The organism is Kitasatospora sp. NPDC002227 (genome assembly GCF_040296285.1).
Lineage (GTDB): Bacteria > Actinomycetota > Actinomycetes > Streptomycetales > Streptomycetaceae > Kitasatospora.
In genome coordinates this window covers 1-56324 of sequence record NZ_JBEOWY010000057.1, presented here as the reverse complement: position 1 = coordinate 56324, position 56324 = coordinate 1, and the positions used below count along the sequence as shown (strand labels likewise).

Here is a 56324-nt window from a genome sequence, read left to right as displayed (position 1 = left end):
CTGCTCCAGCCGGAGCGGATCGGGGTCGTGCTCTCGGAGGAGTTCCAGCTCCACCCCGAGCAGTCCACCGACGCGATCGTGATCCACCACCCCGAAGCCAAGTACTTCAACGCTCGTTGACGCTGCCTCAGATTGCAGGAACAGGAGGATAGTTGTGTCAACAGATACCAAGTGCCTTCGTGGGCTGATGAAATCGAGCGAGCCGACGTTCTCGTTCGAATTCTTCCCCCCGAAAACCCCCGCCGGGGAGCAATCCCTCTGGCAGACCATTCGGCGGGTCGAAGCGGTCGCCCCCGCCTTTGTCTCGGTGACCTATGGCGCCGGTGGTTCCTCGCGGGAACGGACGATCGAGACGGTCGACCGGATCGTCCACGAGACCACCCTGCGACCGGTCGCGCACCTGACCGCCGTCGGCCACTCCGTGGCGGAACTGCGCGCCTTCATCCGTCAGTTGGCGGACTCCGGGATCAAGGACGTGCTGGCTCTGCGCGGCGACCCTCCGGGCGATCCGCAGGGGCCGTGGGAGCGGCACCCGGAAGGGTTCGAGCACGCCGCCGATCTGGTCCGCCTGGTCAAGGAGTGCGGGGACTTCACGGTCGGGGTCGCGGCCTTCCCCGAGCGGCACCCCCGGTCGGTGGACTGGGAGGCCGACGTCCGGCACTTCGTGGCCAAGTGCCGGGCCGGCGCGGACTACGCCATCACCCAGATGTTCTTCCGCGCCGAGGACTACCTGCGGCTGCGGGACAGGGTGGCGGCGGACGGCTGTGACACCCCGATCATCCCGGAGATCATGCCCGCCACCAGTGCCTCCCAGATCGCCCGCTTCGCCGCCCTGAGCAACGCCACCCTGCCGGACGGGCTCCGCGCGCAGCTGGAGGCCGCCGCGGGCGATCCGGCGCTCGGCCACCGGATCGGCGTCGAGCACGCCACCGCCCTCGCCGCCGACCTGCTCTCCGAGGGCGCCCCAGGCCTGCACTTCATCACTCTGAACAAGTCCCCGGCCGCGCTGGAGATCTACCGCGAGCTGGGCCTGCCGCGCGCTGCCCACCTCGCCTTGAGCGAGCAGTCCGCGCTCAGCACCGCAGCCTGAACCTTCTCTTCCGACACAGGAGTTACGTTGACCACCGCTGCTGACTACAAGGTCGCCGACATCTCCCTCGCCGCCTTCGGCCGCAAGGAGATCGAGCTGGCCGAGCACGAGATGCCCGGCTTGATGGCGATCCGCAAGGAGTACGCCGCCGCCCAGCCGCTGGCCGGCGCCCGGATCGTCGGCTCGCTGCACATGACCATCCAGACCGCCGTGCTGATCGAGACCCTGGTCGCCCTGGGCGCCGAGGTCCGCTGGGTCTCCTGCAACATCTTCTCCACCCAGGACCACGCGGCCGCCGCCATCGCCGCCGCCGGCATCCCCGTCTTCGCCTGGAAGGGCGAGACGCTCGAGGAGTACTGGTGGTGCACCGAGCAGGCCTTCACCTGGCCGGACGGTGAGGCGCCGAACATGATCCTGGACGACGGCGGCGACGCCACCCTGCTCGTCCACAAGGGCCTGGAGTACCAGAAGGCCGGCTCCGTGCCGGACCCGTCGACGGCCGACAACGAGGAGCTGGCCATCGTGCTCAAGCTCCTCGGGAGCAGCACGATCGACTGGGTGAAGGTCGCCGGGGAGATCAAGGGTGTGACGGAGGAGACCACCACGGGTGTCCACCGTCTGTACGAGATGCACCGTGACGGCAAGCTGCTGTTCCCGGCGATCAACGTCAACGACGCGGTGACCAAGTCGAAGTTCGACAACAAGTACGGCTGCCGCCACTCGCTGATCGACGGCATCAACCGTGGCACGGACGTGCTGATCGGTGGCAAGGTCGCCGTCGTGTTCGGTTACGGCGACGTGGGCAAGGGCTGTGCGGAGTCGCTGCGCGGCCAGGGTGCCCGCGTGATCGTGACCGAGATCGACCCGATCTGCGCGCTGCAGGCGGCGATGGACGGCTACCAGGTGACCACCCTGGACGAGGTCGTCTCGATCGCGGACATCTTCATCACCACGACGGGCAACAAGGACATCATCCTTGCCTCGGACATGGAGAAGATGAAGCACCAGGCGATCGTCGGCAACATCGGCCACTTCGACAACGAGATCGACATCGCGGGCCTGTCGAAGCTGCCGGGCATCGTGAAGACCGAGATCAAGCCGCAGGTCCACGAGTGGCGGTTCCCGCCGAAGGCGGGAGATGGGCAGAGCGCGGACGGCCACACCATCATCATGCTGTCCGAGGGCCGTCTGCTGAACCTGGGCAACGCGACCGGCCACCCGTCGTTCGTGATGTCCAACTCCTTCGCGAACCAGACGATCGCGCAGATCGAGCTGTTCACGAAGACCTCGCAGTACCCGGTCGGCGTGTACGTGCTGCCCAAGCACCTGGACGAGAAGGTCGCCCGTCTGCACCTGGACGCGCTGGGCGTGAAGCTCACCGTCCTGTCGCAGGAGCAGGCCGACTACATCGGTGTCCCGGTCGAGGGCCCGTACAAGCCCGAGCAGTACCGCTACTGACTCAGCGTCAGACTGGACAGGAGGCCACTGGTGGTGATCACCGACGACGTCGCGGTCCGCGACCCGCAGCTGCCGGCGAGGCTGCTGCTCACCGAGCGAGCCGAGCTGCTGCCGCTGCTGCGGCGCACGCCCGAGGAGTACTTCGACCGGCCGACGGCCTGCCCCGAGTGGACGGTGCGGCAGATGCTCGCGCACTGCTCCGCGGCGCTGGTGCGGATCGTGGAGGGGAGGCTGCCCGGCTTCACGCCCGAGAACAACGCGTGCGACGTGCTGGAGCGGGTGAACTGGCCGCTCTCCCGGGTGCTGGACGAACTGGACGAGGCGATGGTCACCGCCGGGCCGGCGATCGCCGAGGCGGACGGGCAGTGGGACGTGATCGCCCTCGGGGAGTGGGTGCACGCGGGTGACGTCCGCGACGCCTTCGGTGCCCCCGGGGCCTACGAAGGGGCAGGGTTGGAGGACGCACTGGCCCTGCTCCGCACGGCGAGCCGAATCCGCCTCACGCCCCGGGTGCACGCCAGTACCCGGCTCGGCGAGATGACCTTCGGCAATCTGGAGGACGGGCGCGATCCCGCCGAACTCATCACCGACCCGGGTACGTTGATCCGGCTCTACGCCGGCCGGCGGCCCGACCCGGACCGCTACCGGCTGATCGGAGCGGATCCGGCGGAGTTGGTGATCTACCGCTAGTACGCGGTGGTTCGAGGGCGGTCCCGGCTCAGGCCAGGGCCGCCCTCGGGCATGTGCGGACGTGCCCGGTCAGCGGACGGCGAGCGCCTCCCACCAGGCGGTGCCGGGGGCCGGGACGAGCGCGGTGATCTCCCGGGCCTCGGCGGGGGAGAGGCGGTCGGCCAGGCGCTGCTCCAGGTGGTCCAGGGCCGGGCACTGCCGGTGCCAGCGGACCAGCGCGGCGTCCTGCACGAGCAGGGCCGCGACCTCGGCGCAGTGCAGCGCGGGCTCGAGGGTGGCGGCCGTGTGCAGGTGGCGCAGCGCGGTGTCCAGGACGGCGGCGTGGTGCTCGCTCGGGTGGATGCCGCCGATGGTGGCGAGCCCGAGCTGGTAGTGCGCCCGCGCGTCCCGTGGATGGGCGGCCAGGTGTTGTTGCAGAGCGGTGGTGTCCCAGGTGGTGTCCAGCGACATGCGTCCCCCCGACGTGTGTGGCCGCCCAGGCCCTCTTGACGGACGGCGGCCACAGCCATTAAGTCCCTGCCGCTCGCGAGGGGCAAGGCGCGCGCGGGGGGCGCGTGGGGTCAGGGTAGGGACACCGGGGGGATCCGGTGCGGCCCCTCGGGTGGCGGGGCCGGGGAGTGGGGTGGCCGGAACCGGACAGTCCGGGACGGAGCCGGTGCGGTCAGACCCGGACCACCTGGAAGGCCTCGGCGAGGCGGCCGGCCGGGAGGCCGCCGTCGAGGGCGTGCTCGCTCTGCCAGTCGCGCAACAGGGCCTCCAGGTCGTCGAGATGGGCGGTCTGGGAGGTGTGCACGCTGAGCGCGGCGAGCTTGCGGGGGAACTGCTCGGTGACGTCCACCCAGTGGTTGGGGGTGGGGCCGGTCATCAGCCAGAGCTCGGGCACCTCCCAGATGTCCAGCTTCTCCTCGCGCAGCAGGGCGGGGTGGGCGAAGGGGTTGCGCGCGTCGGGGTAGACGGCGCGCAGCGCGGCCTCGCCGGCGGCCCGGTGGTCGGGGTGCAGGTCGGGCATCCGGCCCCAGTTGATCTCGGGGCTGGGCATGACGACGATCTGCGGCCTGGTCTGCCGGATCACCCGGGCCAGATCGCGGCGCAGGTCCATGCAGGGTTCGAGGCGGCCGTCGGGGTAGGAGAGGAACCTGACATCGTCCACCCCGCACATCTTCGCGGCCATCCGCTGCTCGGCCCGGCGCAGCGGCGAGATGGTCTGCCGGGGGAGAGCCTTGTCGAAGCCTCCGTTGTCGCCGTCGGTGAGCACGCAGTAGACCACCTCGGTGCCCTGGTCGGTCCACTGCATCACCGCCCCGGCGGCGCAGAACTCCACGTCGTCGGGGTGGGCCGTCACCACGAGCACCCGCTCGGGGTGCGCGGTGACGGCCGGGCCCGGTGCGTGCGGCAGGGGAGCGGGCGTCATGGGGGTGTCCTCTCGAGGCGGTCCGGCACAGCCCGGCCCGGCATCACGCGGGCGCGGGGACGGTCACAACCGGTGACGAAGGCGGGGTGGGCCGCTCGGCGTTCCCCCGCCAACTCCTGGACCGGCAAAATACCATGGCGGTAAAGTAATTTGGTCGAACCAAAACTCGCCGATCGGTCCGGAGCTGCTCCGTGATCAGCCCGCCGAGCGGTGGCGTCCTCACGCCACGGCGCCTACGCGCCGGTCGCCGGAGGTCCGCCGGCCCCTCCCGGCTGGCAGCATGGTCACCGAGATCAGGCCGTAACGGACGGAGCAGTCGATGAGATCCGAGCACCCGCCCGTCCGGGCCGCCCAGTCCGGCCGCTCGGCCCGGCCTCTCGAATGGCCCCGGACTTCGTCACCTTCGGTAGCCACGAGAAGGAGGTCCCACCCGTGACCGCCACCGCATGGATCACCGCCACCCCGCCCACCCCCAACGGAGAGCTCCACGTCGGCCACCTGGCCGGCCCCTATGTGGCCGCCGACGTGCTGCGCCGCTTCCTGCGTGCCGACGGCGAGCCGTGCAGGCTCACCAGCGGGCTCGACGACCACGACAGCGTGGTGGAGCTGTGCGCCCTCACCCAGGGCCGCAAGACGGAGGAGGTGGCCGACGGCTACGGCGAGGCCATCACCGTGGACTGGCGCCGGGCCGGGGTCGAGTTCGACCAGATCACCCACCCGCGCGCCGAGCCGGGCCACCTGGCGGCGGTGCGCGGGCTCTTCCAGGAGCTGCACGCCGAGGGCGTGATCGTGCCCCGCAGCCGCCTGCTGCCGTTCTGCGCCCCCTGCGACCGGCCGCTGCACGGCGCGTACGTCGGCGGCGGCTGCCCCTCCTGCGGCGCGCCCGCCCAGGGCAACCTGTGCCGCTCCTGCGCCCGCCCCAACGACTGCGGCGACCTGCTCGACCCGCACTGCGTGCTCTGCGGCACCCCGGCCGGGCTGCGCCAGGTGCGGCGGCTGTACCTGCCGCTGGAGCACTTCCGCCGCGAGCTGACGGAGTACTGGGCGGGCCTCGAACTGCCGCCCCGGCTCGCGGTGCTGTGCGACCGGCTGCTGCAGGACGGCCTGCCCGAGGTCGCCGTCAGCCACCCCGGCGACTGGGGTGTGGAGGTGCCGGTGGCGGGCTTCACCGAGCAGCGGATCGACCCCCGGTTCGAGCTGGCCGCCGGGCGCCTGCGCCAGCAGGAGGGCCGGGACGGCGGCCCGGTGGAGTTCTTCGGCTTCGACCGCGCCTACGTGCACCTGGCGCTCGTCCCGGCCGTGCTGAGCGCCCGCGGCGCGGCGCTGCCCAGCGCCTTCCAGGTCAACGAGCACTACCGGCTGGACGGCCGGCGCTTCTCCACCGGAGCCCGGCACGCCGTCTGGGCGCTGGACGCGCTCACCGAGGCGGGCTCGGACACACTGCGCCGCCACGTGCTCAGCGAGCGTCCCGAGGGCCGCCCGGCCGACTTCGACCCGGCCGCCCTGGACGCCACCCGCGAGCACCTGCAGGGCAGTTGGAACAGCTGGCTGGCCACCCTCTTCACCGCCCTGCGCGAGGACTGCGACGGCCTGCGGCCCGAGCAGGAGCCCGGCGGCGCCGGCTGGGCCCAGCTGCGCGAGCGCCTCGAGCGGACGGCGGGCGACCTGCGCTGCGCGTACGGGCCGCTCGGCTTCTCGCCCCGGCGGGTGGTCGCACTCCTTGACGAAGTCGTCCGCCTGGCCGAGGACTTCCACGCCGTGAACGCCCACGAGCGGGACCGGCCGAGCGGGGCCGAGCGCTACCGGGCCTCGCTGAGCGCCGAGTTGGCCATCGCCGCCGCCCTGGCCGCCTGGGCCTGGCCGGTGATGCCCGAGGGCGCCGAGCGCCTGGCCTGCGCCCTCGGCCTGCCGGCCGGCGGCCCGGTGACCGCCGCCGCGCTCACCCCGCCCGCACCGGGCACCCGGCCGGCCCCGCCGAGCGGGCCGGTCTTCGGGTACTGAGTCGTCCGTCCGTCGAACCACGGGCCGCTCTGCCCCGCACCATCCATCTCCGCCCTGACGAGCACGAGGAGCGTGTCCGGAGTGAGGAACTTGGCTGTCCAACCGTCGTCCGTGTCGACCCTGCCCGGTGCCGCCCGGCCCTCCCTCGGGCGGGGCGGCATCCGGGTCCGCCGGGTGGCCATGCTGAGTGTGCACACCTCGCCGCTGCACCAGCCGGGCACCGGCGACGCGGGCGGCATGAACGTCTACATCCTCGAGCTGGCCCGCCGGCTGGCCTGTCTGGGAACCGAGGTGGACGTGTTCACCCGGCGGACCTCGATGGAGCTGCCCGCTGTGGTGGAGGCCGCCCCCGGAGTCCGGGTGCGGCACGTCCCGGCGGGCCCGCCGGGCCCGGTGCCCAAGGAGCGGCTGCCCAGGCTGCTGCCGGCCTTCGCCGAGGAGGTGGTGCGCACGGCCCGCGAACTGGGCGTGCGCTACGACGTGGTGCACTCGCACTACTGGCTCTCCGGCCAGGCCGGGCGCGAGATCGCCGCCCGCTGGGACGTGCCGCTGGTGCACACCATGCATACCATGGCGAAGGTCAAGAACGCCGCGCTGGCCGCCGGGGACACCCCCGAGCCGCTGGTGCGGGTGCTCGGCGAGATGGGCCTGGCCGACACCGCGGACCGGCTGATCGCCAACACCGCCGCCGAGCAGGCCGAGCTGGTCGGCCACTACGACGCGCCGCCGGAGCGCACCGCCGTGGTGCACCCCGGCGTCTGCCTGGACAACTTCCGCCCGCTGGACGGCCGGGGCGCCGCCCGGCGGCGGCTGGGGCTGCCCGCCGACGCCCTGGTGGTGCTCTTCGCCGGGCGGATCCAGCCGCTCAAGGCTCCCGACGTGCTGCTGCATGCGGTGGCCGAACTGCTGCGCCTGCGGCCCGCGTTGCGCGGCCGGCTGCTCGTCCCGGTGATCGGCGGCCTGAGCGGCGCCGGCGCGGGCTACCCCGAGCAGTGCCGTCGGCTCGCCGAGGAGCTGGGCGTGGCCGACTCCGTCAGCTTCCGCCCGCCGGTGCGCCAGGCCGACCTCGCCCACTGGTACCGGGCGGCGGACGTGCTGACCGTGCCCTCGCACAGCGAGTCCTTCGGGCTGGTCGCCCTGGAGGCCCAGGCCTGCGGAACTCCCGTGCTGGCGGCGGCCGTCGGCGGCCTGCCGGTGGCGGTACGGGACGGGGTGACGGGGCTGCTGGTGGAGGGCCACGACCCGGTGGCGTACGCCCGGGCGCTCTGCCGTTTCGCGGACGACCCGGCCTGGGCGGCGACGCTCGGCGCGGCGGCCGTCCGGCACGCGGAGGGCTTCGGGTGGGAGGCGTGCGCACGGGCGACCGAGCGGGTCTACGCCGAGACGCGGACGGCCCGTTGGGCCTCGCGGCACCTGGTGGGGGCGGTCGCCTCCTGAGCACACTGAGCACACTGAGCACACGGGCCGGTCGAGGGCGGGGCAGGGGCGACGGCACGCCCCTGCCCCGTCTTGGCGTGCGGCCCTCCTGGAGGTGACGGGTGCGCGCCGGATCAGGTTAGCACCAGATTTGATCCGCCAAAATCTATGGGACGCTCAGGAGTATTCGCCCAGGTCGCGAACGGGACTGTGTCACCTCGTGTTTCGGTGGCACGTCCGCGCCATGGCCGGGGCGCGACGCCCGGAGCACTGGAGGTCACGGTCACGGCGGGGAAGGATCGGAGCATCGCCCGGAGCCGACGGCACGGCCGGGCGAGACACCCCACACCCCGCATTCCTGGAGGAAGAGCATGTCCAGCGACATCCTGTGGCCGCCGCCCGCCCCGCCGGTGCCGTCCAAGGGCTGACCAGCCCCGTACCGCACCAAGGAAGGAAGAGCGTGACCACTGTCGTCGAACCCGCCGCCCCTCAGCTCGGCTGCGCGCTGCCGCCGCTGCACATCCTCGCCTTCGACCCGCGGGACCTCCCGCCCGGCCGCCGCCCCGGCGTCCCGGCGGCCGATCTCGCCGAGTACCACGCCCAGTTGGCCGTCCTGCGGCGGGCTGCCGCCGAGGGCGACACCGCACAGTTCGCCGCGACGGCGACGGCGGCGGCCATGCTGCAGACCCGGACCCGGCCCCGGCCCGTCGTGCAGCGGCTGGCCCAGCGGCTCCTGCTCTGGGGCGCGATCGGGATCCAGGCGGAGCAGGACTCCTCCCTGCTCGGCCTCCTCTACGACCCGCAGGCCCCGGACCTCGAGGACCGGGTCATCCGCAGCCGCAACGGCCTGGCGCGGCTCGGCATCCGCCGCACCTGGCGGATAGACGCAGGCTGAACTCCGCTTCGTAGGGGCGCGGTCCCCCGCGCCCCTACGGCTGCTGCCGGCAGTCCGGGCACACACCGTGGAAGACCAGCTCCGCCTCCGCCATCCGCCAGCCGCGCAGGCCCTTGCGGGGGGCCGGCGGCACCTCGGCGGACACATTGGCCACGCGGCCGCAGCCGCTGCACAGGGCGTGCTGGTGCGCCTCCCCGGCCAGCTCGAACACGGCCGGGCGGCCCGGGCGTTCGAACTTGCGGACCAGGCCGGTCTCCATGAAATGGCGGAGCATCTCGTAGACCGCCTGGCTGGTCAGCGTGCCGAGGCGGGCCCGGGCCAGGTCGGTGATCGACTCCACGTCGAGGTGCTCGCCGGAGGCGAGCAGCTGGAGCACCTCGAGCCGGGGCCCGGTGACCCGCAGCCCCACGTCCCGGAGCCGCTGGACGACCGCGTCCCGCTCCGTGGCCACACTCCCGCGCTCCATCAACCCGTGCTCCAGCGATACGGCCAAACCTTTGGTGCCATCGTAGCTGGCGCGGGCCCCGCGGCGAGCGCCGTCAGTCCAGCCAGCCGAGCTTGGCCGCCCGCACCCCGGCCTCGAAGCGGCTCGTGGTGCCGAGCTCCTGCATCACCTCGGCCAGCACCCGGCTCAGGGTGCGCAGCGAGATGCCGAGCGAGCGGGCGATCCGCTCGTCCTTCATGCCAGCCCCGAGCATCCGGATCGCCGCGTGCTGCTGCTCGGTCAGGCGGTGGCCGCCCCGGCGCTGCTCCTCGCTGCGGCCGAAGACGGCGGAGGTGTGCCAGCAGTACTCGTACAGGGCGAGGTAGGAGCGGACCAGCGCCGGGCCGCGGGCCAGCAGGGCGCCGGTCTGCAGGCGCTCGGGGTCGATCGGCAGCAGGGCGAAGCGGCGGTCGCTGAGGATCATGTTGAGCGGCACCACGGGGGAGAGGCGGACCTCCACCCCGAGCTCGGTCTGCTGGGCGAAGAAGTCGGCCAGCGCCGGCACGGTGGCGAACCGCTGCTGGTAGATGGCGCGCACATGGGCGCCGGAGGCGATCAGACGGCGGTCCCGCTCCAGGGCCTCGTGCAGGAACTCGCCGGTCGGCAGGGCGCCGGGGTGCATCGAGGCGATCTCGTGCTTGGCGGTGTCGGAGAGGTCCTCCAGCGCCTGGGAGATCCGCCGGGGGCTGGTCAGCAGCTCGACCTCGATCTCGGCGCTGTGCGCGCCGCCGCCGCGCATGTAGCGCCCGGCGAGGTCCTCGATGGCGCTGTAGCGCTCCTCGGCCCGCTGCTGACGGGCCCGCATGTCCTGCTGCTCGTAGGCGAGCATCCGCAGCAGGGCGATCTCCGGGTCCACCACGGCGATGGTGGTCGGTTCGTCGTCGGGGCCGGGCTCGGCGATCAGGCCGAGCTGCAGCAGTTCGACCCAGCAGCTCTGCGCGTCCTGGTCGGTCATCCCCAGCTCGGCGGTCAACTCGCCGAAGTTGCAAGCCCCCCGGGTGCGCAGCTCCTGGTACAGCTCCAGCGCCTGCTCCGACGTGCTGCCGTTCGAGTTGCCGTTGGTCGGCCTTGACACCCCGAACACCGTCCCCCATGCATTGCCTACGTACTTCCCGTACGGACCCTTTCACATCCGGCCGGGCGCCCCGGCGGCAATGCGGAAGATGTGAGCTGGATCACGCGGGCGTACGAAGGATCACCGTCGGTGGCAGAGCAGGAAGACGCTCTCGGTGCGGGAGTCCAGCGGGTGGCTGTCGCGCAGGGTGATCCGCAGGCCGGCCGCCCGCAGTTCGGCGGCCAGCCGCTCGGGGTCGACCAGCCATTTGCGGGTGGCGTGGACGCGCCGCAGGCCGTCCCGGGCGCGGGTGTAGTAGACGATCTCCTCGCGGGCGGCGGTGGTGTCGAAGCTCTGGCGGGCCGTCACCATGTCGTCCGCCGCGCCGTAGCGGGGCACCCGGAAGACCCAGTTGCGCACCGGGTCGGCGGCCAGGCCGGCCGGGCGGTGCACGGTGTAGTCGAGGGCCAGCGCGCCGTGGGGGGTGAGGTGGCCGGTGATCTCGGCCAGCAGGGCGGGGCGGGCGGCGGGGTCGACGGCCGAGATCATCGCCCCGGCCAGCATCGCGAAGCCGTAGCTGCGCCGCAGTCGCAGGTCGGCCAGTTCGGCCCGGGTGGCGGTCACCGCCTGCTGCGCCGTCGGCCCGCTGCGCAGGGCCCAGGCGCGCAGGCGGCCCAGACAGGACTCGTCCCGGTCCACCGCCTCGACCTGGAAGCCGTGGTGGGCGAAGGGCACCGCCAGGCGCCCGGCACCGCAGCCGAGGTCGAGCACCGGGCCGCCGGTGGCGCGGGCGGCCCGCAGGTAGCCGAGGATGTCGGCGCTGTGCGGGTTGAGCAGGTGGTCCTGGAGCCAGTCCGTCCCGGCCGTGGCGGGGGCCACGGACTCGAGCCCGGGCAGCCAGTCCGGCTCCCGCCAGGCGAGGGCGGGGGCGGGCGCGGCCACCGGGTGTCCGGTGCCGGGTCGTCGGCGAGGTTCGGTCGGGGCGGTCAGGGTGGCCCCGGACAGGCTGATCGCGGCCATGGCTCCTCCAGGTGTTCGCGGAACTCCTGGAATCCAACTCTCCGCCGCCCGAGCAGGGCCAGCCGCAGCCGGGGCGGCCACCTGCGATGGCGTGGGGACGCCACCTGACACAGTAGTGTTCCCGCTGGTCGGAGGCGGTCCGAGGGCCGCCGGGGAAGGGCCCGGGCGGTGGCACCTCGTCAGGTCCGGCCGACTGTGTCAGGTCGATGTCAGGTCCGCGACCCGGCGGTGTCCCGGACCGTGCGGTGCAGCCGGAGCAGGCCCGGGCCGTCCTCCTCCTCGGCCGCCGGGGCGGCCGCCTGCTCGGGGGCGAATCCGTGGCTGACGAAGAAGGGGTACATCGGGTCGTTCTCGCCGTAGACGGCGACCCACTGCTGCTCGGCGCCGCGCTCGAGCTGCTGGCGGGTGACGGCGCGCATCAGTGCACCGCCGACATCCAGATGGCCGTGCTTCCCACTGGTGCACAAGGTATAGACCTCGCCGGATCCGACGGTGGTGATACCGCCCGCACCCGCGCCCGCGAGTTCCCCGTCGGCCCGGGCGATTACCCAGCCCAGCCAGCCGTCGCCGGCACCCGTGGCGCCAATCTCGGCGGAAATGCGCTCGACGGTGCAGTAACGGGCGATCAGCCGCTCCGTCCGGTAACCGCCGAGGAACTCGGCGTAGTTCTCCCGCCAGGCCCGTGCGAGGAGCATGGAGATCTCTGCTGCCTCGGCCGCTACGGCGGGCCGCAGTTCCAGCACGTCGTCCATCACACTTCCCTTTGCTTTCGACACCTGGGCGCTGCGGATCGCTTGGAGGGGCGCCGGGCCGTCGGGAGTCAGTAAAGCGAGTATATTCACCGGGATCAAGATCTATGTGAGAACCGCGATATTTCGAAACCGACTGTTGCCAGTGGCATCGGGGTGCCGGGAGGAAATGTCCGGTACCGTGTTTCCCTGTGTTGCGCGGTGTTACCGCTCTGCGAATTTACTAAGGAATATGGTAGACGGCCGAATACGCCGAAGGCCGGACCAAGTGGTCCGGCCTCGGGTGGTGCGGCGGGGTTCAGGCGGTGCGCTCCCGGTTGTCCGGCAGGGCGGCGAAGCCGCGCAGCCGGAGGCTGTTGGAGACCACGAAGACCGAGGAGAAGGCCATCGCGGCCCCCGCGATCATCGGGTTGAGCAGGCCCGCCGCCGCCAGCGGGATCGCCGCGACGTTGTAGGCGAAGGCCCAGAACAGGTTGCTCTTGATGGTCGAGAGCGTCTTGCGGGCCAGCCGGATGGCGTCCGCCGCGATCCTGAGGTCACCGCGGACCAGGGTCAGGTCGGCCGCCTCGATCGCGGCGTCCGTGCCGGTGCCCATCGCCAGGCCCAGGTCGGCCTGGGCCAGCGCCGCCGCGTCGTTGACGCCGTCGCCGACCATCGCCACCTTGCGGCCCTCGCCCTGCAGCCGCTTGACCACGCTCACCTTGTCGGCGGGCAGCACCTCGGCGATGACCTCCTCGATGCCCACCTCGGCGGCCACCGAGCGGGCCACCGTCTCGTTGTCACCGGTCAGCAGCACCGGGGTCAGGCCGAGCGCCCGCAGCTGGCGGATCGCCGCCGCCGACGTCGGCTTGACCACGTCCGAGACCACAAGGACGCCCCGGGCCCGCCCGTCCCAGCCGACCGCGACGGCGGTACGGCCCTGTGCCTCGGCCGCCGCCTTCGCGGCCGTCAGCTCCTCGCCCAGCGGCTGGCTCCACTCCTCCAGGAGGCGGGTGCGGCCGACCAGCACGGCGTGGGTGACGTCACCCTCGCCCGCGACCACGCCCTGGACGCCCAGGCCCTCGACGTTGGCGAAGCCCTCCACCTTCGGCAGCGAACCGACCCGCTGGGTGGCGCCCTTGGCGATCGCCTGGGCGATCGGGTGCTCGGAGGCGTCCTCCAGTGCGCCGGCCAGCCGCAGGATCTGCTCGGCGTTCTCCCCGGCCGCCGGCACGACCTCCACCAGTGACATCTGACCGGTGGTCACCGTGCCGGTCTTGTCGAGCACCACGGTGTCGATGCCCTGGGTGGACTCCAGCACCTCGGGGCCCTTGATCAGGATGCCCAGCTGCGCACCGCGCCCGGTGCCGACCATCAGCGCGGTCGGCGTGGCCAGACCGAGGGCGCAGGGGCAGGCGATGATGAGCACGGCCACCGCCGCCGTGAAGGCCGAGCTGATGCCCGCGCCGGTGCCCAGCCAGAAGCCGAGGGTGGCCACGGCGAGCGCGATCACGACGGGCACGAAGATGCCCGAGACCTTGTCGGCCAGACGCTGCACCTCGGCCTTGCCGTTCTGCGCGTCCTCCACCAGCCTTGCCATCTGCGCCAGTTGGGTGTCCGCGCCGACCCGGGTGGCCCGGACCAGCAGGCGCCCGCCGGCGTTCACGGTGGCGCCGGTCACGGCGTCGCCGGGGGAGACCTCCACCGGCACCGACTCACCGGTGAGCATGCTGGCGTCGATCGCCGAGGTGCCCTCCGTGATGATGCCGTCGGTGGCCACCTTCTCGCCCGGGCGCACCACGAACACGTCGCCGACGGCGAGTTGGCCCACCGGCACCCGCTCCTCGCGGCCGCCGCGCAGGATCGCGACGTCCTTGGAGCCGAGCTCGAGCAGCGCCCGCAGGGCGGAGCCGGCCTTCCGCTTGGACCGGACCTCGAAGTAGCGGCCCGCCAGGATGAAGGTGGTGACGCCGGCCGCCGCCTCCAGGTAGATGTTGCCCGCGCCGTCGCTGCGCCCGATGGTCAGCTCGAACGGGTGGCGCATGCCGGGCGTCCCGGCGGTGCCGAGGAAGAGCGCGTACAGGGACCAGAGCATCGCGGCCAGCGTGCCGACCGAGATCAGGGTGTCCATGGTGGCGGCGCCGTGCCGCAGGTTCTTCCAGGCCGCCCGGTGGAACGGCCAGGCGCCGTAGGTGACCACGGGCGCGGCCAGGGTGAGGGAGGCCCACTGCCAGTAGTCGAACTGCAGCGCCGGGACCATCGCCAGCAGGATCACCGGCACCGAGAGCACGATCGAGGTGACCAGGCGCTCGCGCAGCGGCCGGGTCGGGTCGGCGGCCTCGGCCACCGGCTCGGCCGGCCCGCCGTCGGCCGCGGGCGGCGGCGGGAGGAAGGCCTGGTAGCCGATCTTCTCCACCTCGGCGACCAGGTCGGCCGGGGCGACGGTGCCCGCGTAGCTGACCTTGGCCTTCTCGGTGGCGTAGTTGACGGTGGCGGTGACGCCCGCCATCTTGTTCAGCCGCTTCTCGATCCGCGACGCGCAGGAGGCGCAGGTCATCCCGCTGATCTCCAGCTCGACGGTCGCGTCGGCTGCCTGGGCCGCGGCCGTGACGGCCTCGGCGGTGTGTTGGGTGGCGGAGCTCATTGCCCCCTCCTCGCGGGTGCGTGAGTCGGCTGGGTCAGTGGTGGTGGGCGGTCTCGGAGGCCGCCGGGGCCGGGCCGGTGGGTGCGGCCGCGTGCGCGGTGAAGGCCGCGGTGTGCACGGTGTCGCCGTGCTTGAAGTCCATGAACAGGCGGTAGTCGCCGGTGGTCGGGGCCTGCACGTAGAAGGTGATGCCGGGGCCGGCGGGCGTGCGGCCGTCACCCGGGGCGCCCTCGGGGTGCACGTGCAGGTAGGCGAGGTCGCCGTCGCGCAGCGCGACCAGGTGCCCGTAGGCGGCCAGGTAGGGCTGGAGGTCGGTGACCGGCTTGCCGTCCCTGCTCACGCTCAGGGTGAGCTTCGAGGTGCGGCCGGCCTCCAGCTTGCCGTCCAAGGTGACGGTGTATCCGTCGATTTCGTACGTGGCGGAAGGTGCCGGGAGCGGCGCGGGCTGGTAGTCACCGGCGGCCGAGATGTCCGCCCCGAGGGTCATGCCCTCGCCGTCGGCGGGCTGGAAGTCGGTGAACATCCGGTACTGGCCGGGCGCGGGCAGGGTCAGCGGGTAGTGCCAGGTGCCGTCCGCGTCCAGGGAGGGGTGCACGTGGATGAAGTCGGCGAGGTCGCGCCGCACCACGATCAGGTGCAGGTCCTTCTCGTGGGTGGCGGCGTACTTCGTGACGGGCTTGCCGTCGGGGCCGCGCAGGACGAAGGCGAGGTCCTGCGGCTGACCTGCGTGGAAGACCCGGTTGACGGGCTCGAGGGTGTAGCCGTGCTGGGAGATCATCAGTCCTCCTGGTACGTCGTCGGCCGGGGCGCCGGCCCCGTGGCCGCTGTGCTCGTCTTCGGTGCTGCCGTTCTTGGCGTCGTGCTGCATGCCGGCGTGCGCGGCCGGCTTGCCGGTGTCGCCGACCGGGCCGACGGCGTGGCCGATCCCGGCTGCCGCGCCGAGTACGACGGCGAGGCCCAGGGCGAAGGTGCTGAGTTTGGCGGGGGTGTTCACGGGGCTCTCCTCGGTGCGGCCGGGGTCTGGGCGGGTGCGGTGGCAGGGGCGGGTTCAGGAGCGGAGCAGGCGGGCTATCGCCGCCGAGGCCTCTCTGAGCTTGGCGTCCGCCACCGGGCCGCCCGCCGAGGCCGCCTCGGCCAGGCAGTGGTTCATGTGGTCGTCGAGCAGGCCGAGGGCGACCGCCTGCAGGGCCTTCGTGGTCGCGGAGACCTGGGTGAGGATGTCGATGCAGTAGGTGTCGCTCTCGACCATCCGCTGGAGGCCACGGATCTGGCCCTCGACCCGGCGCAGGCGCTTGGTGTACTCGCCCTTGGACCCGATGTAGCCGGTCGTCGCTGTGCTCGTCATGCCGTGCCCTCCGGTCGTCCCGCCGTCCGCCCGGCGTGGGCCGGTAGCTAGAAGGTACCCCCGGGGGGTACCTATCGCAAGTACCCCCCGGGGGTTTGTGTCACCGAGTTGTGAAGCGGTGTCGCCCGGCTGGATCGAGTGCTATCTTCCTTCGCAGATACCTGCCTACATACCCCCAACCGGTATGGAGTACCTGATGTCCTCTCCCGGAACAGCAACCAACTCCCGTAACTCGGCGGCACTCTGGCTGATCGCCGCGGCCCAGTTCATGGTCATCATGGACACCTCGATCATCGGCGTGGCACTGCCGAAGATGCAGGGCGCGCTGGGCTTCACCCAGGGCAACCTCTCCTGGGTCTTCAACGCCTACGTGGTCGCCTTCGGCGGACTGCTGCTGCTCGGCGGCCGGCTCTCCGACCTCTTCGGTGCCCGCAAGCTCTTCAGTGCCGGCTGGGCGATCCTGCTGGCCGGCTCGCTGACCGCCGGCCTGGCCGGCAACGTGGCCGTCGAGCTGACCGGCCGCGCCGTGCAGGGCGCGGGCGCCGCACTCATCGCGCCCTCCGCGCTCACCCTGCTGATGATGCTCTTCGGGCACGACCCCAAGGAGCTCACCCGCGCCTTCGCGCTCTACGGCGCCGCGGCCCCGGCCGGCGGCACCGCCGGTGTCTTCCTCGGCGGCGCGATCACCGAGTACATCAGCTGGCCCTGGGTGTTCTACATCAACATCCCGGTCGCACTGGTCGCCCTGCTCGCCACCCCGCGCCTGATGCCCGCCGCCACCCGCCGCAGCGGTGGCATCGACGTGGTCGGCGCGCTCACCGTCACCGTCGGCCTGGCCCTGGCCGTGTACGCCATCGTCCGCGCGCCCGAGGAGGGTTGGGGCTCGGCGCAGACTTTGCTGGCGCTCGCGGTCGCGATCGTGCTGCTGGTGGCCTTCGTCGCGTCGCAGTCCCGCCGCCGCGAGCCGCTGATGAGCCTGGCGATCTTCCGCGCGCCGAACCTGGCCGGGGCCAACGTGGCCCAGCTGCTGCTCGCCGGGGCGTGGATCCCGATGTGGTTCTTCCTCAACCTCTACCTGCAGCAGGTGCTCGGCCTCGGCGCCTTCCCCTCGGGCGCGGCGCTGCTGCCGATGACGGTGGCCATCATGCTCATCATGATCACCACCGCGCCGAAGCTGATCGCCAAGTTCGGCCCGAAGCCGCTGATCGTGGCCGGTCTGTTCATCCTGGCCGCCGGCCTGTTCTGGCTCTCCTTCGCCCGCCCGCACGGCAACTTCTGGGTGGACGTGCTGCCGGCCTCGCTGGTCGCCGCGATCGGCATGGCCGTCGCCTTCATCCCCTCGCTGGGCACCGCCATCTCGGCCGCCCGCCCGGAGGAGGGCGGTCTGGCCTCCGGCATCGTCAACACCAGCTACCAGGTCGGCTCCGCGCTCGGCCTGGCCGCCATGACGGCGGTGGCCTCCTCCTACGGCGCCGACAAGCTCGGTGACGTCAGCTCGCTGACCGACGGCTTCTCGGCCGCCTTCATCGGCGCCGCCGCCGTCGCGGTGGTCGGCGGCCTGCTGGCGATCGCGATGCTGCGCAGCCCGAGGCCGGAGGCCGCCGCGGCCGCCGAGGCGGCGGTGGAGCCGGCCAAGGTCTGACCGGCAGCACCTGGTTGGGGCGCGAGGAGTCGCGCGGGTACGGCGGTGCGCCGCCGGCCCGCACGGCTCCTCGCGCCCTTTTGGGCGGGTGTGCCGGATAGGCTGGGCCACGACATTCGATTATCCGACCGGTCGGTCGGTCCGTGAGACCTTGTTCCGGGCGATGGGAAGGTGGGGGGAGTGAGAGGCTTCGGTCAGCTGGAGGCCGAGATCATGGAGCGGCTCTGGGCCTGGGGGCGCCCGGCGAGCGTGCGCGAGGTGGTGGACGACCTCAACCGGACCAGGCCGGTCGCCTACACCACCGTCAACACCGTGGCGGACATCCTCTACACGAAGGGGTGGCTGCGGCGGCACAAGGAGGGCCGGGCCTGGATCTACCAGCCGACCCGCTCCCGCGAGGAGCACGGCGCCGACCTGATGCGCGAGGCCCTGGGGGAGAGCGGCGACCAGCAGGCCGCCCTGCTGCTCTTCGTCGAGGGCATCGACGAGGAGCAGGCCCGGGTGCTGCGCACCCTGCTCGACCGGGACCGCCCGGTGAAGCCGCAGTGAGGACCTGACGAGATGGCTGTTCCCCTGCTGCTCCTGCTCTTCCTGTTCGCCGTCGGCTGGCTCGCGCCGCGCGCCCTGGCCGGGGCCGCCTGGGCCGTCCGGGCGCCCCGGGCGGCGATCACCGGCTGGGCCGCGCTGATCAGCGCGGGCGCCGTGGGCGTGGCGATGGCGCTGCACTGGGCCGCCACCCCCGCGCACCGGGTCGAGAGCCCGCTCGGCTGGCTGCTGCGCCGGGGTGCGCTGCCCGTCGAGGGGATTGCCGGGCACACCGAGGCGCTGGCGCTGGCCCTGGCCGCGCTCGCCGTACCGGCCGCCGTGGTAGCGGCCGGCTGCCGGCGGGCGGCCCGGGCGCGGGCACGGCACCGGTCGGCGCTGGAGCTGGTGGCCCGCCCGGCGGGGGAGTGGTGGGTGCTGGACCAGGAGCGTGCGGCGGCCTGGTGCGTGCCCGGGGCAGGCGGCCGGATCGTCCTGACCAGCGGGGCGCTCGCACGGCTGTCGGACGGACAGCGCGCGGCCGTGCTCGCGCACGAAGGGGCGCACCTGGCCGGCCGGCACCATCTGCTGACGGCCGGGGCGGCGGCGCTCGGCCGGGCGCTGCCCTGGCTCCCGGCGGCCCGGAGCGCGGCCGAGCAGGTGCCGCTGCTGGTGGAGCTGGTGGCCGACGACGTCGCGCTGCGGCGCTGCGAGCGGCGGGTACTGGCGGAGGCGCTCTGCGTGGTGGCGGCCGGGGCCGCCCCGGCGGGCGGGCTCGGCGCGGGCGGGCACGGTGTGCTGCTGCGGGTCGAGCGGCTGCTCGGCTCGGCGCGCGGGCTGTCGCCGCTGGTGCGCGGGGCCTGCTGGCTGGGGGTGCTGGCGCTGCCGCTGGTGCCCGTACTGCTGGCCTGCGGGCCGTAGCAGTGCTCCGGCAGGGGGGCGGGTTTACCTGCGCGGCGGTCATCTACTAAGTTCTTTGGAAGAAGGTGTGCGGGCGTAGGCGTGTCCGTGCGTCGCCGCTGCCGTCTGCCCGAAGGAGCTCCGCGTCGTGGGAACCCGCCGAAAGCCCAGCCCGCCGTCCCGGACCAGGCTCGCCTTCGTGAGCGCCGCCGTCGCGGGCGGTGGCGTGCTGGCTTCGGCCACCGTCACCACCACCGCCGCGCACGCCGAGCCCGCCCCCTCGCTCGCCGAGGTCAAGGCCCAGGTCGAGCAGCTCAACGAGCAGGCGGAGGCCTCGATCGAGCAGTACAACGGCCTGCAGGAGCGCCAGCGGAAGCTCCAGGCCGATGCCGGTCTGATCCAGGACCGGGTGGCGCGCGGTCAGGAGCAGATATCCCAACTCCGCACCCGCCTCGGTGCGTTGGCTGCCGAGCAGTACCGCACCGGCGGGGTCGGTCCGACGGTGCGGCTGATGTTCACCGCCGACCCGGACACCTACCTGGCCGGCGCCTCGCTGGACCGCCTCGCGGCCGGCTCCCAGGCCGACGCGCTGCGTGAACTCCAGGCCCAGCAGCGCAAGCTGGACCAGCAGCGGGCCGAAGCCACCGAGGTGCTGGCCCAGTTGGAGGGCGGCAACGCCAAGCTGGCCGCGGAGAAGCAGGGCATCCAGACCCGGCTCGCCCAGGCCAACGCGCTGCTCGGCCGCCTCTCCGCGGCCGACCGCGCCAGGGTCAACGCCCAGTCGGACGACGGTCGTTCCTCCCGCTCCGACGCGCGCGCCTCCTACACCGGCCCGGCCACCGGCCGCGCGGCCGACGTGCTCCGCTTCGCCTACGCCCAGCTCGGTAAGCCCTACCGCTGGGGCGCCACCGGCCCCGACTCCTACGACTGCTCCGGCCTGACCGGCGCCGCCTGGCGCGCGGGCGGGGTCAGCCTCCCGCGCGTCTCCCAGGACCAGTGGAACGCCGGCCAGCACGTCGCCAAGGCCGACCTCCAGGCCGGTGACCTGGTCTTCTTCTACAACGACCTGCACCACGTCGGCATCTACATCGGCGACGGCAAGATGATCCACGCTCCGCGCACCGGCAAGAACGTCGAGATCACCGCGATCGACTACATGCCGTACGTGGGTGCCGTCCGACCCTAGGGGCTCAGCGTCCTGGGTTGGACCTCTCCCGGCGGTAGGCGGACTCCCGGGCGAGGTAGTCGCGGTGCTCCTGGGCGTGGTCCGGCGGCAGGTGCGGGGTGTCCGTGGGGGTGAAGAAGCGGACGAGGGCCTCGTTCGACCTCATGGCGAGCTCGCCGGACCTGGCGAACATGGCCGACTCGTACCCGGCGACCGCGCGGTCGAGTGCGGCGGCGGGTGCGGTGGCGACGGCGTGGGCGAGTTCCGCACCGTCCAGCATCGCGAGGTTGGCGCCGTGGCCGCCGAAGGGGGCCATCAGGTGGGCCGCGTCGCCGAGCAGGGTGACCCCGGGGGCGTGCTCCCAGCTGAGCGGGGCGGGCAGCGCCTGGAAGGATCGGGGCAGGTAGTCGCCGTCGCCCCGCATGATCGCCTCGCGCAGGGGCGCCGCCCAGTGGGCGAACTCACTTGCGAGGTGAGCCCGGAGGCCGTCCCGGTCGGTGAGGTCGACGGCCGCCGTGCGGTGCCAGTCCGGTGCGGCGCGGAAGGCGAGGTAGCCGCGGACGACGCCGTCGCTGTTGCGCTGCAGGATCACCCCCCGGCCGTCGTTGTCGTTGGCGAAGAGGTGCCCGGCGCCGACCAGGCGGGCGAGCTCGGGGTGGCGGGAGTCGACCTCGTCGAAGCGGGCGTCCAGGTAGCAGACGCCCAGGTGCTGCGGCTCGGCGTCGCTCACCGCGGGGCGGACCTTCGACCACGCCCCGTCGGCGCCGATCACCAGGTCCGCCTCGGCGAAGGTCCCGTCCGCGAACTCCAGGCGGTGCGCGCCGCCGCCGAGCGGGGCCGTGCGGACGAGCCGCCGGCCCCAGCGGACGGTGCCGGGGCGCAGGCTCTCCAGGAGCAGCCGCCGCAGTCGGCCGCGGTCGATCTCGGGCGCGGCCGAGTCGTCGGGTGCCGGGGTGAACTCCGCCAGGACGGTGCCGTGGTGGTCGCGGCGGGTCCACGCCGACCCCCGGTTCGGCGACTTCCTGCGCCTGGTCGACACCACCCCGGCGCTGCGCGAGTACGCCCGCCGCATGTGGCTGCGCCACGAGCACAGCCTGGCTGTGGCGATCGCCGAGGACGCCGGACTGCCCGCCGACGATCCGGGCTGCCTGGCGCTGGCTCACTTCGCCCTGGAGGCCCCCCTGCTGGTCCGCGATGCCGCCGACCCCGATGCCGCCCTGGAGCGGGTCTTCGGCCTCCTCGACAGCGGCTGGTCCGGCCCCGGGGCCGCCTGACTCGGCTCCGGGGCCGGGCCAGGACGGTCAGCCGGACTGAATGCCGGACTGCAGATCGGACTGCAGGCTCCGCGCGGCGGCCAGCTTCGGGTCGTAGGTGGCGGGGTCCTCGGCGTCGAGCGCGGTGTAGAGGGCCACCGCCTCGTCGGCGAGGGTGAGCGCCTGGTCCCGTCGGCCGCTGTCCCGCAGGTACGGGACGGTCGGCCACAGCAGCCAGTCGCCGAGGGTGGGCCGGTAGGCGGGGTTGTGGGTGGTGATCGACCGGACCAGGTCGACGGCGTCGACGGCGCGTTGGGCTCCCTGGGGCCGGTCGGATCCGGCCCAGAGGGCTTGGGCCAGGTTGATCAGGGCCCAGGCCTTGTCGTACGCGGCGTCGTCGGAGTCGGGGCTCTGCCGGAGGAGTTGGTCGTAGAGCGTGACGGCCTCCTGCACCTCCGCGACCGCCTCCTGGTGGCGGCCGACCGTGGAGAGGTACACCGCGCCGGTCTCCACCAGCCAGCGGGCGAGGGTGGGCCGGTAGGCGGGGTCGCGGGTGGCGATCGGGCGGATCAAGTCGACGGCCGCCACCGCCTGTTGGGCGCCCTGGGCCTGATCGGGCCGGACCCAGAGAGCTTGGGCGAGGTTGGTCATGGCCCAGGCCTTGTTGTAGACGGCTTCGTCCGATTCCGGGGTCTGCCGCAGCAGCTGGTCGTAGCGGGTCACGGCCTCCCGCGCCGTCGCGACCGCCTCGGCGTGCCGCCCGACCGCCGACAGGAAGCGCGCGGTCGGCTCCACCAACCACCGTGCCAGGGTGGCCCGGTAGGCGGGGTTGCGGTCGGCGACCGGCCGCAGCTGGTCGACGGCGTCCACCGCGCGCTGGGCGCCCTGGGCCTGGTCGGAGGCCCAGAGGGCCTGGGCCAGGTCGACCAGCGCGAAGGCCTTGTCGTAGGCGGCCTCGTCGGAGTCGGGGTGCTGCTGAAGGAGCTGGTCGTAGAGCGTGACGGCCTCCTGCAGCCCCGCGACCGCCTCGTCCTGGCGGCCCACCGCAGACAGGAAGCGGGCGGTCGGCTCCACCAACCACCCGGCCAGCGTGGCCCGGTAGGACGCGTCCTCGGCGACCACCTCGCGAGCCACCGCGACCGCTTCGGTGGCGCGGTCGGCGGCCTCGCCCCGGACGGGCCCCGGCAGGGTCCACAGCTCCCCGGCGTGGGTGATCATCGCCTGCGCCTCGGCGATCCGGGCGGCCGGGGCCACCTGGCCGGTGTCGAAGAAGCAGGACAGCAGTACCACCGGGTCGGAGCCGCCGGAGTGGTACAGCGAGACGCTGTTCTCCGGCGTCGGCACCGCCGTCAGCCCGCCGTAGGACTCCCACGGCTGGCCGAGCCGGACGGGGCCCGCCCAGTCGCTCTCGTGCGGGCCGCGCTGGACGTACTCGATCTGGTGGTCCCGGCCCCACCAGTACGCGTCCAGCTCGCGCTGCGCCGTCACGCCGAAGGTGAAGCTGTACGGAATGCCCCAGACGACGAGGTGCCGGGTGCTGATCTCGGCGGGCGCGCTCCAGCTCCCCTGTCCGTCGTAGTGGATGTTCCAGACGGAGCCCAGCACGCCCACCCAGCACACGTCCGCCGTCCCGTCGCCGGTGGCGGCGGCGCGGATGTCCACGAGCTCGTAGGAGGAGCCCGGCGCCACGGCGATCCCGACCGGTTCGCTCCAGGCGGGCGAGGGCAGGCGCGAGTCGTAGGTGACACTGCGGATCGACTGGTGCTCCACCGTCCAGAAGGCCATCACCACCCCGGGCGACGGGCAGACCAGGGCGAGGTCCGGGTAGTCCGGGCAGGCCCCGGCCACGGTGGCGGCCTGCGGCGGGCCCCAGCTGCCGTCGCGGCCGCGGGTCGCGACCATCAGGGTGCTGGTCGGGACGTCCACCCAGGCCACCCGGAGGGAGCCCGCGTCCACGGCGGCGACGAAGGAGCTCACCCGGGTGGAGTCACCGGTCACCTTGACCGGGTCGGCCGGCCAGCCGGTCGGCCGGCCGGGATCGGTCGAGATCGCGTAGACGCCGGAGAGGTCGGAGCTGCGGTACAGGGCCGTGACGTCGCCCGGCTTCGCCGACAGCGCGAGGACACGCTGCCCGCCGGTGGCCGGGTTGTCGTCCCCGACGGCCTGCTCCGGGCTGATGGCCACCGAGGGCCGCCAGCCCGGCGGGCTGGCCGCGGGGTCGTAGGAGGTCGCCCGCAGCTGCGCCTTGAGGCGGTCGCGCCAGACCAGGGTGGTGTGCCCGGGCTGGTCCGAGGCCGCGACGACGAGCCCGGTCGGCTCGGGTACACCGGCCGGGGCCCAGGGGGACCAGGAGGGCGTCTTCGCCTCCTTCGCCCAGTAGGCCACCGTGTCGTGCAGGCCCACCAGCTCGGCCAGGCCGGTGGCCACCCGCATCTCGGCGCGGACCTGCTGGGTGTAGCGGTCCACGGCGTTGTCGATCACCTCCGTCCCGCCCTCCCCGTCGAAGCGGGTGACGCCGGTGTCGGTGCCGCTGATGCGGTCCACGCAGCGGTAGAGGACCACGAACGTACCGTTGGAGGCCGGGATGCCGGTGACGTCCGGCTGGATGGCCTGATCGGCGTGGTTGAAGATCCAGTCCAGCCGCGCGGCGTGGCCGGCCAGCTCGGCCCGGGCGAGCGGGTTGTTGCGGTACTGCAGGTTGAGTGCGCTGATCACCCCGTAGCGCACGGTCAGCGCGTAGGCGTACGCGATGAAGGCCAGCCGGTGGTCGAAGACGCTGGTGGGCGAGTTCGGATCCGGTCGGTAGAAGTAGGAGTCCCCCTCCAGCAGGGTGTTGGCCGCCAGCCGGGAGTTGTTGTCCGCGTCGGCCCGCAGCAGCGGGTCGGTGCGGCCGTCGGCGACCCACTGGTTGAGCTGCTCGACGGCGGTGCGGGCCTGCGCACGCACGGTGTCGAGATCGTGCTGCAGATTGAGCACGTACGCCTGCTGCTCGACGTTGACCGCCGCCTTCACCGCGGCGAGCACTTCGTCGAACCGGCCCTGCAGGGACTGGAAGTCCGCGTGCAGCGTGTCGAGTCTGGCGAGGATCCGGTCCTCGTCGGTGGGGTTGTCGCGGCCGAGGCTGACGAACGAGCAGATGGCCTGGTAGGCCTCGTACGCCGTCTTCGCGGTTTCGTAGATCGCCACAACTGTGGTCACGGGTGTCGTCATGCGTGGTCCCCTCCGTGTTCCGGGAGGGGGAATTACCCGGGTGGTTCGGGTTCGAACCTCTTGCGTCGGCGGATTCATCCCTGCCGGGTGGCACCTTCTCGACGGGCGGGGGTCCCGTCCGGCGCGAACGAGTCGCGGAAGGTGAAGGCGTGCGGCGCGGGGTCGTGGCCGTCGAGGTGCTCCAGCCTGGAGACCCCGTCCCGCCAGCCGGGTATCTCGCCGTCGCCGACCCACCAGGCCACGTAGGACGGGTGGCCGGTCCGCTCGAACCAGTCGCGGCGCCTGGTCAGCGCGGCGCGGTGCAGACCGGTGTGGACGGCCTCGAAGGCGGGGCGCAGGCCGGTCCAGAGCGAGAGGGTCACGGCCAGGGCGCTGGTCTCCGGCGTACGGCCCTTGTCGTACCAGGCCGGGACGGCGAACTCGCCCCAGGGCCCCCAGTCCGCGTCGAACAGCACGCCTCGGCTGTCGGTCGCCGGTTCGGCATGGGTGAGGTAGCCGGGATGCCGGGTGATCTCCTGGTAGACGGCCGCACCGCTTTCGTAGAACTCGCGGGTGAGATCGCCGGGATCGGCGAGAGGCGTCTTCAGGACACCGAAGGTGTACAGCGCAAGACGGGGCATGCGGCTCTCCTTGGTCGAGGGCTCGGCCGGGACGAACTCCGGTGCGACCGTGGGTGGTCGCCGAGCGCCAGGTGAAGGTAGCCGCTCTCGCGGGCGGTGTCGAAGTTGCGATTTTCCCGGGTAAATGGCCTCCGGGCGCCGACCGCGAACCCGCCCCGCTCGCCCCCGGCGCGGAACTCGCCCACGGGGGCTCGTCGTTGCTGCCGATGCTCGACGAATTGCTCGTGGAGGCGGCCCGGCCTCTCGGCCGGGCCGCCGGTCAACACCCGGTCGACGCTTGGTGATGCGCCTGAGGCCGGGTCAGTCGCCCAGCGGGCTCACGTAGCCGCTGATCGGGCCGTTCGGTGCGCCGGAGGGCCAGTTGCCCACGGTGGAGGGGTAGGTGTCGATGCCGACCACTCCGTTCTCGTTGCCGCCGACGCTGGTGATGGTGCCGTCCGCGTTCACGGAGGTGACGATCGCGACGTGCCTGGCGTCCCAGTTGGTGCCGTCGTAGTTCCAGCCGAAGACCACGGCGTCGCCGACATGCGGGGTGCTGGACAGGGTGCCCTTGGACTGGCCGTAGCGGTAGAAGCTGCCCGCGCCGGCGTCCAGCCCGCTCAGGTTGACGCCTGCCTGCTGCCAGGCCCACATCGCGAAGTCGGCGCACCACGGCTCGTTGCAGCTGTTGAGGTAGCCCGGGCCGCAGGCGCCGTGGCCGACCTGGCTGTAGGCGTAGTCGGCGATCGAGCTGCAGCCCTGGACGTCGGCGAACGGCTGGCTCAGGCCCGACCACGACCAGCCGACGGTGTTGCCCGCCCCGGAGGCCCAGGCCCAGCTGCCGCCGATCGGGTCGGTGTGCCGGTACCAGTGCAGGTTGGTGTCGCTGCCGACGCCGTAGATCACCCCGTCCCCGGCGGAGAACACCTGGGAGAGGTCACCCCAGCCGGCCCCGATGGTGTTTCCGGCCCCGGCGGCCCAGGACGCCGTCCCGCCGGCCGGGTTGGTGTCGCGGTACCAGTGGAGGTTGCCGCTGCCGTCGACGGCGTAGATGACGCCGTTCCCGCCGGAGAAGACCTTGGTGAACCCGCCCCAGCCCGTCCCGATGACGTTGCCGGCCCCGCCGGCCCAGGCCCTGGAACCGCTGAGGTACCCGGTGTGCCGGTACCAGTGCAGGTTGCCGCTGCCGTCGATCGCGTAGATCACGCCCTTCCCGCCGGAGAAGACCTTGGTGAACCCGCCCCAGCCGTCCCCGATCTGGACGCCGCCGTTGGTCCAGCTGAAGGTGCCGTTCAGCGCGCCGTCGTGGTGGTACCACCACAGGGTGCCGTCGGCGCGCACGGTGTAGACGACGCCGTCGCCGCCGGAGAACACCGTCTGCCCGTTCCAGCCGGCGCCGACCGTGTTCCCGGCGCCGGAGGCCCAGGACGCGGCGGAGCTGCCGGCGTTGGTGGCGCCGTACCAGTGCAGGTTGTTGTCGGCACCGATCCCGTAGACGGCGGTCGGGCCCGTGCACCGGGCCGTGCCGACCCCGGCCGCGGCATGGGCGGCGGGGGCGCCGAGGGTCGCAGCGCCGCCGAACAGCGCCGAGGTGGACAGCGCCACGGCGGCGAGCTTCCGGCCGACCCGGTGGGCGCTGCCGTGCGTCAAGGCATGGAACATGGGAGTACTCCTGGTGTCAGGGCATGGGCGGTGGGAGTGCGGACAGTCCTGGCGTCGTTCGGCACCCGTGCGCCAGGTCGGCGGGCCTGTCGCGCAGTCACGGGAAGTGGAGACGACCTCCCGGCACCGGGGCTCAACGGGTCGTGTGCCCGGTCGAGTTGATGCCGTTGGTGAAGAGAATGCCGCGTGCCGCAGGGGCCGGACAGCACTCGGCCAGGACACCAAGCTGCCGGGCACCTTGGTGTCACCAGGGACGGCACTCCTGACGCCAGGGTCCGTCTTCAGACCCTAGGGCCGCACCGTCAGCACGATCTTGCCGGTGGTGGAGCCCAGTTCGCCCAGGCGGTGGGCGGCGGCCGCCTCGGTGAGGGGGTACACGGCGTCGGCGATCACCCGGAGGCGGCCGGATTCGACCAGGGCGGTGAGTTCGAGCAGGCCTTGGCGGTCGGGCTCGACCAGCATGAAGACGGCCCGGATGCCTGCCGCCTCGGCCTCGGCCCAGGGGAAGGTCTCGTCGAGGGGCAGCAGCGAGACCAGGGTGCCGCCCGGGCGCAGGCTGCGCAGGGAGCGGGCGGGGCTGTCGCCGCCGAGCGGGTCGAGCACGAGATCGACGTCCCGGACGGCCTCCGCGACGTCCGTGGCGCGGTAGTCGACCACTTCGTCGGCGCCGAGGGAGCGCAGCAGCTCGTGCTTGGCCGCGCTGGCGGTGCCGATCACGTACGCGCCGCGGGCCTTGGCGATCTGTACCGCGAGGTGGCCGACGCCGCCGGCGGCGGCGTGGATCAGCACCCGCCGGCTCGGCCGCAGGTCGGCGGTGTCGACCAGGGCCTGCCAGGCCGTCAGCCCGGCCAGCGGGAGGGCGGCCGACTCGACGTGGGTGAGCCGGTGGGGCCGGGGCGCGAGGTGACGGGCGGGGGAGGTGAGGTACTCGGCGTAGGCGGCCGCCGGGTCGGGGAAGCGCGGCATGCCGTACACCTCGTCGCCGGGCCTCAGGACCGTCACGCCCGGCCCGACCTGCTCGACCACGCCCGAGACGTCCCAGCCCAGGGTGAACGGCGGGCGCAGGCCGACGGCGAGTTCGCCGCGCTCGCGGGTCTTCCAGTCCGCCGGGTTGACCCCGGCCGCGTGCACCCGGACCAGTACCTCGCCCCGGCGGGGCTCGGGCCGGGGCAGTTCGATCTCGTGGAGCACCTCGGGGGATCCGGCGGTGTCCTGGGAGACGGCGCGCATGGTGGGGTGGGTCATGGTGCTCTCCGAAGGGGAATCGTCCGGCTGAATACCCGTCAGCCTGGCTGTTCCCGGCGGCCCCCGGTGGTGGCCGGACGGCCAGGGAGTGCAAGGATCTGGCCATGCACCGCGTCGGCGTACTGGCCCTGGACGGCGTCCTCCCCTTCGAGCTCGGCATCCCGGCCCGGATCTTCGGCGCGGCCCGGGACGAGCACGGCAGCCCGCTCTACACGGTGGCCACCTGCAGTCTGGACGGCGGCCCGGTCCGGGCCGAGGCCGACTACGGCCTGACGGTCGCGCACGACGCCCGGCTGCTGGCCGAGGTGGACACCGTGGTGATCCCGCCCTCGCACGCGCTCGGCCCGATCCGGGAGGAGGGTGTGCTGCCCGAGCCGCTGCGGGCGGCGCTGGCCGCGATCCGGCCCGGCACCCGGATCGTCGGCATCTGCACGGCGGCCTGGGTGCTGGCGGCGGCCGGACTGCTGGACCACCGCCGGGCCACCACCCACTGGCGCGAGGCCGACCGGCTGCAGCGCAGGTACACCACCGTCCGGGTCGACCCCGACGTGCTGTTCGTGGACGACGGCGACCTGCTCACCTCGGCCGGGGTGGCCGCCGGGATCGACCTCTGCCTGCACCTGGTCCGCCGCGACCACGGCAGCCGGGTGGCCAACGAAGTGGCCCGCAACTGCGTCACCCCGCCCTGGCGGGAGGGCGGCCAGGCCCAGTACATCAGCCGCCCGGTGCCCGAGCCGGCCGCCAGCGGCACGGCCGCCACCCAGGCCTGGGCACTCACCCGCCTCGCCGAACCGCTCGGCCTGGCCGAGCTGGCCGCGCACGCTCACATGAGTGTGCGCACCTTCTCCCGCCGCTTCCGCGAGGAGACCGGCACCAGCCCCGGCCAGTGGCTCGGCCGCCAACGCCTCGACCTGGCCCGCCACCACCTCGAGACCACCGACTGGCCGGTCGACCTGGTCGCCCGACGCTCCGGCCTGGGCACCGGCGCCTCGCTGCGCCAGCAGCTCCAGGCCGCCATCGGCGTCAGCCCCCGGGCCTACCGCCGCACCTTCCGCGGCGGCGCCTGAGCCCGGGGCGCCCAACCGGAGGGAAGGCCGCCGTTTATTCGTGGTTGAGAGCCCGTTGACCAGGAGCCGACAGAGTCCGGCACAGGCGCGGCGAGCCCCGCAGCGCCGCACCGTCCCGACTCGACCGAAGGTCCCGTTTCTTCATGTCATCGCTACACCTTTCCGAGACCTCCAGCCCGGCGGAGGCTCCCACGGGGATCGCCGCCGATCCCCGGATCGCCCTGCTGCGGCGGCGCTTCCGCGGCTTCGCCTTCCCGATGACCGCGGCCTTCCTGCTCTGGTACCTGACGTACGTGGTGCTGTGTGCCTACGCCCGTGACTTCATGGCCCGGGCGGTGTTCGGGCATCTGAACGTCGCCCTGCTGCTGGGCCTGGGGCAGTTCGCCACGACCTTCGGCATCGCGCTGGCCTTCTCCCGGTACGCGAGCCGCAGGCTCGACCCGCTGGCCGACGCGCTGCGCACCGAGCTGGACGGGAAGGCCGCCCGATGACCTCCATCATTGTGATCTTCAGCCTTTTCGTTGCGCTCACCCTGGGCATCACCGTCCGGGCCTCCCGCCGCACCAGATCCGCCGAGGACTTCTACGCGGGGGGCCGCTCCTTCACCCCGCTGCAGAACGGCATCGCCATCGGCGGCGACTACATGTCCGCCGCCTCCTTCCTCGGCATCGCCGGCATCATCGCCCTCTCCGGCTACGACGGCTTCCTCTACTCGATCGGCTTTCTGGTCGCCTGGCTGCTGGCCCTGCTGCTGGTCGCGGGCCCGCTGCGCAACGCCGGCCGGTTCACCATGGCCGACGCGCTCACCGCGCGGCTGCGCGAGCGCCCGGTCCGGACCGCCTCCGGGATCTCCACCATCGTCGTGTCGATCTTCTACCTGATCGCCCAGATGGTCGGCGCCGCCTCCGTGGTGTCACTGCTCCTTGACGTGAAGTCGGATGCGGCGAAGATCTGGGTGATCGTCGCGGTCGGCGCCCTGATGATCTTCTACGTGGCCGTCGGCGGGATGAAGGGCACCACCTGGGTGCAGATCGTCAAGGCCGTGCTGCTGATGGTCGGTGCCGCGGTGATGTGCGTCCTGGTGCTCGCCAGGTTCCACTTCGACCTCGGGGAGCTGCTGGGTGCGGCCGCCGACAAGTCCGGCAAGGGCGCGAGTTTCCTGCGGCCCGGCCTCAAGTACGGCGCCACCGACGGCTGGAGCAGGCTCGACCTGATCAGCCTCGGTCTCGCCCTGGTGCTGGGCACCGCCGGTCTGCCGCACATCCTGGTCCGCTTCTACACCGTTCCGACGGCGCAGGCGGCCCGGAAGTCCGTCAACTGGGCGATCGCGATCATCGGCGTCTTCTACCTGATGACGCTGGTCCTGGGCTTCGGCGCGGCGGCCCTGGTCGGCTCGGCCGCCATCAAGAAGGCCGACCCCTCGGGCAACAGTGCGGCCACCCGGCTCGCCGAGGTGCTCGGTGGCGGGCACGGCACCGGCGGCGGCTCGTTCATGCTCGCCTTCATCGGGGCGGTCGCCTTCGCGACCATCCTGGCCGTGGTCGCGGGGCTCACCCTGACCTCCACCTCGTCCTTCGCTCATGACCTGTACGCCAACGTGATCAAGCGCGGCAAGGTCGGCGGGCAGGAGGAGACCAAGGTGGCCAAGTGGTCCGCCGTGGTCGTCGGGGCGGCCGCCGTCGCCCTGTCGATCTCCGCCCGTGAGCTCAATGTCGCGTTCCTGGTGGCGCTGGCCTTCGCCATCGCGGCCTCGGCGAACCTGCCTGCCATCCTGTTCTCGCTCTTCTGGCGGCGTTTCAACACCCGCGGCGCGCTCTGGGGTACCTACGGCGGTCTCGGCGCGGCGGTGCTGCTGGTGCTGCTCTCCCCGGTCTGCTGGGGCGGGGCGACGACGACCAAGCCGAGCACCAAGCTCACCCCGGAGACGGCTGCCACCTGCGGCGTACCGGTGAAGTCGACCGCCGTGGGCAATGCCACCGCGCTGTTCTCCTGCACCGTCAAGGCGCCCTTCCCGCTGGAGAACCCGGGTCTGGTCTCCATCCCGGTGGGGTTCGTGGCCGCCGCGATCGGTACGCTCACCGCCCGCCGACGCCCGGAGGAGGACCAGGCGTTCGACGAGCTGGAGGTCCGGACCCTGACCGGCGCCGGAGCCGTCTGATCCCCGGCCCGACCGGTACCCGCACCGCCGTCCGCCCCCCTCGCGGGGGCGGACGGCGGTGCGGGAGCCTAGGCCCGGCGGACGGTGGCCCGCATCGGCCCCACCGGATGCATGACCACGCCGAAGAAGGTGCCGGTCGGGAGCTCCTGGAAGTCCAGGTCGTAGGCGGGGAGCAGGAGTTCGAGCAGGCAGACCATCTCACGGTAGGAGAACTGCTGCCCCAGGCAGGCCCGGGCGCCGAGGCCGAAGGGGTAGAAGGCGCCCTGCCGGGTGGGGCGGCGGCCGGGCTCGATGAAGCGCCAGGGGTCGAACACCTCGGGCTCGGGCCAGAGTTCGGGGTTGCGGTGGGTGAGGTAGGGCGAGCTGAGCACATGGCTGCCGGCCTCGATCCGGTACCCGCCGACGGTGTCGTCGGCCGCCGCGTGGCGGGGGATCAGCCAGACGGCGGGGTGCAGCCGCATGGTCTCGTTGACCAGGGCGGTGACCACCTCCCGCCGCTCCTCCGCCGAGCCGGTGCGGCAGATGCCGAGCACCTTCTCCCGTACGTCCGGGTGCTGTTCGAGCCGGAGGAAGAGCCAGGCGAGCGTCTTGGCCGTGGTCTCGTGCCCGGCCACCAGCAGGTTGACCAGCTCGTCGCGGATCAGCCGATCGGTGTACTCCGGCCTGGTCACCGCCGCGTCGAGCAGCACCCGCAGCAGCCCGCCCTCGCCGCCCTCGCCGCGCTCACCGCCGTCGCCGCGCTCCCGCGCCGCCGCGATCGCCCGCGCGCAGGCCGAGTCGATCCGGGCCAGCGCCGCCGTCACCGCCTCCTGGTCGGCCGGGGTGGTCGCGGTGAGCGCGGAGAGGTGGGTCACCACTTCGTTCACGGCGTCGAGTTCGCCGTGGGTGAGCTCGTCCAGGGGATCGCCGGTGAGGGTGCGCCAGATGGTGTCCAGTGCGAAGAACTGCAGATCGGCGCCGACGTCGGTGCTTTCACCGGTACGGGCGAGCGCGGCCCAGCGCCGCTCCGTGCGCTCGGCCGCCTCGGTGATCCGCTGCTCCCACCGGCGCAGCCCGACCGAGGTGAACTGGCTCTGCAGCAGTCGCCGTTGCTGCTTCCAGGCCTCGCCGGAGGCCGAGATGACGCCCTCGCCGAGCAGCAGCCCGGCGCGGTGCGACTGCTTGACGTACCCGTCGGGGTGCTGCGCCAGCACATGCTGCACCTGCTCGGGACCGGTGACCAGCACGGTGCGGCGCGGGCCGAGGGTGAAGGCCGCGAGCGGGCCCAGTTCGGCCGCCCGGGTGAGGAGTTCGATCAGTTCGCCGCCGCGGGACTGCCAGGCGGCGACCTCCTCGGGCGGCAGCTCGGGCAGCGGTGCGCCGGTCGGCGGGCCCGGCTGGCGCTGGGCGGCGAGGCGGTCGGCGGCCGTGGTCATGGGGTCTCCCGAGGTAGGCCCCGGTGCGCGCCGTCGGGGCGGCGCGGCGGGGCGACGACGTGACTCACCGGATTCTATTCGATACGGTGAGCCACCGGTGATCTTGGCCGAGGCGGCATGCCCCCAGGACCCTTCTCATGGACGCGCTCCGGCCCGGCAGTTGGTCGGACAGTCGGTTGACCGGACGGTCAGCCGAACCGGTCGAGCGGACGGACGGTGCCCGGGTGCCCGAGGAGTTGGTGGACTACGTCGACGCGGCGGACCGCCCCGTCCGGCGCGGGCCGCGCGGGCGGGCCGGCGAACTGGGCCTGCACTACCGGGTGGCGGCCACCGTCTGCCTGGCCCCCGGCGGCCTGGTCCTGGTCTACCGCCGGCCGGCGGCCGCGCCGGTGTACGGCGGCTGCCACGATGTGCTGATCGGCGGCTCGGTGCGGGCAGGGGAGAGCTACCAGGGCGCCGCCGGGCGGGAGTTGGCCGAGGAGCTCGGCCTGCGGCTGGCGCCCCGGGAGATATACCGGGCCCGCCAGGACTCCCCGATCGGCCCCTGCTGGCTGGCCGTCCACCAGGCCGAACTGCCCGACGGCGCCGCGCTGCGCCCGGACCGGGCCGAGCTGGACTGGTACGGCCTGGTGCCCGCCGCCGACGTCCTGGCCGGCGGCCACGAGCCGTTCGTCCCGGCCGGCCGCGCCGCCCTGGCCCGACTCCTCGACCGCCACCCCCGCTCCACGGAGAGCACCGATGACCACCACCGCCCAACGCCCCGCCCCACCCGGCGCCCTGCCGACCAGGGCGCAGCTGCTGCGCTGCCGTGACCGGCTGGCCGCGCGGGTCACCGAGCAGGTCGGGCCCGACGGGCTGGTCCGGGCGCCCTGCGAGAGCCGGGTGCTCGAGTCGGCGCTGCTGCTGCACCTGCTGACCGTCGAGGAGCAGGACGGCCACGCGCGCGAGCGGCTCACCCGCTACCTGAAGACCGTCCTCGACCTCGACCCGCCGGACGCCGTGCAGATCGCCGTGGCCCGGGCCGCGCTCGGCGAGGCCGTGCCGGGGGACGAGTACGCCCGCCGGGCCCTCGGCGGCGCCGCCGCCGTGCCACGGCAGTGCACCCCGGCCGGGCAGCCGAGTTGGAGCCTGGCGGAGCTCGAGCACTTCACCGCCGACCGCAAGCGCCTGACCTTCCGGGTGCTGCTCGCGGAGCTCGGCGCGGCGGAGCGCCTGGGCGGACGGCCGGTGCCGCCCGAGGCGTTCGAGGAGGCCGGCGCGCAGAGCTGGCTCGGCCTGCAGCTGGCCGCGCTCAAGGTGCTGGCCCACCAGGGCGGGGTGGGCCCGGCCCCGACCGCACGGGACTGGGCGGCGCTGGCCCCCGCGCTGCGGCTCGGCCCGGTCTGGGAGGGCAACCACCTGGCCCGGCTGCTCGGCCTGCTCGCCCTGCGCAAGGATCCGGTGCGCCGCCCCGGCGTGCGGCGGGCGCTGGCCCAGGTCGCCGCCGAGCTGCGCCCGGACGGCGGCCTCCCGTTCGTCACCGGCCTCGACGTCTTCGCCACCGCCATCGGCGGGTTGGCGCTCGCCGACACCACCCGGCCGACCGCCCTGCTGGCCCGGATGGGCGAGGCGCTGGCCGCCCGGCAGCACCCGGACGGCGGCTTCGGCTTCACCCGGGGGGTCGGCCAGAGCGACGTGGACGACACCGCGTACGCCGCCGAGTTCTTCCGCGCCGCGCCCGGCCCCGGCAGTGCGGCGGCCCTGGCGGCGGCCGAGTGCTACCTGCTCGAGCAGCAGGGGGCCGACGGCGGCTTCCCCACCTTCGGGCGGGGCGGCGCCTCCGAGCCGGCCATGACGGCCGCCGCCGTCAACGCCCTGGCGCCGAACCCCCGGTGCGCAGCGGCGGTCGCCCGGGCGATGGACTTCCTGACCGCCCGCGCCGAGGAGCGCGGCGGCGCGGCCCTGCTCGAACGTGGCTGGAGCCGCAACGTCACCAACGTGGTGTTCCGCACGGTGCTGGCCTGCGAGGCAGCGCCCGGCCCGCACCGGGCGCTGCGCCGCCAGCTGCTCACCCGCCTCACCGAGACCCAGCACCCCGACGGCGGTTGGGGCCACCAGGCCGGCGACCCGAGCGACCCGATCAGCACCGCCTACGCCGCCATCGCGCTCAGCCGCAGCCCGCTCCGAGCCGACCGGCTCGGCCGCTGCCTCGGTTACCTGGTGGCCCGGCAGCAGCCCGACGGCGGGTATCTCAGCCGCCCCGACCAGGCCGGCCCGCGGCCGCTGCTGTACGACGTCCCGGCGCTGGCCGACGTGTGCGTGCTGCTCGCCCTCGCCCACGCGGTCGGTCCGGGGCAGGGCGTGTCGTCCGGGTGATCAGGTTCACTCGTTGGGGTCCTGGGGCCGTTCCGGCTTGTGGCGGACGGGCCGGGAGGAGTTCCATCGGGCCGGTCAGGACGGGTGCCCGGCCTCCGGGCCCGGCTGGTTCCGGAGGAGGGTCAGGAGTGGGAGAGCACCGTAGCCCGGTGGCATTACCCGGGGCGCTGCCGCTGCTCGGCCACGCGCCCGCCTTCCTGCGCGACCGGCTGGGCTTCCTGACGGCGGCCCGGGGCCAGGGCGCGGTGGTGGCCGTTCGGCTCGGCCCGGGTCGGACGTACCTGGTCAACGACCCCGGGCTGGTCCGGTCCGTACTGGCCAAGCAGGCCGGGGAGTTCGGGCTCAGCCCGCAGTTCCGGGTGATGCGCCGGATCATCGGCAACGGGCTGCTGGCCACCGACGGCCCGTTCCACCGCAGCCAGCGCAAGCTGATGCACCCCGCCTTCCGGCACGAGCGGATCGCCGAGTACGGCGCCGCGATGAGCGAGCTCACCGAGCGGCGGCTCGGCGGCTGGCAGAGCGGCGAAGTACGGGATCTGGTCGGTGAGTTCAGCGAGCTCGCGACGGAGATCGCGGTGCGCTGCCTGTTCTCCGCCGGGGCCGACGAGCGGGACGCGGCGGCCGTGGCCGGGGCGCTGCCGCACCTGATGGCCTGGGCCGGCAGCCGGGGCATGGACCCGACCGGCCTGCTGGCCAAGCTGCCCACCCCGCTCAACTTCCGCCTGCGGCGCGGCATGGCCGACTTCGACCGGGTGCTGCACGGCGTGATCGGCCGCCGCCGGGCCGCCGGCGCCGAGCGGCGCGGCGAGGACCTGCTCGGGCTGCTGCTCGGCGCCCGGGACGCTGCGACCGGCGAGCCGCTGCCCGACCAGCAGGTGCACGACGAAGCGCTCTCCTTCCTGCTGGCCGGCACCGAGTCCGTCTCGCGCACCCTGGCCTGGGCCGTCCACCTGCTGGCCCGCAATCCCGAGGTGGCCACCCGGCTCCGCCAGGAGGTGGACGGCGAACTCGCCGGCCGCACCGCCGAGTTCGCGGACCTGGAGCGGCTGCCCTACACCCGGCTGCTGCTGCACGAAACGCTGCGGCTCTACCCGCCGGGCTACCTGGTCTCGCGCGCGTCGCTGGCCGACGTCCGGCTGGGAGAGTACCTGATCCCGGCCGGGAGCACGGTGATGTTCTCCTACTACGCGCTCCAGCGTGACCCGGAGCGCTTCCCCGAGCCCGAGCGCTGCGACCCGCTGCGCTGGGAGCGGCCGGGCGCCGCCGGGCGGGAGGCCTTCCTGCCGTTCGGGCTCGGCGCGCACGGCTGCCTGGGGGAGGGGTTCGCCTGGTGCGAACTGGCCCTGGTGCTGGCCTCCTTGGCCGCCCGCTGGGAGTGCGAGCCGCTCGACCCCGGGCCGGTCCGGCCGGTCGCGGCCTTCTCGCTGACCCTGGCCGGCCTGCCGGTGCGCCTGCACGCACGGGCCGCACCGAGGATCCCCAGGCAGTCCACCGCAACGCACCGACGGACGGAGAAGCAGATGGAGTTCGAGGCCCTGACGGCCCTGCTCGTGGAGCTCGGCATCCCCGAGGATGCGGTCACCCCCGCCGCCCTGCGCGAGGAGGCCGGGCTCGACTCGCTGGCGGTCGCCGAACTGGTGCTGCTACTGGAGCGGGACCACGGCCTGAGCGTCACCGAGGAGGAGGTGCACGCCACCACGACCCTTGGTGAGCTGGCCGAACTCCTGGGCGCCAAGCGGGCGGTGGTCCGCTCTTGAGCCCGGCGGAGGTCGGCGTCACCGGGGTGGGCCTGTTCACCCCGGCGGGCGACGGTGCGGCGGCGACCTGGGACCGGGTCTGCAAGGGGCTGCCGACGTCTGAGTTGCTGCCCGAGGGGCAGCTCGCCTGCCGGGCCCCGGCCTTCGACCCCGCCCGGCTCGGCCGGGCCCGCGCCCGGCGGCCGGACCGGGCCACCGCCTTCGCCCTGCTGTCCGCCCAGGAAGCCCTGGCCGACGCCGGGCTGGCCGATGGCTGCGGCGGTGCCCGGGTGGCGGTGGTGCTCGGCTCGGGCCTGGCCGGGGTCGACACCTACGAGAGCGAGCACCGCACCCTGCTCGACCGGGGTGCCCGGGGCCTGTCCGCGCTGGCCTTCCCGAGCAGTCTGGCCAACTCGCTCTCGGCCCAGCTGAGCATCGAACTCGGCGTCACGGGCCCCTCGTTCACCGTCAACACGGCCTGCTCCTCCGGCGCGACGGCGATCGGCCTCGCCCTCGACCTGCTCCGGCTCGGCCGCTGCGACCTGGCGATCGCGGGCGGGGCGGACGCGGCGATCACGCCGTACTACCTGGCCGGCTTCGACCGGGTCCGGGCGCTGTCGCGGCGGTACGCCGACCCGGCCGGGGCGCTGCGGCCCTTCGACGCGGAGCGGGACGGGTTCGTGATCGGGGAGGGCGCGGGAGTGCTGGTGCTCGAGCGGGTGGCGGACGCCCGGGCCCGGGGCGCCCGGGTGCGCGCCCGGCTGCTCGGGTACGGGCTCTCCTCCGACGCCCACCACGTGGTCAAGCCGCACCCGACGGGGGAGGGCCTGCGGGCCTGCCTGGCGGCCGCACTGGCCGACGCCGACGCACCGGCCGCCGAGGTGGCGCACGTCAACGCGCACGGCACCGGCACCCCGATCGGCGACGCGACCGAGGCCGCCGTACTGGCCGAACTCCTGCCCCACCGGCCGGTGGTGAGCGCCACCAAGGCCGTCACCGGCCACCTGCTCGGCGCCGCCGGAGCGGTCGAGGCGGCGCTGACCGTGCTCGCCGTCCAGCACTCGCTGGCCCCGCCGACCGCCAACCTCACCACCCCCGACACCCCGCTCCGGCTGCCCACCACCGCCCACCCCACCCCCGTCCCGCTGGCCCTCACCACCTCGGTCGGCTTCGGCGGCCAGAACACCGCCCTGGCCTTCGCCCGGGCGTAGGGCCTGTCCGGCCGATCACGCCGGGCGGGCGCCGCCGGGGCACGCACCTCGCCGGCTTCTCCTCAGTCGCCGATGCTCCGCATGGACTTCTTCGTCGGCGCCGCCGATGCACGCACCCCAACGCCGCCCGCTGATCCGACGTGATCGGCCGGACAGACCATAGGGCCTGTCCGGCCGATCCCCCCCACAACCCCCAGAGACCCCCGTGCAGACCACCTCCCGTCCGGCCCCCGCCCGCCCCGCCCAGTGCCCGCCCACCGCCACGCCACCCGCCGCCCGGCGGCTCGCCGTGCAGGACCGGCTGCTGCTCAAGCTCGCCCGCCGCGCGCCCGACGCGGCGATGCACCTCGGCTTCACCCTGCTGCTCGACGGCCCGCCGCCGAGCCTGGCCGAGCTGCGGCGGGCGCTGGCAACCCGGGTGGCGGCGCTGCCCGAACTGCGGCTTCGGCTGGCGGAGCGCTCCGGGCGGCGCCCACGCTGGGAGCCTGACCAGGACTTCGAGATCGGGCGGCACGTGTACCAGCTCCCGGGGCTGGACGACCCCGGCCCGGCCGCCGCGCTGGCGGCCACCCTCGACCACGCGCTGCCCAGGGACCGCCCGCTCTGGTCGGTCAGCCTGCTGCGCCGCCCCGGCGGGTACGCGCTCGGCTACCGCGCCCACCACGCCTTCCAGGACGGCCTGGCCGCCGCCGAGACGGTCGAGGCCCTGTTCGGTCCGCCGCTCAAGCCCCGCCCGGCCGGGCCCGCCCCGGACCGCCCGCCGCGCTGGGACGCCGAACTGCTCCGCGAGCTGCTGCCGCCACCGCGCCGGGGCCCGCACTGGAGCGCCCTGGACAGCGGACTCAGCGGCGCCAGGACCGCCCACCCCGTCGAGGCCGACCTGGCCCGGCTGTACGCGGTCGGACGGGCCACCGGCGCCAACATCCACCAGCTCTGCCTGGCGCTGCTGACCGCCACCCTGCGCGCCTGGCACCCCGCCGACTGGGCCGGGCCCGGCCCCGGCCTGCGGGCGACCGTCGCCGTCAGCGTCCGCCCGCCGGACGACCCGTACCGGCTGCTCGGCAACTGCAGCGGGGTGGCCGGGGTGCCGCTGCCCTGCCCGGAGGCCGACCCGCTCGGGCAGCTGGAACTGCTGCGCGAGCAGGTCACCTTCGCGCGCTACGCCGAACTCGGCCGCCGGCACCGGGTGCTGTACCAGCGGATGCCGTACTGGTGCGGCAGCCTGAGCCTGAACCGCAGCATCGACCCCCGCCGCACCCCGCTCACCCTCGCCGACGTCCGGCTGCGCCGCGAACTCTCCTTCGCCGGCACTCCGGTCAACGCCGTCCTCCCGATCCCCGTCTCGGTCCCCGGCCAGCCCCTCTTCGTCGGCTGGACCACCCACCGCGGCCGCCTGCACACCACCTTCCTCGCCGACACCGCCCTCCCGGGCGCGGAGCGCCTGCCGCAGCTCTGGCAGGAGGCTCTGGCCACACTCGAACTCGTCGCCGCCGAACCCTCGATGCCGTAGTACCCGTCCGGCCGGTTAACAGTGGGTGATGACGGAGTGTCAGGGGCCGGTCACCGAGGTGAGAAACCTCCGTCCGGCCTCTTCTCCGGCAATGTGATGTATGCAATGGTACATGTCACACTCCCCACCGTGTGCACGACAGAAGCGGGCGCCCCCATGCCCGCTTCCGTCTCGGACACGGTCCGCACCTCCAGGGCTGCGCCCCTAACGCAGCCGCAGACCGGCCGGGAGGCCCCCACATGAAGTCCGCCCCCACGCGGTACGGCTTCGCCAGAGCGCTGATAGCGCTGCTGGCCTGTTGTCTTGGCTTCGGCCTGTTCGCACCCGCCGCCCAGGCGCGTGTCCAGGCCCCGACCACCGGCGGCAAGGCGCCCACACAGCCCGCCCGCCCCGGTCTCGCCCCGCAGCCCGCCGCCGGCACCGTGGCCGCCCTGGCCGACGCCGACGAGGGCAAGCCGCTGAGCAGGGCCGAGGCCGCCAAGCACCGCACCCCGCTGCAGGCCCCCGTCAGCCGGCAGCTCTCCGTCAAGGCCGCCGCGAAGCCGGCCGCCCGCGGCCTGGCCGCCGCTGCCTCCTGCGCCGCCGCCGACTTCGGCTCCAAGAGCGGCAGCGCGCTGGTGCAGCAGATCACCTCGTCCAGCCTCGACTGCATCAACTCCCTCTTCCCACTGAAGGGTTCGGACGCCCACGCGGTGTTCCAGGAGTCCCAGATGGTCACCGCCGCCAACGCGCTGCGCGACCTCTCGGTCAGCTACCCCGGTGACGACAGCACCTCGGTCGGCCAGCTGGTGCTCTTCCTGCGCGCCGGCTACTTCGTCCAGTGGTACGACAAGGCCGACGTCGGCGACTACGGCAGCACCCTGCAGACGGCGATCCGGGGCGGGCTCGACGCCTTCTTCGGCAACGCGCACTCCCAGGACGTCACCGAGGCCAACGGTGCGACCCTGGCCGAGGCCGTCACGCTGATCGACAGCGCGCAGGAGAACGCCCGCTACCTGTACGTGGTCAAGCGCCAGCTGGCGAGGTTCAACAGCTCCTGGCTCAGCTCCTGGTCGATGACGGCCTCGCTCAACAACGTCTACACCGTGCTCTGGCGCGGCCACCAGAACGCGGACTTCCTGCCCGCCGTCCAGGCCGATCCGAGCATCCTGACCGCGCTGCACGACTTCGGATTCACCAACAGCGCGCTGCTCGGCACCTCGAACGACTACATCGCCTCCAACTCCGCACTGGAGCTGGGCCGGTTCCTCCAGCACCCCGAGGTGCTGAGCACCGTGCAGCCGCTGGTCAAGGACGTGCTGAACCGCTCCTCCGTCACCGGCCCGAGCTCCGCCCTCTGGGTGAACGCGGCCAGCGAGGCGTACTCCTACGACGCGGCGAACTGCTCCTACTACGGCGTCTGCGGCCTGCCGGACACCCTCAAGTCCGCGGTGCTGACCACCACTTCGGTCTGCAGCCCGAGCATCACGATCATCGCGCAGTCGATGACCGCCGACCAGCTGGCCGCCACCTGCACCAGCCTCAAGGGCGAGGACGCGTTCTTCCACAACATCGTGAAGGACAAGGGCGCGGTCGCGAACGACTACAACACCACCATCCAGGTCGTGGTCTTCAACTCCAGCGCGGACTACAAGAAGTACGCGGGCATCATCTTCGACATGAGCACCGACAACGGTGGCATGTACCTCGAGGGCAACCCGGCCGACAAGACCAACCAGCCCCGCTTCGTGGCCTACCACGCCGAGTGGGTGCCGGACTTCTCGATCTGGAACCTCAACCACGAGTACACCCACTACCTCGACGGCCGCTTCGACATGTACGGCAACTTCGCCGCGGGCACGTCGACCCCGACCGTCTGGTGGATCGAGGGCTTCGCCGAGTACGAGTCCTACGCCTACCGCGGTGTCACCTACGACGACGCCGTTGCCCAGGCGGGTCTCGGCACCTACAAGCTGAGCACGCTGTTCGGCACCACCTACGACAACGCCGACCAGACCCGGATCTACAACTGGGGCTACCTGGCCGTCCGTTACATGCTGCAGTCACACCGCGCGGACGTCGACACCATGCTCGGCTACTTCCGGGCCGGCGACTGGGCGGCCGCCCAGACCCTGTTCAACACCACCATCGGCACCCGCTACGACGCCGACTTCGCGGCCTTCCTGGCCGCCTGCAACAAGGGCGACTGCGGCACCCTCGGCCAGACCAACCAGCCGCCGACGGCCGCCATCGCCGCCGTGGTGAGCGGTCTGAACGTCAGCTTCACCGACGCCTCCAAGGACGCGGACGGCACCATCGCCTCCCGCTCCTGGGACTTCGGTGACGGCAGCACCTCCACCGCCGCCAACCCCGCGCACTCCTACGCCAAGTCGGGCACCTACACCGTCAAGCTGACGGTGACCGACAACCAGGGCGCCACCGCCTCCGCCAGCCAGGCGGTCACCGTGGCGGGCACCCCGGAGTGCACCGACCCCGACACCCGGGTGCTCGGCAAGAACTGCGGCCGTAGCAACCTCTCGGCCACCACCGGGAACTACAAGTACTTCTACCTGCTGCTCCCGTCCGGCGTCTCCACCCTGAAGATCAACGCCTCGGGCGGCACCGGCAACGCGGACCTGTACTACAGCAACAACGGCTGGGCCACCACCAGCAACTACAGCACCGCCTCGGTGCGCACCGGCAACACCGAGTCGCTCACCATCAAGAACCCGCCGGCGGGTTACACCTACCTCAGCCTCTACGCTAAGGCGGGCTTCAGCGGCGTCACGCTGACCACCTCGTTCTGAGTCACCGGCTGACCTGAGGGCGCGGAGGGGCGACTCCCCTCCGCGCCCTCGGCGTTCCGATCAGCCGCGCGGCAGCACCAGCTGCTGGACGCTCGGCAGGTGGCGCCAGTCGCTGGAGACGATGCTGGCGTGTGCGGCGGCCAGCTGGGTGGTGCGGGCGGCGGCCTGGTCGGCCGTCGGGTCGGTGGCACTGATCGCGGGGGAGACGTTCTGCGCGTCGGTCATCACCAGCAGGTAGTGCCGGGTGTCGTACCAGGAGGTGTCGATCCCGCCGCCCACGTACGCCGAGGCGTCACCGTCGAAGACCACGAACCACGGGCGGATGCTGGTCTCGCCGTACGCCGAGCGCGGGTCGCCCGAGGCGGCGCCGTGCACCACGGGGAAGACCTGGGCCTGGCCGGCCTTGCCGGCGGCGGCGAGGTCCCGGAGGTGCCGCGAGTACTCGACGTCGGTGTGCAGGGTGTCGAAGGGGTTGTTCTCCTCGACCGTGCCGGGTATCACGTCCACCAGCACCCGCCCCGAAAGGGCCTGCCGGCTCGGCCAGTTGCCCGCCTTCGCGGCGTCGTCCAGGGTCGCGTACGAGCCGCCGCCGGGCTTGGCGAGCAGGTCGGCCGGGCGGAACACGGCGCTGCCCAGGTGGGCGGCGATCAGCGCGTCCAGCTGGTCCGGCCCCATCCCGTTGTTGGCCGAGAAACCGGCCTTGAGCTCCAACTTGACCACCAGCGGGCCGGACTGGGGGTGCGCGGCGAGCCAGACCCGCAGGTCGTCGAAGCAGCTCTCCAGGTTCTTGTTGGCCCCGCCCGAGTACAGCTGTGCGGCGCTGCTCGCATTGACGCAGTTGTTGCTGTTGCCCAGCGGGTTGGAGTGGCTGACCTTCCACTCCTTGGTGACGATGTCGGTCCAGGCGTCCAGCTCGACCATGCTGGTGCCGGTGTCCAGCGCCTGCGCGAGGTAGCTGAAGGCAGCGGGGTCGTAGGTGTTGTGGATACCGACGGTGGTCGCCGAGGCGAACGGCAGCTGCCCCGCGCCACTGGCGCCCGCCTGCTGCGCGGGCAGGGCGAAGGCGGCGGCGGCGACGGCCACCAGCGCGGCGGCGACGGTACGGCGGACGGTCAAGGGAGTCTCCTGTCGAGGTGTCAGCTCGTGCGGTGCGGCGCCACGGAGGGCGGCTGCCGTGCAGCAGCATGGGCCATCCGAGCGGATTCGAGGTGACATGACAAGGAAATCTACTGGCGGGTTGTGAAGTTGCCGGCCCTGCTACTTCAGCAGCCGGGACAGGCGGCGGTCGGCCAGGGTGCGGCCGCCGGTCTGGCAGGTGGGGCAGTACTGGAGGGAGGAGTCGGCGAAGTTGACCGAGCGGACGGTGTCGCCGCAGCGCGGGCAGGGCAGGCCCTCGCGGCCGTGGACGGCCAGGTGGGACTTCTTGTCGGACTTGAGGGTGTCGGCGGCCGTGCTCGCGCGGGCCCGGTCGAGGGCGGCGCCGAGGACTTCGCGGATCGCGGTGTGGAGCCCGGCCAGCTGCTCGGGGGTCAGGGAGGACGCCAGGGCGTAGGGGGAGAGCCGGGCGGCGTGCAGGATCTCGTCCGAGTAGGCGTTGCCGATGCCTGCGAGGGTGCCCTGGTCGGTGAGGAAGGTCTTCAGCCGGCGCCGGGCCGGGGAGGCCAGTGCGGCCAGCTGCTCCGGGGTGACGGCGAGCGGGTCGGCCCCGAGCTTGGCCACGCCCGGCACCAGCTGCGGATCCGTCACCACGTACGCGGCCAGCCGCTTGGTGGTGCCCTGCTCGGTGATGTCGAAGCCCGAGCCGTCGTCCAGGTGCAGCCGCAGCGCGAGCGGCCCCTTGCCCGCCTTGAGCGGCGCACTCCGGACGGGGAAGCTCGCATGGTGCCGCACCCAGCCGGCCCGGGCCAGGTGCAGCACCAGGTGCGGCCCGCCCTCGGTGGTCAGGTCGAGGAACTTCCCGTGCCGCCCGACCCCGCTGACGGCCTGCCCGTACAGCGCACTCACCGGCGGATCGAAGGTCTTGAGCACCTGGAACGACAGGACGTCGACCTGGCTGATGCTCCGCCCGGCACAGGCGGCGGCCATCAGCTGGGCGAGCGCTTCGACCTCTGGCAGTTCCGGCACCCGATCAGTGTGGGGCGGTGCTCCCGGAGAAGCCGGGAGCGGCGCGCCTACCGTCGCATCGGCCCGGCCGGGACGGGCTCGGCGCCGGACTGCAGGACCGCCTCGGCCCGGGCGGCGTGGAAGGCCTCGACCGGATCGCCCTGGTCGGACCAGACCGAGGAGCCGCAGTAGGGGCCGATCAGCCGGAACTGCTCCAGCGCGGCCTCGTACATCTTGGCCCTGCCGAGGTAGAAGGCCAGCAGGTGGCGGAGCGAGGAGACGTGCGAGCGGTCGGCCGGGGCCCCGGCCAGCGCCTCGGCCGCGGTGGTCAGGCGCTGGCGCAGGACGGCGTGGGAGGGGAGCGCCGAGCCGCGCTTGTCCAGCTCGGCCAGCGCGTACAGGTAGAGGCCCGGGAGCAGGCTGTCCTTCGGAGCGTTGTCCATCGCCTGCTCGACGAACCGCATCATCTGCACGTCGGAGCCGAACCACTTGGCGCAGCGGTACTCCATGCCCTGCCAGTGGCCCTCGAAGTGGTGCGGGGCGCGGGCGACCAGACCGTCCCACAGGGGCTTGAAGCGGTCGGGGGTGTACCGCGCGCCACGGGCCGCGGTCACCATGACGACCCAGGGGGCCGGGTTGTGCTCGTCGAGCAGGGCGGCCCGCTCGGCGGCCTCGATCGCGGCCGGGAGCAGGGCCTGGAACTTCGCCATGTTCTCGGCCGGCACCTCGTGCGCATATTTATTGCCCCGGATCTCCCAGGCGCGGTGCACCATCAGGTCCGCCTCGAGGGTGGCCGCGTCGCAGCTGCCCGGATCGGCCGCGCGCCAGGCCGTCAGCCAGTCGTCCTGCTTGCGCGCGACGGCACGCAGCAGGTCGTACCGCTCCGCGTGCTCGTCCCAGTCGGTGCCGGCCGCCTTCAGGTGGGCGGCGGCGGCCGCCCAGTCGCCGCCCCAGACGGTCTCGGCCAGTTCCTGCGAGGCCCTGATGACGTGCGGGGCGGCCGACGGCCCGGCCCGGTGGGGGTCGAGCGCGTCCCGGGGCGGCAGCCCGTACGCCGCGGCGTCGAAGGAGACCGGTGCCCGGCCGCTGCCGGAGCCCGCGGCGCGCTTGGCGGCCTTGGAGCGGCGGCTCGTCACCAGGGCGACGACCACGAGGACGGTGAGGAAGGTGAGGAGATGTGTCACGACCGAGGATCATCCTCGAACGAACGGCCGAGAGCAACGGAGAAAAGGCTGGTGAGCGGCCGTTCGGTCTCAGAGGGCCCGGGCCAGGCGTTCGATGCCCTCGGTGACCTGGGCCGGGGTGGCGGCGGCGCTGTAGCCGATGCGCAGGTGGGCGCCTGAGGGTTCGGCGGCGAAGTAGCCGCGGCCGGGGGTGACGGCTACGCCCTGGCGCAGGGCCGCGGCGGTGGCGGCGCGGTCGTCGGTGCCGTCGGGGAGGCGGAGCCAGAGGTGGTAGCCGCCGTACGGGAGGCGGTCGGGGAGGAGGCCGGGGAGGGTGCGGTGCAGGGCGGCGACGGCGGCGCTGCGGCGGTCGGCCAGAGAGGTGGCGAGGTCGCGCAGGTGGCGGGCCCAGGCGGGGGAGCCGACCAGTTCGAGGGCGGTCTCCTGGAGCGGGCGGGGCACGAAGAAGCTGTCGGTGGACTGCACGGCCCGCAGCCGCTCCAGCGCCGGGCCCCGCGCGGTGAGCGCGCCGACCCGCAGGCTCGGCGAGGCCGGCTTGGTGAGCGAGCGGACGTGCACGACGACCCCGTCCGGGTCGTCGGCCGCCAGCGGTGCGGGCAGCGGCGGGGCGTCGGCGTGCACCAGCGAGCGGGCGAAGTCGTCCTCCACCACGAAGGCCCCGGCGGCCCGGGCGATCGTCAGCACCTCCCGGCGCCGCTCGGGCGCGAGCACCGTCGCCGTCGGGTTCTGGAACAGCGGCTGACAGACCAGCACCCGGGCCCGGGTCGCCGCGAAGGCGTCGGCGAGCAGGTCGGTGCGCAGCCCGTCGGCGTCCATCGGCACCGGCACCGGCCGCAGCCCGGCGGCCCGGGCGACGGCGAGCGTGCCGGGGTAGGTGGGCGACTCGACCAGGACGGGTGCGCCGGGCGCGGCCAGTGAGCGCAGCGCCGTGGTGAGCGCGCTCTGCCCGCCGGCCGAGACCAGCACCTTGGAGGTGGTGAGCGAGCCGCCGATGTCCCGGGCGAACCAGGCCCGCAGCTCGGGCAGACCGTCCACCGGCGGGCGCTCCCAGGCGCCGGGCCGCCGCCCGGCCCGGGCCAGGGCGGCGGAGAGGGCGCGCTCGGGCTGGAGCGAGGGGTGCAGGTAGCCGCTGTTGAGGTCGATCACGTCCGGGGCCTGGACGGCGAGCGCGCCGAGCACTCCCGAGGCGTCGGTGCTCCGGGCGGGCGGCTGCCCGGCCTCGGCGCTGAGCGCCACCTCCTGCCAGGAGAGGTCGGCGGTAGCGGTGGCGGCCGCCCGGGGGGCGGCGCGGAAGACCCCGGCGCCGGGCCGGGAGACCACGGCACCCTCGCCGACCAGCAGCGCGATCGCCTTGGAGACCGTCACGGGGCTCACCTGGTGACGCTCCATCAACGCCCGGCTGGACGGCAGCTTGCCGCCGACCGGGTAGCGGTTCAGCTCACCCCGGAGTATGGCGGCGAGTTCGGCCACACTGCTACGCTCATTCATGAGAGCACAAGATAGCGCTATCCGCCCGACCGCGATAGCGGTCGGCGCGCAGGCAACGAGCAGCTCCACCACGGTCGGCAGTCTCCTCGCCGCGTCCGGGGTGTTCGCCTTCTCCTTCAGCTTCCCCGCCACCGCCTGGGCCCTGCAGGGCTTCGGCCCGTGGAGCTCCACCGCGCTGCGCGGCCTGCTCGCCGCCGTGACCGCCGCCGTCTGCCTGCTCGCCGCCCGCGCCCCGCTGCCCGCGCGCCGCCACTGGCCCGGGCTGCTGGCGGTGGCCGGCGGGTGCGTGCTGGGCTTCCCGCTGCTCACCACCTTCGCCGTCCAGGCCTCCTCCACCGCGCACACGGCCGTGGTGGTCGGCCTGCTGCCGCTGTGCACGGCCGTGGTCGCCACCGTGCGCACCGGCGCCCGCCCGCCGCGCGCCTTCTGGGTCGCGGCGCTGGCCGGGGCGGCCGTGGTGCTCGCCTTCACGCTCCAGCAGAGCCACGGCAGCTTCTCGACCGCCGACCTCTTCCTGTTCGCCGCGCTCGCGGTCTGCGCGGTCGGCTACGCGGAGGGCGGCCGGCTGGCCAAGGAGCTGCCGGGCTGGCAGGTGATCGCCTGGGGCGTGCTCATCGCACTGCCCGTCATGCTGCCCGCCGCGCTGCTCGCACTGGCCGCCGAGCCCGTCCACCTCGGGTGGCACGCCGTCACCGGCCTGGCCTACCAGGGGCTGGTCTCCCAGTTCGGCGGCTTCGTGGTCTGGTACCGGGGCATGGGGCAGATCGGGGTGCCCAAGGCCAGCCAGTTCCAGCTGGCCCAGCCGCTGCTCACCCTGGTCTGGGCCACCGTGCTGCTCGGCGAGCACCTCACCCCGGCCGCGCCGCTGACGGCGGTCGCGGTGCTCGGCTGCATCGCCGCCACCCAGCGCGCCCGGGGCTGACCGGACCGGCTACCGGATGCCCGCGTCCTTGCAGGCGCCCGCCAGCTCGGGGGTGCAGATGTCGGCGGCCTTGTAGAGGCCGCCGGACACCACGGTGGAGGCCACGGTCTGCTTGGTGACCACGATCGGGGTGAGCAGCTTGGAGGGCACCTGGGCGCTGCCGCTCTGGATCATCGAGCTGGCGACGGAGGTGACGTCCAGGCCCTTCAGCAGGTAGACGGCGATGTTGGCCGCCGCGTCTGCCTCCGGCTGGTAGGGCTTGTAGACGGTGTACGCCTGGTCGCCCGAGACGATCCGGCGGATGGCGTCGATCGAGGCGTCCTGCCCGCCGACCGGGATGTTCTTCAGGCCGGCGGCGTGCAGCGCGTCCTCGATCGCGATGGCCATGCCGTCGTTGGCCGAGTAGACGGCGTCGATGTTGTCCTTGCCGAGGGTGCGGATCGCCTCGTTGATCTTCTGGGCGGCCAGCGTGGGCTGCCACTCGCCGGACTGCTCGTAGGCGACGGACTTCACCTTGTTGTCCAGCATCCGGTGCGCGCCGGTCTTGAAGTCCGCGGCGTTCGGGTCGGCCTCGGCGCCGTTGATCATCACGATCTGCGCGCTGCCTGCCTTGGGACCCAGGGCGTCGAGCAGCGCGGTGCCCTGCAGCTCGCCGGTGCGCTCGTTGTCGAAGGAGACGTACGCGGCGACGTTGCCGGCCGCCAGACGGTCGTAGGCGATGACCTTGGCGCCCTTGCTGTTGGCCTCGTCCACCCAGTTGGCGGTGTTCTTGGCGTTCACCGGGTCGAGCAGGATGACCTTGACGCCCTTGGCGAGCAGCGACTCGAACTGGTCGTGCTGGGTGCCTTCCTCGCCGTTGGCGTTGGCGTAGTCCACGGTGCACTTGGTGCACAGGCCCGCGATGGCGCTGGTGATCAGCGGCTTGTCGAAGGTCTCGTACCGGTTGGACGAGGTCCGTTCGGGCAGCAGCAGACCGATGGTCTTGCTGCCGGAGCCCGTGGAGCTCTGGCTGCTGCTGCTGCCGCCGCATGCGGCCAACGCCAGTGCCAGCGACACGGCGGTGGTGCCGACGAGGGTGCGACGGATCATCGCGTTCATGGTGGGTGGTGCCTTCCCGACAGCGCCGCGGCTTTGCGGCTGAGGGGAGGGAGTCAAGCGCCAGCACCGACTTGACGTCAAGAATTAAAGCACCAGATCGGAGAAATCGCCCAAGTCGTTGTAGGGCCGTTGCCTTATCGAAGATCATTAAGGATCTGAAAGGGCAACTCGGACTGTGACGTTGACAACTCTTCAAGAGTTTTACGCCGCATGCGACCGGTGTCGTGCGGCTACGAACCGATGGTCGGCGGCCAGGGCCCGGTCTCCGGGCGGATTTCGGCGGCCTCGGCGGCCGGATCGGCGGGCCAGGGCGGCATTGTCACGGCCACCACGTGCAGCGGCGGCCCGGCCGGATCGGCCCGGAACTGGAAGGCCGTGCCCAGCGGGACGGTGAGGGTCAGCCCCGGGTGCAGCTCGGTCACCTCGGCCCGCCCGTCCTGCCGCCGCCACATCCGCCCGCCGCCCTGGACGACGTGCCAGATCTCCTGCACCGTCGCGTGCGAGACCGCCCGGGAGACGGCCCCCGGCGCCAACTCGAAGCGGGCCAGGCTGCCCAGCCCGGGCAGTGCGGCCAGCGGACGGACCGTCGAACCGTCCGCCGCCGCCACGCGCGGTGCCCCTTCGGTCTCCTGCTCCTGGTACGGGACGTGCTCCACGGTGCCCTCCCCGGCTCGGTCGGTCGGCCTCAGGTGCTGCTTCGCGGTGCTGCTCGTCGGTGCTTCTTCGCTGTACTGCTTCGCGGCGCTGCTTCTCGGTGCTACTTCTCGGTGCGCACCACCAGGCAGACCCCACCGACCACGATCGCGCCACCGAGCAGGATCGGCCAGGTCAGCGGCTCGGAGAGCAGCAGCCAGCCGAGGAAGACCGCGACCACCGGGTTCACGTACGCGTAGGTGGCCACCAGCGGCAGCGGGGCGTGCTGGAGCAGCCAGGCGTAGGCGGTGAAGGCGATCAGCGAGCCGAAGACGATCAGGTAGCCGAGCGCCACCCAGGAGCCGGTCGAGACGGCGGCCGGGTGGAAGGCGGTGGGCTCGCCGCGCAGCAGGGCCAGGGCGAGCGCCCCCAGGCCGCCGGCCAGCATCTCGTACACGCTGGCGACCAGGGCGTTGCCGGGCATCGGCAGCCGAGCGGCCAGGAAGGAGCCGGAGGACCAGAGCACGGTCGCGCCGACCACGGTGAGCATGCCGGAGAGCTGTACCTGGCCGCTGATGCCCGGCACGGTGAGCACCCCGAGGCCCACCAGGCCGACCGCCACGCCCAGGACGGTCATCGCCGGGGTGCGCTGCCCGGTGGCCCGGCGCAGCAGCACCACCCAGAGCGGCACCACCGCGACCAGCAGCGCGGCCAGCCCGGAGGGCACCGACCGCTCGGCGAAGACCACCAGACCGTTGCCGCCGACCAGCAGCATCAGCCCGACCAGCGCGGCCGAGCCCAGCTCACGGGCCGAGACCTTCAGTACCCGCGGCCCCTGGCGCGCGCTCAGCAGAGCGGCGAGGAGCAGGCCCGCGCAGAGGAAGCGGGCGGCGGCGGAGAGCATCGGCGGCACCGTCTCGACGGTGACCCGGATGGCCAGGTAGGTCGAGCCCCAGACCACGTAGACGATGCCGAGGGCGGCCCAGGCCGCGCCGGAGGCGCGCGGGGCGGCGTCGGCGCTCCGGAGCCGCGGGGGCTTGGAGGTGGGCCGGTCGGACGTGGCTGTCATCTGTCTCTCCTGAAGTTGCTCCTGTACAGGGTTCCGCAAGGCGTATGGCACCACACCCGCCCCGGAAGTGCGAGAGGCGGGGCACCCCTTTCCGAAGCAGTGGCGTTCGCGCCCCCAGCGGCGTGAAGTTCGCGCCGCGCCGGACGCGGTGGCACGGCCGTCCCGGCGGGCGGGTGCACGCTTGGGCGATGGACTGGATCGCCGCCCCCGACTACTGGCTCGGCCGGCTGCTCCTCCAGCGCCTGACCGCCGGGGTCTACCTGCTCGGATTCCTGGCCGCCGCCCGGCAGTTCCGCGCGCTGATCGGCGCCCATGGCCTGCTGCCGGTGCCGCGCTACCTGGCCCGGGTCCGGTTCGCCCAGGCCCCGAGCCTGTTCCACCTGCGGTACTCCGACCGCCTGTTCGCGGCCGTCAGCTGGACGGGCGCCCTGCTGGCGGCGGCCGTGCTCGCCGGCGGCGCCGAACTCCTGCCGCTGGGCGGTGCGATGGCGGTGTGGGCACTGCTCTGGGTGCTCTACCTCTCGATCGTCAACGTGGGGCAGACCTGGTACGGCTTCGGCTGGGAGTCGCTGCTCCTGGAGGCGGGCTTCCTGGCCGTCTTCCTCGGCAACGGGCGGGTGGCGCCGCCGCTGCCGGTGCTCTGGCTGGTGCGCTGGCTGCTCTTCCGGGTCGAGTTCGGCGCCGGGATGATCAAGATCCGGGGCGACGCCTGCTGGCGCCGCCTCACCTGCACCCGCTACCACCACGAGACCCAGCCCATGCCCGGCCCGCTCAGCTGGTTCTTCCACCATCTGCCGGCCCCGCTGCACCGGATCGAGGTGGCGGCCAACCACGTCGTCCAACTCGGCGTCCCCTTCCTCCTCTTCACCCCGCAGCCGGTCGCCACCTGGGCCGCGCTCGCGATGACCGTCACCCAGCTCTGGCTGGTCGCCTCCGGCAACTTCGCCTGGCTCAACTGGCTGACCATCGCACTGGCCTGCGGCGCGCTGGCCGCCTCCGCCCTCCCCGGGCAGGTGCCGGCCCGGACCTTCCCGGCGACCCCGCTCTGGTACGGCGTGCTGGTCTGGGCCGTCACCGCGCTGGTGCTGGCCCTCAGCTACCGTCCGGCCCGCAACCTGCTCTCGCGCAGCCAGCAGATGAACCGCTCGTACAACCCGCTCCACCTGGTCAACGCGTACGGTGCGTTCGGCTCGGTCAACCGGCTGCGGCTCGAAGTGGTGGTCGAGGGCGAGTCCGGTGAAGGTTGGAAGGAGTACGGGTTCCGGGGCAAACCGGGTGAACTGCGGCGGCTGCCCCGGCAGTACGCGCCCTACCACCTGCGGCTGGACTGGCTGATGTGGTTCGCCGGGATCTCCCCGGCGTACGCCCGCTCCTGGTTCACCGGCTTCGCCGCCCGGCTGCTGGTCAACGACCCGGACACGCTGCGGCTGCTGCGCCACAACCCCTTTCCGCACGCGCCCCCCGACCGCGTCCGTGCGCGGCTCTACCGCTACCGGTTCACCAGCTGGCGGGTGTTGCGGCAGACCGGCGCGTGGTGGGAGCGCACGCTGGTGCGTGAGTACCTTGCGCCGGTCACGCTCCACGAGGTCGGCCACCTGCTGGGGGAGCGGCCGGGCCCTCCGCGCCGTTCGTACCGGGACCGACGGTGAGTCACGCCACGGACGCCCACAGCCGACCGGGTGCGTGCACCCCTCGAACGCCCACCCGTATCCTGGGCGTCCGCGCCGCTGCGCCCGCTCCACCTTCCCCGCCTGCCACTCCTGCCACGAAGCGGACCTCTCCATGACAGTGAGCTACCTGAACGAAACCGGCCCCGAGGCAGTCGAACCGGCGGACGGCACCGACGCCACCTCGACTCTCACCGCCCGCGAGGCGCTTGCCCGCTACGCCGAACTGGGCGGTTTCACCCTCGGCGCCGAGACCACCCCCTGGTACGCCGCCACCGAGACCATCGCCACCCCCGAGGACGCCCGCTCGGCCTCCACCCTGCTCGCCGAACTGCGCGGCGGCGACGTCACCGCGACCCGTGACGCCGTCCTGGCCCTCGCTCCGGACAGCGGCCTCGCCGAGCCGGACACCCTGGTCGCGCTCGGACTGGTGGCCGGCGTGCTGCAGCGGGTGCACGGCACCGCGGGCAAGCTGCGCGGCGAGGTGTACGAGGCGGACCTCGACGCGCTGACCGCCGCCACGGCGGGCGGGCGTTGGCGCAAGGAGCGCGGCATCCGGATCTCCTGGCTGAAGCGCCGCGGCCTGCAGGCCCAGGCGAAGGCGCTGGCCGTCGGGCGCGGCGCTAAGAAGGCCGACCTGCACGAGGCGCTGGTCGCGGCCACCGCCGAGCGGGACGACTGGACCGCGCTCGCCGGGGCCGGCCGCCCGACCGCGCCGGCCGACGCCGCAAAGCTCGCCGAGGCCGCCCAGTCGGTGGACGCGCTGGCCCAGGCCGCCCGTGCCCTGGCCCGGCTGCTGCCCGGCTACGACCTCGAGGCCACCCCGCTGGCCGAACTCACCGACCTGATCGACCGCCTGGCCGCCGACGAGGGCACCCTCTACCGCCTCCCCACCCTGCGCGCTCTGCACACCGCCCTCACCACCACCCACGAGCTCACCCCGCTCGTCGAGGACCTCACCACCCGCCAGGCCGACCGGGCCACCGCCCTCGCCGCCTACGACCTCGCCCACCCGGCCGCCGCCACCGCCGCGATCGCCACGACCGCCGCCGCCGTTCCGGCGCAGGCGGGCAGCCCGGACGCGGCGGTCGAGGCGGAGGCCGCGGAGGTCGCGGAAGCCGCGGAAGCCGCAGAGGCAGCGGAGGCTGAGCAGGACGTTGCTGCTGAGGCTCCGGCTGAGACGCCGGAGTCCGTGCTGGGCCTGGAGCCGGAGACCGAGGCCCCGGCTGAGGTCGCCGCCGAGGAGGTGGCCGAGCCCGTCGACGTTGCCGAGCCCGTGGTGGCGGAGCCGGAGGCGGTTGCCGAGGTTGTCGCCGAGGAGCCTGAGGCTGAGGCCGAGGTTGCCGCTGAGCCGGCCGAGGAGCCGGAGACCGTTGCTGAGGCTCCGGTCGAGGTCGTGGAGGCTGTCGCTGAGGAGCCGGAGACGACGACGGAGGTTGTCGCCGAGGCTGCCGCCGTTGCTGTCGAGGAGGTGGAGGCCCCGGCTGAGGCCGAGGCCGAGGAGCCGGAGACTGCTGCCGAGGCTCCGGTCGAGGTTGCGGCGGCCGTCGCCGAGGAGCCGGAGGCCGTCGCGGACGTAGTCGCCGAGGCCCCGGCTGAGCCGGCCGAGGTGGATGCGGTGGCCGAGATGGTGGAGCCGGCCGAGGCCGAGCCCGCCGCCGAGGAGGCCGCTGTCGCTGAGCCCGCTGACTTCGCCGTGGCCGAGCCGCCCGCCATCGTGGTTGAGCTTCCGGAGATCGAGCCCGAGGCTCCGGCTCAGCCCGAGCAGGAAGAGCCCGCCGAGGCAGAGGCCGAGGTCGAGACTCAGGCTCAGGCGGAGGCCGAGGTCGCTCCGGCTCCGGTCAAGGCGGGGCGTCGGCCGAAGAAGCCCGAGCTGACCGCCGGTCGCCCGATCACCGCGTACACCGCCGAGGAGCTCACGGCGCTGGTCCGCTGGATCGACAGCGACTACGTCACCCGCAGCGACGACGAGCTGCTGCGGGCCGCCATGAAGGAGCTCGGCTTCGCCCGCCTGGGCCCCCGCATCAAGGAGGCCCTGGGCGCGGCCGTGGCCGAGGCCCGAGGCTGACACAGGTCGCCCGCTGAGGGGGCGTGAACGGGATCCGGGGCAGCGGCCCTGCTCCCGCTCACGCCCCCTCAGCCGTCCCCGGGGCAGTCTCAGTTCGCCGGCGGGTTGCCGCCGATCTCCCAGATGTACCCGTCCAGGTCGGCGAAGCTCGCGGTGCGCGGGCCCCACGGCCGGTTCACCGGACCGTTGAGCAGTTGCACCCCCGCCGCCGTCAGCCGCTCCACCCGGGCGTCCACGTCCGCCACCTCCACGGTGAGCACCACCCGCGCGCCCGCCGACCGGTCAGCGGCGACGGCCGGCTCGATCAGCTCGGGCACGGCCGGCTCGTGCAGCAGGTTGACGATCGAGCTCCCGAACCGGAACGCCGCCGAGGCCTCGTCCTCGAAGATCGGCGAGCACTCGAAGACAGTCCGGTAGAACTCCTTCGCCGCCGTCAGGTCCCGCACGAAGATCGTGGTGGCGGCGATCCCGCCGGCCCAGCTGGTCGTCATGGTCCGTGTCCTCCCGTGGTCGATGTGGTCGATGTGGTCGGGAGACTAGCGCCAGGGACTGTCAGCCGACCGGAGCCGGACCAGGTGTCAGTCGCAGGGCGCCCGCCTCGAGGGCGTACAGGACCACCGCGCCGTTCCCGGCGCGCACCGTGAACATCTCCTCGGGCGTGCGCCCTTCGATGATCAGGCGCAGGGCCCGGAGGGTGGTGCCGTGCGTGACGGCGACGAGGTTCGCGCCGGCGGCGAGCCGGGGTGCGGCCCCGTCCAGCCAGGGGCCGACCCGCCGCACGACGTCCTGGAGCGACTCGCCGACCGGGAGCTCCTCGCCGGCCTCGGGGTGCCCGTCCCGGTGCCGGGACTGACGTGGGTCGTCCGCGGCGACGGCCGGCGGCCGGACGTCCCACCCCCACCGCCACTGCTCGACCAGCTCCCGGCCGTGGAGTGCGGCGAACTCGGCATGGCCGCCGCCCTCCAGAGCGCCCACGTGGCGCTCGTTCAGCCGCCAGTCGCGCACCACCCGGGGGCAGAGGCCCGGCAGCTCGCCCAGGGCGATCGCCGCCGTGTCGACCGCCCGGCGCAGCTTCGAGGTGTGGACTTCGTGCCAGCCGATGCCGCTCCGCGCGAGCACGGCACCGGCGGCCCGGGCGTCCTGCCGGCCCTTCGCGGTCAGGGCTTCGTCCGCCCACCCGGTGAAGCGGCCGGATCGGTTCCAGGCCGTCTCACCGTGCCTGACGAGCGCCAGGTAGGTCATGGCGTGCGTCCCCCCGTCCCAGATCCGGTTCCACGACGGAGATCATGGCACGGGGGGCGGAGCCCGCCGGCCGGCCGGTGCCTGGGTCAGACACCCCATGACGTTTGAGGTCAAGCGGCATGGAGGTGGGCGTGGTGCGACCAGGCGGTCGCTTCGTCGTATCGGGTGCGGGTCTTGA

General features: G+C 73.3%; 47 protein-coding genes. 23 read left to right on the top strand and 24 right to left on the bottom strand.

The window, feature by feature from the left end; all coding sequences use genetic code 11:
• The first annotated feature begins 187 nt into the window (after positions 1 to 187).
• From metF to ABT095_RS33300, 3 genes are read left to right on the top strand one after another with little or no spacing between them, the layout of a single operon-like run.
• Complete coding sequence (gene metF, locus ABT095_RS33310; protein ID WP_350533297.1) at positions 188 to 1090, top strand: methylenetetrahydrofolate reductase [NAD(P)H]; 903 nt, start codon at positions 188 to 190, stop codon at positions 1088 to 1090.
• 27 nt (positions 1091 to 1117) lie between these two features.
• Positions 1118 to 2548 carry an adenosylhomocysteinase gene (ahcY, locus tag ABT095_RS33305; RefSeq protein ID WP_350533296.1) on the top strand — a complete coding sequence of 477 codons (1431 nt, stop codon included), beginning with the start codon at positions 1118 to 1120 and terminating at the stop codon, positions 2546 to 2548.
• Between the two features lie 30 nt (positions 2549 to 2578).
• The gene (locus tag ABT095_RS33300) at positions 2579 to 3238 is read left to right on the top strand and encodes a maleylpyruvate isomerase family mycothiol-dependent enzyme (RefSeq protein ID WP_350533295.1); all 660 of its coding nucleotides are present in this window, start codon (positions 2579 to 2581) and stop codon (positions 3236 to 3238) included.
• A 69-nt stretch (positions 3239 to 3307) separates the two neighbouring features.
• Here ABT095_RS33300 and ABT095_RS33295 read toward each other — a convergent pair whose 3' ends face one another.
• Both ABT095_RS33295 and ABT095_RS33290 read right to left on the bottom strand, forming a co-directional pair.
• Complete coding sequence (locus tag ABT095_RS33295) at positions 3308 to 3688, bottom strand: hypothetical protein (protein WP_350533294.1); 381 nt, start codon at positions 3686 to 3688, stop codon at positions 3308 to 3310.
• A 211-nt stretch (positions 3689 to 3899) separates the two neighbouring features.
• On the bottom strand, positions 3900 to 4649 hold the full coding sequence (locus ABT095_RS33290; protein ID WP_350533293.1) for a PIG-L deacetylase family protein: 750 nt from the start codon (positions 4647 to 4649) through the stop codon (positions 3900 to 3902).
• A gap of 432 nt (positions 4650 to 5081) precedes the next feature.
• Between ABT095_RS33290 and ABT095_RS33285 the strand changes: the two genes are divergently transcribed.
• The 3 genes from ABT095_RS33285 (at position 5082) to ABT095_RS33275 (ending at position 8961) form a co-directional block, all read left to right on the top strand.
• On the top strand, positions 5082 to 6650 hold the full coding sequence (locus ABT095_RS33285) for a class I tRNA ligase family protein (protein ID WP_350533292.1): 1569 nt from the start codon (positions 5082 to 5084) through the stop codon (positions 6648 to 6650).
• Between the two features lie 111 nt (positions 6651 to 6761).
• Complete coding sequence (gene mshA, locus ABT095_RS33280; RefSeq protein WP_350533291.1) at positions 6762 to 8087, top strand: D-inositol-3-phosphate glycosyltransferase; 1326 nt, start codon at positions 6762 to 6764, stop codon at positions 8085 to 8087.
• A gap of 439 nt (positions 8088 to 8526) precedes the next feature.
• Positions 8527 to 8961, top strand: a complete 435-nt coding sequence (locus ABT095_RS33275) for a hypothetical protein (RefSeq protein ID WP_350533290.1) — start codon at positions 8527 to 8529, stop codon at positions 8959 to 8961.
• A gap of 34 nt (positions 8962 to 8995) precedes the next feature.
• On the opposite strand, the gene ABT095_RS33270 is transcribed toward ABT095_RS33275, so the two are convergent.
• From ABT095_RS33270 to ABT095_RS33240, 7 genes are all read right to left on the bottom strand, one after another.
• Positions 8996 to 9412, bottom strand: coding sequence for a Fur family transcriptional regulator (locus ABT095_RS33270; protein WP_350533289.1), 417 nt, complete (start codon positions 9410 to 9412; stop codon positions 8996 to 8998).
• Between the two features lie 88 nt (positions 9413 to 9500).
• Positions 9501 to 10520 carry a helix-turn-helix transcriptional regulator gene (locus tag ABT095_RS33265; protein WP_350533288.1) on the bottom strand — a complete coding sequence of 340 codons (1020 nt, stop codon included), beginning with the start codon at positions 10518 to 10520 and terminating at the stop codon, positions 9501 to 9503.
• 120 nt (positions 10521 to 10640) lie between these two features.
• Positions 10641 to 11519, bottom strand: coding sequence for a class I SAM-dependent methyltransferase (locus ABT095_RS33260; RefSeq protein ID WP_350533287.1), 879 nt, complete (start codon positions 11517 to 11519; stop codon positions 10641 to 10643).
• A gap of 209 nt (positions 11520 to 11728) precedes the next feature.
• On the bottom strand, positions 11729 to 12271 hold the full coding sequence (locus ABT095_RS33255; RefSeq protein ID WP_350533286.1) for a GNAT family N-acetyltransferase: 543 nt from the start codon (positions 12269 to 12271) through the stop codon (positions 11729 to 11731).
• Between the two features lie 295 nt (positions 12272 to 12566).
• Positions 12567 to 14891: a heavy metal translocating P-type ATPase gene (locus ABT095_RS33250; RefSeq protein ID WP_350533285.1), complete on the bottom strand. Its 2325-nt coding sequence runs from the start codon at positions 14889 to 14891 to the stop codon at positions 12567 to 12569.
• A 34-nt stretch (positions 14892 to 14925) separates the two neighbouring features.
• A complete protein-coding gene (locus tag ABT095_RS33245; protein ID WP_350533284.1) occupies positions 14926 to 15885 on the bottom strand; it encodes a DUF8832 domain-containing protein in 960 nt (319 codons plus the stop codon).
• Between the two features lie 54 nt (positions 15886 to 15939).
• A complete protein-coding gene (locus tag ABT095_RS33240; protein WP_350533283.1) occupies positions 15940 to 16236 on the bottom strand; it encodes a metal-sensitive transcriptional regulator in 297 nt (98 codons plus the stop codon).
• 196 nt (positions 16237 to 16432) lie between these two features.
• Here ABT095_RS33240 and ABT095_RS33235 point away from each other — a divergent pair, with 196 nt between their 5' ends.
• The 4 genes from ABT095_RS33235 to ABT095_RS33220 all read left to right on the top strand — a co-directional run bounded on the left by ABT095_RS33235 (position 16433) and on the right by ABT095_RS33220 (position 20486).
• Positions 16433 to 17878 (top strand): MFS transporter, encoded by a 1446-nt coding sequence (locus ABT095_RS33235; protein WP_350533282.1) that lies wholly within the window; start codon positions 16433 to 16435, stop codon positions 17876 to 17878.
• Between the two features lie 180 nt (positions 17879 to 18058).
• A complete protein-coding gene (locus tag ABT095_RS33230; protein WP_350533281.1) occupies positions 18059 to 18427 on the top strand; it encodes a BlaI/MecI/CopY family transcriptional regulator in 369 nt (122 codons plus the stop codon).
• Positions 18428 to 18439: 12 nt separating this feature from the next.
• Positions 18440 to 19321 carry a M56 family metallopeptidase gene (locus ABT095_RS33225; protein ID WP_350533280.1) on the top strand — a complete coding sequence of 294 codons (882 nt, stop codon included), beginning with the start codon at positions 18440 to 18442 and terminating at the stop codon, positions 19319 to 19321.
• Between the two features lie 127 nt (positions 19322 to 19448).
• Positions 19449 to 20486, top strand: coding sequence for a C40 family peptidase (locus ABT095_RS33220; protein WP_350533279.1), 1038 nt, complete (start codon positions 19449 to 19451; stop codon positions 20484 to 20486).
• Between the two features lie 4 nt (positions 20487 to 20490).
• Here ABT095_RS33220 and ABT095_RS33215 read toward each other — a convergent pair whose 3' ends face one another.
• Positions 20491 to 21537, bottom strand: coding sequence for an FAD-dependent oxidoreductase (locus ABT095_RS33215; RefSeq protein WP_350533278.1), 1047 nt, complete (start codon positions 21535 to 21537; stop codon positions 20491 to 20493).
• Between ABT095_RS33215 and ABT095_RS33210 the strand changes: the two genes are divergently transcribed.
• Positions 21536 to 21739: a hypothetical protein gene (locus ABT095_RS33210; protein WP_502885106.1), complete on the top strand. Its 204-nt coding sequence runs from the start codon at positions 21536 to 21538 to the stop codon at positions 21737 to 21739. The two genes, ABT095_RS33215 and ABT095_RS33210, sit on opposite strands and share 2 nt — an antisense overlap.
• 27 nt (positions 21740 to 21766) lie before the next feature.
• On the opposite strand, the gene ABT095_RS33205 is transcribed toward ABT095_RS33210, so the two are convergent.
• The 4 genes from ABT095_RS33205 to ABT095_RS33190 form a co-directional block, all read right to left on the bottom strand.
• The gene (locus ABT095_RS33205) at positions 21767 to 24928 is read right to left on the bottom strand and encodes a tetratricopeptide repeat protein (RefSeq protein WP_350533277.1); all 3162 of its coding nucleotides are present in this window, start codon (positions 24926 to 24928) and stop codon (positions 21767 to 21769) included.
• 74 nt (positions 24929 to 25002) lie between these two features.
• The gene (locus ABT095_RS33200; protein WP_350533276.1) at positions 25003 to 25548 is read right to left on the bottom strand and encodes a DUF3291 domain-containing protein; all 546 of its coding nucleotides are present in this window, start codon (positions 25546 to 25548) and stop codon (positions 25003 to 25005) included.
• A 300-nt stretch (positions 25549 to 25848) separates the two neighbouring features.
• A complete protein-coding gene (locus ABT095_RS33195) occupies positions 25849 to 27189 on the bottom strand; it encodes a tachylectin-related carbohydrate-binding protein (protein WP_350533275.1) in 1341 nt (446 codons plus the stop codon).
• Between the two features lie 288 nt (positions 27190 to 27477).
• The gene (locus ABT095_RS33190; RefSeq protein WP_350533274.1) at positions 27478 to 28434 is read right to left on the bottom strand and encodes an NADP-dependent oxidoreductase; all 957 of its coding nucleotides are present in this window, start codon (positions 28432 to 28434) and stop codon (positions 27478 to 27480) included.
• Positions 28435 to 28538: 104 nt separating this feature from the next.
• Here ABT095_RS33190 and ABT095_RS33185 point away from each other — a divergent pair, with 104 nt between their 5' ends.
• From ABT095_RS33185 to ABT095_RS33175, 3 genes are all read left to right on the top strand, one after another.
• Positions 28539 to 29501 (top strand): GlxA family transcriptional regulator, encoded by a 963-nt coding sequence (locus tag ABT095_RS33185; protein WP_350533273.1) that lies wholly within the window; start codon positions 28539 to 28541, stop codon positions 29499 to 29501.
• A 143-nt stretch (positions 29502 to 29644) separates the two neighbouring features.
• Complete coding sequence (locus ABT095_RS33180; protein ID WP_350533272.1) at positions 29645 to 29992, top strand: DUF485 domain-containing protein; 348 nt, start codon at positions 29645 to 29647, stop codon at positions 29990 to 29992.
• The gene (locus ABT095_RS33175; protein ID WP_350533271.1) at positions 29989 to 31659 is read left to right on the top strand and encodes a monocarboxylic acid transporter; all 1671 of its coding nucleotides are present in this window, start codon (positions 29989 to 29991) and stop codon (positions 31657 to 31659) included. Before ABT095_RS33180 ends, ABT095_RS33175 begins: the two co-directional genes overlap by 4 nt.
• A 68-nt stretch (positions 31660 to 31727) precedes the next feature.
• On the opposite strand, the gene ABT095_RS33170 is transcribed toward ABT095_RS33175, so the two are convergent.
• Positions 31728 to 33074, bottom strand: coding sequence for a cytochrome P450 (locus ABT095_RS33170; protein ID WP_350533270.1), 1347 nt, complete (start codon positions 33072 to 33074; stop codon positions 31728 to 31730).
• Positions 33075 to 33250: 176 nt separating this feature from the next.
• Between ABT095_RS33170 and ABT095_RS33165 the strand changes: the two genes are divergently transcribed.
• From ABT095_RS33165 to ABT095_RS33140, 6 genes are all read left to right on the top strand, one after another.
• On the top strand, positions 33251 to 33886 hold the full coding sequence (locus tag ABT095_RS33165; RefSeq protein ID WP_350533269.1) for an NUDIX domain-containing protein: 636 nt from the start codon (positions 33251 to 33253) through the stop codon (positions 33884 to 33886).
• Positions 33813 to 35429 carry a prenyltransferase/squalene oxidase repeat-containing protein gene (locus ABT095_RS33160; protein ID WP_350533268.1) on the top strand — a complete coding sequence of 539 codons (1617 nt, stop codon included), beginning with the start codon at positions 33813 to 33815 and terminating at the stop codon, positions 35427 to 35429. The genes ABT095_RS33165 and ABT095_RS33160 overlap by 74 nt, the downstream gene beginning before the upstream one ends.
• A gap of 128 nt (positions 35430 to 35557) precedes the next feature.
• Positions 35558 to 37186: a cytochrome P450 gene (locus tag ABT095_RS33155; RefSeq protein ID WP_350533267.1), complete on the top strand. Its 1629-nt coding sequence runs from the start codon at positions 35558 to 35560 to the stop codon at positions 37184 to 37186.
• Positions 37183 to 38376, top strand: a complete 1194-nt coding sequence (locus ABT095_RS33150) for a beta-ketoacyl-[acyl-carrier-protein] synthase family protein (protein WP_350533266.1) — start codon at positions 37183 to 37185, stop codon at positions 38374 to 38376. The genes ABT095_RS33155 and ABT095_RS33150 overlap by 4 nt, the downstream gene beginning before the upstream one ends.
• Positions 38377 to 38581: 205 nt before the next feature.
• A complete protein-coding gene (locus tag ABT095_RS33145) occupies positions 38582 to 39886 on the top strand; it encodes a wax ester/triacylglycerol synthase domain-containing protein (protein ID WP_350533265.1) in 1305 nt (434 codons plus the stop codon).
• Between the two features lie 239 nt (positions 39887 to 40125).
• A complete protein-coding gene (locus ABT095_RS33140) occupies positions 40126 to 42672 on the top strand; it encodes a collagenase (RefSeq protein ID WP_350533264.1) in 2547 nt (848 codons plus the stop codon).
• A gap of 60 nt (positions 42673 to 42732) precedes the next feature.
• On the opposite strand, the gene ABT095_RS33135 is transcribed toward ABT095_RS33140, so the two are convergent.
• The 4 genes from ABT095_RS33135 to ABT095_RS33120 form a co-directional block, all read right to left on the bottom strand.
• Entirely contained in the window at positions 42733 to 43788 is a 1056-nt protein-coding gene (locus tag ABT095_RS33135) for a phosphatidylinositol-specific phospholipase C domain-containing protein (protein ID WP_350533263.1), read from the bottom strand.
• A 141-nt stretch (positions 43789 to 43929) separates the two neighbouring features.
• Complete coding sequence (locus ABT095_RS33130) at positions 43930 to 44796, bottom strand: Fpg/Nei family DNA glycosylase (protein WP_350533262.1); 867 nt, start codon at positions 44794 to 44796, stop codon at positions 43930 to 43932.
• A 47-nt stretch (positions 44797 to 44843) separates the two neighbouring features.
• Positions 44844 to 45959, bottom strand: coding sequence for a hypothetical protein (locus ABT095_RS33125; protein WP_350533261.1), 1116 nt, complete (start codon positions 45957 to 45959; stop codon positions 44844 to 44846).
• A gap of 69 nt (positions 45960 to 46028) precedes the next feature.
• Entirely contained in the window at positions 46029 to 47447 is a 1419-nt protein-coding gene (locus ABT095_RS33120; RefSeq protein ID WP_350533260.1) for an aminotransferase-like domain-containing protein, read from the bottom strand.
• Here ABT095_RS33120 and ABT095_RS33115 point away from each other — a divergent pair.
• Positions 47446 to 48369, top strand: coding sequence for a DMT family transporter (locus ABT095_RS33115; RefSeq protein WP_350533259.1), 924 nt, complete (start codon positions 47446 to 47448; stop codon positions 48367 to 48369). The genes ABT095_RS33120 and ABT095_RS33115 overlap by 2 nt on opposite strands.
• A 9-nt stretch (positions 48370 to 48378) precedes the next feature.
• Here ABT095_RS33115 and ABT095_RS33110 read toward each other — a convergent pair whose 3' ends face one another.
• The 3 genes from ABT095_RS33110 to ABT095_RS33100 all read right to left on the bottom strand — a co-directional run bounded on the left by ABT095_RS33110 (position 48379) and on the right by ABT095_RS33100 (position 51169).
• Complete coding sequence (locus ABT095_RS33110; RefSeq protein ID WP_350533258.1) at positions 48379 to 49467, bottom strand: sugar ABC transporter substrate-binding protein; 1089 nt, start codon at positions 49465 to 49467, stop codon at positions 48379 to 48381.
• Positions 49468 to 49697: 230 nt separating this feature from the next.
• Positions 49698 to 50123, bottom strand: coding sequence for a cupin domain-containing protein (locus tag ABT095_RS33105; protein ID WP_350533257.1), 426 nt, complete (start codon positions 50121 to 50123; stop codon positions 49698 to 49700).
• 101 nt (positions 50124 to 50224) lie between these two features.
• Positions 50225 to 51169 carry an EamA family transporter gene (locus tag ABT095_RS33100; RefSeq protein WP_350533256.1) on the bottom strand — a complete coding sequence of 315 codons (945 nt, stop codon included), beginning with the start codon at positions 51167 to 51169 and terminating at the stop codon, positions 50225 to 50227.
• Positions 51170 to 51357: 188 nt separating this feature from the next.
• On the opposite strand from ABT095_RS33100, the gene ABT095_RS33095 reads away from it, so the two are divergent.
• Both ABT095_RS33095 and ABT095_RS33090 read left to right on the top strand, forming a co-directional pair.
• On the top strand, positions 51358 to 52818 hold the full coding sequence (locus ABT095_RS33095; protein WP_350533255.1) for a lipase maturation factor family protein: 1461 nt from the start codon (positions 51358 to 51360) through the stop codon (positions 52816 to 52818).
• Between the two features lie 133 nt (positions 52819 to 52951).
• Positions 52952 to 54904 (top strand): hypothetical protein, encoded by a 1953-nt coding sequence (locus tag ABT095_RS33090; RefSeq protein ID WP_350533254.1) that lies wholly within the window; start codon positions 52952 to 52954, stop codon positions 54902 to 54904.
• Positions 54905 to 54993: 89 nt separating this feature from the next.
• Here the strand turns inward: ABT095_RS33090 and ABT095_RS33085 are convergent, their stop codons facing one another.
• Both ABT095_RS33085 and ABT095_RS33080 read right to left on the bottom strand, forming a co-directional pair.
• Positions 54994 to 55395, bottom strand: a complete 402-nt coding sequence (locus ABT095_RS33085) for a VOC family protein (RefSeq protein WP_350533253.1) — start codon at positions 55393 to 55395, stop codon at positions 54994 to 54996.
• A gap of 61 nt (positions 55396 to 55456) precedes the next feature.
• Positions 55457 to 56146 (bottom strand): 2,3-bisphosphoglycerate-dependent phosphoglycerate mutase, encoded by a 690-nt coding sequence (locus ABT095_RS33080; protein WP_350533252.1) that lies wholly within the window; start codon positions 56144 to 56146, stop codon positions 55457 to 55459.
• Between the last annotated feature and the right edge of the window lie 178 nt (positions 56147 to 56324).

Coding starts and splice junctions, on each gene's coding strand:
- ABT095_RS33100 (WP_350533256.1), bottom strand. CDS start 51,169: ATGACAGCCACGTCCGACCGGCCCACCTCCAAGCCCCCGCGGCTCCGG.
- ABT095_RS33160 (WP_350533268.1), top strand. CDS start 33,813: ATGACCACCACCGCCCAACGCCCCGCCCCACCCGGCGCCCTGCCGACC.
- ABT095_RS33200 (WP_350533276.1), bottom strand. CDS start 25,548: ATGCCCCGTCTTGCGCTGTACACCTTCGGTGTCCTGAAGACGCCTCTC.
- ABT095_RS33185 (WP_350533273.1), top strand. CDS start 28,539: ATGCACCGCGTCGGCGTACTGGCCCTGGACGGCGTCCTCCCCTTCGAG.
- ABT095_RS33195 (WP_350533275.1), bottom strand. CDS start 27,189: ATGTTCCATGCCTTGACGCACGGCAGCGCCCACCGGGTCGGCCGGAAG.
- ABT095_RS33215 (WP_350533278.1), bottom strand. CDS start 21,537: ATGCGGCGGGCGTACTCGCGCAGCGCCGGGGTGGTGTCGACCAGGCGC.
- ABT095_RS33250 (WP_350533285.1), bottom strand. CDS start 14,891: ATGAGCTCCGCCACCCAACACACCGCCGAGGCCGTCACGGCCGCGGCC.
- ABT095_RS33095 (WP_350533255.1), top strand. CDS start 51,358: ATGGACTGGATCGCCGCCCCCGACTACTGGCTCGGCCGGCTGCTCCTC.
- ABT095_RS33295 (WP_350533294.1), bottom strand. CDS start 3,688: ATGTCGCTGGACACCACCTGGGACACCACCGCTCTGCAACAACACCTG.
- ABT095_RS33255 (WP_350533286.1), bottom strand. CDS start 12,271: ATGGACGACGTGCTGGAACTGCGGCCCGCCGTAGCGGCCGAGGCAGCA.
- ABT095_RS33235 (WP_350533282.1), top strand. CDS start 16,433: ATGTCCTCTCCCGGAACAGCAACCAACTCCCGTAACTCGGCGGCACTC.
- ABT095_RS33210 (WP_502885106.1), top strand. CDS start 21,536: ATGTGGCTGCGCCACGAGCACAGCCTGGCTGTGGCGATCGCCGAGGAC.
- ABT095_RS33190 (WP_350533274.1), bottom strand. CDS start 28,434: ATGACCCACCCCACCATGCGCGCCGTCTCCCAGGACACCGCCGGATCC.
- ABT095_RS33175 (WP_350533271.1), top strand. CDS start 29,989: ATGACCTCCATCATTGTGATCTTCAGCCTTTTCGTTGCGCTCACCCTG.
- ABT095_RS33080 (WP_350533252.1), bottom strand. CDS start 56,146: ATGACCTACCTGGCGCTCGTCAGGCACGGTGAGACGGCCTGGAACCGA.
- ABT095_RS33115 (WP_350533259.1), top strand. CDS start 47,446: ATGAGAGCACAAGATAGCGCTATCCGCCCGACCGCGATAGCGGTCGGC.
- metF (WP_350533297.1), top strand. CDS start 188: ATGAAATCGAGCGAGCCGACGTTCTCGTTCGAATTCTTCCCCCCGAAA.
- ABT095_RS33085 (WP_350533253.1), bottom strand. CDS start 55,395: ATGACGACCAGCTGGGCCGGCGGGATCGCCGCCACCACGATCTTCGTG.
- ABT095_RS33260 (WP_350533287.1), bottom strand. CDS start 11,519: ATGGCCGCGATCAGCCTGTCCGGGGCCACCCTGACCGCCCCGACCGAA.
- ABT095_RS33110 (WP_350533258.1), bottom strand. CDS start 49,467: ATGAACGCGATGATCCGTCGCACCCTCGTCGGCACCACCGCCGTGTCG.
- ABT095_RS33205 (WP_350533277.1), bottom strand. CDS start 24,928: ATGACGACACCCGTGACCACAGTTGTGGCGATCTACGAAACCGCGAAG.
- ABT095_RS33090 (WP_350533254.1), top strand. CDS start 52,952: ATGACAGTGAGCTACCTGAACGAAACCGGCCCCGAGGCAGTCGAACCG.
- ABT095_RS33240 (WP_350533283.1), bottom strand. CDS start 16,236: ATGACGAGCACAGCGACGACCGGCTACATCGGGTCCAAGGGCGAGTAC.
- ABT095_RS33225 (WP_350533280.1), top strand. CDS start 18,440: ATGGCTGTTCCCCTGCTGCTCCTGCTCTTCCTGTTCGCCGTCGGCTGG.
- ABT095_RS33290 (WP_350533293.1), bottom strand. CDS start 4,649: ATGACGCCCGCTCCCCTGCCGCACGCACCGGGCCCGGCCGTCACCGCG.
- ABT095_RS33120 (WP_350533260.1), bottom strand. CDS start 47,447: ATGAATGAGCGTAGCAGTGTGGCCGAACTCGCCGCCATACTCCGGGGT.
- ABT095_RS33140 (WP_350533264.1), top strand. CDS start 40,126: ATGAAGTCCGCCCCCACGCGGTACGGCTTCGCCAGAGCGCTGATAGCG.
- ABT095_RS33170 (WP_350533270.1), bottom strand. CDS start 33,074: ATGACCACGGCCGCCGACCGCCTCGCCGCCCAGCGCCAGCCGGGCCCG.
- ABT095_RS33180 (WP_350533272.1), top strand. CDS start 29,645: ATGTCATCGCTACACCTTTCCGAGACCTCCAGCCCGGCGGAGGCTCCC.